At 44.0% G+C, this 41,096-nt stretch carries 32 protein-coding genes; 15 read left to right on the top strand and 17 right to left on the bottom strand.

The features are described 5' to 3' along the window. The first annotated feature begins 360 nt into the window (after nt 1–360). Nucleotides 361–1,542 carry an alpha-hydroxyketone-type quorum-sensing autoinducer synthase gene (gene cqsA, locus R7Q11_RS23355; RefSeq protein WP_017635350.1) on the top strand — a complete coding sequence of 394 codons (1,182 nt, stop codon included), beginning with the start codon at nt 361–363 and terminating at the stop codon, nt 1,540–1,542. A 103-nt stretch (nt 1,543–1,645) separates the two neighbouring features. Here the strand turns inward: cqsA and R7Q11_RS23350 are convergent, their stop codons facing one another. Next, complete coding sequence (locus tag R7Q11_RS23350) at nt 1,646–3,691, bottom strand: response regulator (RefSeq protein WP_025767846.1); 2,046 nt, start codon at nt 3,689–3,691, stop codon at nt 1,646–1,648. 363 nt (nt 3,692–4,054) lie between these two features. Here R7Q11_RS23350 and R7Q11_RS23345 point away from each other — a divergent pair, with 363 nt between their 5' ends. Continuing rightward, nucleotides 4,055–4,672, top strand: coding sequence for an HAD family hydrolase (locus tag R7Q11_RS23345; protein ID WP_025767847.1), 618 nt, complete (start codon nt 4,055–4,057; stop codon nt 4,670–4,672). Between the two features lie 90 nt (nt 4,673–4,762). Here R7Q11_RS23345 and R7Q11_RS23340 read toward each other — a convergent pair whose 3' ends face one another. Further along, nucleotides 4,763–5,311 carry a GNAT family N-acetyltransferase gene (locus R7Q11_RS23340; RefSeq protein ID WP_005376525.1) on the bottom strand — a complete coding sequence of 183 codons (549 nt, stop codon included), beginning with the start codon at nt 5,309–5,311 and terminating at the stop codon, nt 4,763–4,765. Nucleotides 5,312–5,582: 271 nt separating this feature from the next. Here R7Q11_RS23340 and R7Q11_RS23335 point away from each other — a divergent pair, with 271 nt between their 5' ends. Next, nucleotides 5,583–6,707, top strand: coding sequence for an acyl-CoA desaturase (locus R7Q11_RS23335; protein WP_115386608.1), 1,125 nt, complete (start codon nt 5,583–5,585; stop codon nt 6,705–6,707). A gap of 359 nt (nt 6,708–7,066) precedes the next feature. Next, nucleotides 7,067–8,434, top strand: a complete 1,368-nt coding sequence (gene dcuC, locus R7Q11_RS23330; RefSeq protein WP_005376528.1) for an anaerobic C4-dicarboxylate transporter DcuC — start codon at nt 7,067–7,069, stop codon at nt 8,432–8,434. Nucleotides 8,435–8,537: 103 nt separating this feature from the next. On the opposite strand, the gene R7Q11_RS23325 is transcribed toward dcuC, so the two are convergent. After that, on the bottom strand, nt 8,538–8,894 hold the full coding sequence (locus tag R7Q11_RS23325; protein ID WP_005376535.1) for a hypothetical protein: 357 nt from the start codon (nt 8,892–8,894) through the stop codon (nt 8,538–8,540). 576 nt (nt 8,895–9,470) lie between these two features. Between R7Q11_RS23325 and R7Q11_RS23320 the strand changes: the two genes are divergently transcribed. The 4 genes from R7Q11_RS23320 (at nt 9,471) to R7Q11_RS23305 (ending at nt 13,549) form a co-directional block, all read left to right on the top strand. Further along, the gene (locus R7Q11_RS23320) at nt 9,471–10,703 is read left to right on the top strand and encodes an OFA family MFS transporter (RefSeq protein ID WP_213886107.1); all 1,233 of its coding nucleotides are present in this window, start codon (nt 9,471–9,473) and stop codon (nt 10,701–10,703) included. Between the two features lie 68 nt (nt 10,704–10,771). Then, nucleotides 10,772–12,385, top strand: a complete 1,614-nt coding sequence (locus R7Q11_RS23315) for a VRR-NUC domain-containing protein (protein ID WP_154204312.1) — start codon at nt 10,772–10,774, stop codon at nt 12,383–12,385. 165 nt (nt 12,386–12,550) lie between these two features. Continuing rightward, the gene (locus tag R7Q11_RS23310) at nt 12,551–13,198 is read left to right on the top strand and encodes an AcfA family outer membrane beta-barrel protein (protein WP_054574626.1); all 648 of its coding nucleotides are present in this window, start codon (nt 12,551–12,553) and stop codon (nt 13,196–13,198) included. Nucleotides 13,199–13,213: 15 nt separating this feature from the next. After that, nucleotides 13,214–13,549, top strand: a complete 336-nt coding sequence (locus R7Q11_RS23305) for a YgiW/YdeI family stress tolerance OB fold protein (protein ID WP_017635355.1) — start codon at nt 13,214–13,216, stop codon at nt 13,547–13,549. Between the two features lie 80 nt (nt 13,550–13,629). On the opposite strand, the gene yegS is transcribed toward R7Q11_RS23305, so the two are convergent. From yegS to R7Q11_RS23250, 11 genes are all read right to left on the bottom strand, one after another. Then, nucleotides 13,630–14,532: a lipid kinase YegS gene (gene yegS / locus R7Q11_RS23300; protein ID WP_154204310.1), complete on the bottom strand. Its 903-nt coding sequence runs from the start codon at nt 14,530–14,532 to the stop codon at nt 13,630–13,632. An 8-nt stretch (nt 14,533–14,540) separates the two neighbouring features. Then, the gene (locus R7Q11_RS23295; RefSeq protein WP_005376541.1) at nt 14,541–15,446 is read right to left on the bottom strand and encodes a LysR family transcriptional regulator; all 906 of its coding nucleotides are present in this window, start codon (nt 15,444–15,446) and stop codon (nt 14,541–14,543) included. Nucleotides 15,447–15,618: 172 nt separating this feature from the next. Then, nucleotides 15,619–16,044 (bottom strand): bifunctional diaminohydroxyphosphoribosylaminopyrimidine deaminase/5-amino-6-(5-phosphoribosylamino)uracil reductase RibD, encoded by a 426-nt coding sequence (locus tag R7Q11_RS23290; protein WP_047101417.1) that lies wholly within the window; start codon nt 16,042–16,044, stop codon nt 15,619–15,621. Nucleotides 16,045–16,093: 49 nt separating this feature from the next. After that, nucleotides 16,094–17,395, bottom strand: coding sequence for a BatD family protein (locus tag R7Q11_RS23285; protein WP_047101415.1), 1,302 nt, complete (start codon nt 17,393–17,395; stop codon nt 16,094–16,096). Beyond that, a complete protein-coding gene (locus R7Q11_RS23280) occupies nt 17,392–19,122 on the bottom strand; it encodes a vWA domain-containing protein (RefSeq protein ID WP_033906483.1) in 1,731 nt (576 codons plus the stop codon). Before R7Q11_RS23280 ends, R7Q11_RS23285 begins: the two co-directional genes overlap by 4 nt. Next, nucleotides 19,115–20,185, bottom strand: coding sequence for a vWA domain-containing protein (locus tag R7Q11_RS23275; RefSeq protein WP_171342901.1), 1,071 nt, complete (start codon nt 20,183–20,185; stop codon nt 19,115–19,117). The genes R7Q11_RS23280 and R7Q11_RS23275 overlap by 8 nt, the downstream gene beginning before the upstream one ends. Beyond that, nucleotides 20,178–20,756, bottom strand: coding sequence for a DUF4381 domain-containing protein (locus R7Q11_RS23270; protein WP_054729304.1), 579 nt, complete (start codon nt 20,754–20,756; stop codon nt 20,178–20,180). Before R7Q11_RS23270 ends, R7Q11_RS23275 begins: the two co-directional genes overlap by 8 nt. Then, nucleotides 20,757–21,719, bottom strand: a complete 963-nt coding sequence (locus R7Q11_RS23265) for a DUF58 domain-containing protein (protein WP_225466753.1) — start codon at nt 21,717–21,719, stop codon at nt 20,757–20,759. It abuts the gene before it with no gap. A 12-nt stretch (nt 21,720–21,731) separates the two neighbouring features. Then, nucleotides 21,732–22,715: an AAA family ATPase gene (locus R7Q11_RS23260; RefSeq protein ID WP_213879841.1), complete on the bottom strand. Its 984-nt coding sequence runs from the start codon at nt 22,713–22,715 to the stop codon at nt 21,732–21,734. Between the two features lie 85 nt (nt 22,716–22,800). Then, nucleotides 22,801–24,102, bottom strand: coding sequence for an anaerobic sulfatase maturase (locus R7Q11_RS23255; RefSeq protein ID WP_225466752.1), 1,302 nt, complete (start codon nt 24,100–24,102; stop codon nt 22,801–22,803). 106 nt (nt 24,103–24,208) lie between these two features. After that, the gene (locus R7Q11_RS23250) at nt 24,209–25,735 is read right to left on the bottom strand and encodes an arylsulfatase (RefSeq protein WP_017635363.1); all 1,527 of its coding nucleotides are present in this window, start codon (nt 25,733–25,735) and stop codon (nt 24,209–24,211) included. A gap of 141 nt (nt 25,736–25,876) precedes the next feature. Here R7Q11_RS23250 and R7Q11_RS23245 point away from each other — a divergent pair, with 141 nt between their 5' ends. After that, the gene (locus R7Q11_RS23245) at nt 25,877–26,734 is read left to right on the top strand and encodes a LysR family transcriptional regulator (RefSeq protein ID WP_196297849.1); all 858 of its coding nucleotides are present in this window, start codon (nt 25,877–25,879) and stop codon (nt 26,732–26,734) included. Between the two features lie 134 nt (nt 26,735–26,868). On the opposite strand, the gene R7Q11_RS23240 is transcribed toward R7Q11_RS23245, so the two are convergent. Continuing rightward, on the bottom strand, nt 26,869–28,416 hold the full coding sequence (locus R7Q11_RS23240; protein WP_005376560.1) for an arylsulfatase: 1,548 nt from the start codon (nt 28,414–28,416) through the stop codon (nt 26,869–26,871). A 306-nt stretch (nt 28,417–28,722) separates the two neighbouring features. Here R7Q11_RS23240 and R7Q11_RS23235 point away from each other — a divergent pair, with 306 nt between their 5' ends. The 3 genes from R7Q11_RS23235 (at nt 28,723) to R7Q11_RS23225 (ending at nt 31,754) form a co-directional block, all read left to right on the top strand. Then, on the top strand, nt 28,723–29,109 hold the full coding sequence (locus tag R7Q11_RS23235) for a winged helix-turn-helix domain-containing protein (RefSeq protein ID WP_005376561.1): 387 nt from the start codon (nt 28,723–28,725) through the stop codon (nt 29,107–29,109). 80 nt (nt 29,110–29,189) lie between these two features. Further along, nucleotides 29,190–31,544 carry a fatty acid cis/trans isomerase gene (locus R7Q11_RS23230; RefSeq protein WP_167416078.1) on the top strand — a complete coding sequence of 785 codons (2,355 nt, stop codon included), beginning with the start codon at nt 29,190–29,192 and terminating at the stop codon, nt 31,542–31,544. A gap of 18 nt (nt 31,545–31,562) precedes the next feature. Continuing rightward, complete coding sequence (locus R7Q11_RS23225; RefSeq protein WP_005376565.1) at nt 31,563–31,754, top strand: hypothetical protein; 192 nt, start codon at nt 31,563–31,565, stop codon at nt 31,752–31,754. 50 nt (nt 31,755–31,804) lie between these two features. On the opposite strand, the gene torS is transcribed toward R7Q11_RS23225, so the two are convergent. Then, a complete protein-coding gene (torS, locus tag R7Q11_RS23220) occupies nt 31,805–34,768 on the bottom strand; it encodes a TMAO reductase system sensor histidine kinase/response regulator TorS (protein WP_167416079.1) in 2,964 nt (987 codons plus the stop codon). 43 nt (nt 34,769–34,811) lie between these two features. On the opposite strand from torS, the gene torT reads away from it, so the two are divergent. Together torT and R7Q11_RS23210 are read left to right on the top strand one after the other, a co-directional pair. Continuing rightward, nucleotides 34,812–35,861 carry a TMAO reductase system periplasmic protein TorT gene (gene torT / locus R7Q11_RS23215; protein WP_225466754.1) on the top strand — a complete coding sequence of 350 codons (1,050 nt, stop codon included), beginning with the start codon at nt 34,812–34,814 and terminating at the stop codon, nt 35,859–35,861. 64 nt (nt 35,862–35,925) lie between these two features. Next, complete coding sequence (locus R7Q11_RS23210) at nt 35,926–36,381, top strand: methylglyoxal synthase (RefSeq protein WP_005376571.1); 456 nt, start codon at nt 35,926–35,928, stop codon at nt 36,379–36,381. Between the two features lie 77 nt (nt 36,382–36,458). Here the strand turns inward: R7Q11_RS23210 and helD are convergent, their stop codons facing one another. After that, nucleotides 36,459–38,528 (bottom strand): DNA helicase IV, encoded by a 2,070-nt coding sequence (gene helD / locus R7Q11_RS23205; protein WP_053303491.1) that lies wholly within the window; start codon nt 38,526–38,528, stop codon nt 36,459–36,461. Between the two features lie 324 nt (nt 38,529–38,852). Between helD and yccS the strand changes: the two genes are divergently transcribed. Continuing rightward, nucleotides 38,853–41,006, top strand: a complete 2,154-nt coding sequence (gene yccS / locus R7Q11_RS23200; RefSeq protein WP_225466751.1) for a YccS family putative transporter — start codon at nt 38,853–38,855, stop codon at nt 41,004–41,006. The last annotated feature ends 90 nt before the right edge of the window (nt 41,007–41,096 follow it).

Genomic DNA, 41,096 nt, shown 5'->3' with positions numbered 1-41,096 from the left:
TTGGCGCTGGACTAAACAAAGGCCCCCTTTTAGGGGGCTCACACAAAGCCACCTTCTTTAGAAGGTGGTAATTTACTATCTAATGCGCCCATTTTTTTCACTTTTCAAACTTTATATTCCTCATCCAAAATCCCAGATATGAAGCACGAAAAAACACCGCAAAATCGCCGTATAAACTTTAAGCACAAACTAGTTTAGACCCCGGGCCCCTATAGAGTTACAGCCACCATCCAACCCTCAAATGTCGAGTTTGCAAGGGTCTGCAAACTTATGCAACCTGGTTAGTGACACTCTCCCCAAAATCCGCAATATGAATAAGTGTCAGCGCTGGCGTTTTTCCATATGAAGAAGAGATTTATTATGAGTGAAACTATACAAAGCAAACCACTTCCCTCCTTTATCGAGGAACGCCTAGATTTTTATATTCAAGATCTAATCGAACCGAATGAGAACAAAAAACACCTTGTTCTTGGTAAACGCCCACCGTGTAATGCCGTTGTCCTGCAAAGCAATGATTACCTTGCACTGTCTCATAATAAGGAGATTCAAAACGCGCATCGTGATGCGATTTCCCAGCACGATGACAACGTCGTGATGTCCGCGATTTTCTTACAAGACGATGAATCGAAACCTGTATTTGAAACGCAACTAGCCAGTTTCGTTGGTATGCCTAGTTGTCTACTTTCTCAATCTGGTTGGGCTGCGAATGTCGGTTTATTGCAGACTATTTGTGCACCGAACATACCTGTGTACATTGATTTCTTTGCACATATGTCTTTGTGGGAAGGCGCACGTATTGCCGGAGCACAAATTCATCCGTTCATGCATAACAACACCAGTCACCTAAGAAAACAGATTTCACGTCACGGTTCAGGGATCATTGTTGTGGATTCGGTTTACAGCACTATCGGGACCATCGCTCCTCTACGTGATATCTACGAAATAGCACAGGAGTTTGACTGCGGCCTGGTTGTAGATGAATCACACTCTTTAGGTACACACGGTCCACAAGGTGCGGGGATACTGCAGGGTCTTGGCTTAACTCATAAGGTAGATTTTATTACCGTTAGTCTTGCCAAGACATTTGCTTATCGTGCTGGCGCGATTTTAGGCCCAGAAAAACTGGCGAAGACGCTTCCATTTGTGGCGTACCCTGCAATATTTAGTTCTACCGTATTACCGCAAGAGATCATTCGGCTAGAGAAAACACTGGACGTCATAAGAAAATCAGATGATAAGCGAGATATTCTGTTTGAAAGAGCCAAGTCTTTAGCCGTTGGTTTAAAACGCATTGGATTTACTATTCGCAGTGAATCACAAATTATCGCATTAGAATGTGGTAACGAGAGAAACACTGAGCGAGTCCGCGACTTTCTCGAAGAGCGAAATGTTTACGGCGCAGTGTTTTGCCGCCCTGCAACTGGAAGGAACAAAAACATCATCCGTTTTTCAGTCAATGCAGACATGACAGCTGCTGAAGTTGATCATGTACTCACTGTCTGCCAACAAGCATTTGCACACCCTGACTTAGAGTTTGTGTAAGTTAGTGTGTAGATAAAACTAAAGAGCTCAACAGTTTTGCTGAGCTCTTTATTCGTGTTATTCGTTGTGAGCAACTCGCCTCAAGAAAACAAGTCGCGAATGATTAGATCCAGTTTGCGATTTTATCGAACAAACGATTTTTATCCGCCGGTTTTACGATGAAGTCAGACATACCCGAAGACCCAATTTTGTCCAACGTGACAGGTGAACTATCCCCTGTATGCGCAATAATAGGTACCGACGCATAGTTTTTATCCGAGCTTCGAATTCGCCTAGACGCTTCTACACCATCCATAATTGGCATTTCGATATCCATCAGAATGAGATCAACATCTTCTTGCTCTAGTGTATCCAGAGCCTGCTGCCCGTCTTCTTTCTGAATCACTTCAAAGCCTTGCTTTTCAAGTAACATTGCCGTGAATTTACGCAAAGATTCATTATCATCCACGACCATAATTGTGCGCTTATTTGAATTATCTAACGTCACCGAGGCCGTTGGTGTCGATACATAGCTTGAATCATATAAGAGACGCTCAATAGTTGGTTTAGTATTCAATAACCAGGCTTGCGTTTCGATCCAAATAGGTTCATATGCAGCCTTACGTGCTCTCTGAGTCGGATGATGCTCAAAAAGATAAACTATGCGTGCTTCAGTGAAAGACAAGAGAGATTCTAATCTATCCAATTGGTTTGCTCTTGGATCTAAGCTCTCAAGATCGATAAAAATCAGATCGAATTCGAACTCGTACTCTTTCTTTTTGAGTACTTGGTTGGCATCTAAAATCGTCGAGTCAAAGCCCATAAAACGGCTAATATCTGTTACTTTAGACACCAAGATATCTTGGCTAGTCACCGTTAGAATGGTTTTGAGTTTAGTCAGATCGTTTTTGATTTCAGTAACGGTATCAGATGTCGTTAGTGGGAAAGTTAACGTAAATTGAGACCACTCCCCTAACTGAGATTGACACTCAATGTTCCCCCCAAATGAACGCATGACTTTTTTACAAAACGGTAGACCCAAACCATAACTTCCTGATTTGCCAGTGGTGTAAAAGTCTTGAAAGATATTGCGTAGAACATCAGGAGCAATGCCAGCACCATTATCGGTTACAACAATTTGATTAAAGCGTTCTGAACTTATCATGGATACATGTATGTGAAAATCTTCAGATTTACGGTGATGGAAGGCATTCTTGAAGAGGTTATACATAACGTATTTAAGTAATGTATCACTACCTAGAAACTCAAACTCACTTCTCGCATCCAGCGATATGGCAAATCGATCAGTGGCACGTTTATAACTGAAGCTTTCAATTGCCCGTTCAACGACCGAGTGAACTGAATATTTTTTGAAGCTAGAACGAGAAACTCGATTTTCATCAATCGAAGTTAGCAATAAATCGATGGTTTCATTACCCGATTGGATAATGTTCATTGCATCCTGACTCACTTCACGTAATAAGGTGACATCCTCTACACTCATGACGTACTGCTCTTTTCCTGCCTCTTTCATGTTGGGCAAGATCGACTGGATAACATCTATTGAAGTGCAAAGCCCACTCAACGGGTTACGCATTTCATGTGCAATCCCTGCCCCGAATGATTTTGCCAGCGAGACTTTCGCTTCATGTTCAACTTGGTTACGAAAATAGAACAAATTACCGAAGACATAAATAAACAGAAAGATTGGCACATGAGTCCAATCCATGGTCAAGTCAAGATGGAACCCTTTTGCAACCCAAGCGAAGAATGTTGCTAAACCTATCCCAGCAAAGGTTTGAGCAAACATGACCCTAGTAACATGAACCAGTAAAATGTGTAAGAAAATTGCAGACATAAACGACATAACCCATACATTGGACCAGTCATTCATCAGTAACATATAAAAAAAGAAAAACGGTAAGCACAGCGTTATCGTCACTTGGTAGTAAATAGGAACATAATCTCTCCAAGTCGATGATAAGCGGTTTCTAAAAATGATGCCGAAAAACAATAACGAGCAAAACAATCTAAGAGGTAAATTTTCATAAGCCTGTGGAAAGGCAAACTCCCAGACAAAGTAGTACAGCGGAAAGCCAAGAAACCCCATCCAGCCAACGAGAGTTAGGTTTGGTTCTGCATATTGATAAACCTTACGTATCGAGTCCATATAATCTGTTTTGCTTACTCCGCCTGACGCACAATAGTGTGATTTTGATTCACTTTTATCGTTTTATTATTAACTAATTATATATTAATCATCATTTATAAGCAGCGCGAAATGACGTAAACAGCTCGCAATACTTATCTTTAGTTTCAATCTTTTAAGACAGCTACACTTGATTTACAACCAAATAAACAAAGTTGCATATAGTTTAGTGCAATTTTGCGATAATCGCTCTGTATCCAATTGGATGTTAATCTCATTTTGTGCAAGAAACTTAAGTCGCGCCTTTGGCACGACTTTCCAACGATTCAAAAACAGTACTCACCGCATATAGCGTGGTGAAGAACAATTGGCTTGGGATGTGTTATGAATTCTGTCCAGATAAAAAATGTCATTTTTGATGTAGGTAATGTATTGGTACGCTGGTCTCCAGTAGAAATCGTTCGCTTAACATTTGGTGGTTCCGTAGAGTCAGAGAAAATGGCTCAGATGCTATTTTCATCACAAATCTGGAAAGATTTAAATAAAGGGACGATCTCCGAAAGGGAAGCAAAACAGCGTTATCAACGTGAACACCAAGTAACGACGGAAGAAATGGGCCGCTTCTTTTATTATGTAAAACACACTCAAATATTACTTTACGGCAGTATAGAGCTGTTAAAACGAGTAAAAAGAGCCGGATATGGCGTATATGCGCTCACAGACAACATCAACGAAATTGTGGAACACCTTCGTACTACTTATGAGTTTTGGCCACTGTTTGATGGAGCAATCATCTCTTCTGAAGTTCAATTACTAAAACCACAAGCGGAGATCTACCAAACTCTACTTTCAAAGTATCAGCTTAACCCCGAAGAGACAGTATTTCTTGATGACATGCCTTACAATGTTGAAGGTGCCCGAGCGGTTGGCATGGCTGCTATTCAGTTTGAAAATGCTCAGCAATGTGAGCTCGAACTAAAAGCCATGGGGGTTAACTTCTAGAAAGCTTTTAATAAAAACATAACTTTAGGGTGTATAAACAAAAAAGAGCAGTGTTGAGACTGCTCTTATCTAGTGTTTCAGAACGCTAGGTTAGGAGTAAATCACGTTTTCCTCAATCCCACTAACTAATGACTGGGCGTTCTTCCAACGGAATACTTTTTCTAACACCTCTTTGCCATCAGGTGCGCGCCAAGTTCGCTCTTGATCCTCTTGTCCACCAATGTGGCGATAGAATTCAATCGCAGAAATGTTTTGCGACACAACTTCTAAATAAAGACCTGTGTCTTTAAAGTACTGCTGTTGCCATTCGGCGACAGCAAGTAATAGCTGCTTACCAATCCCACGACCACGGTAACTGTCATCAACATGCAATGCGTCAATAAAGGTTCCACGCTCGAAATCATGGTTGCCGAACACACAAACAAAGCCAAGTAGCAAACCTCCCTCCTCCGCCAAGACAATGTGCTGATTGAATGGTGGGTTGGTCAAACGGGTTTGCCAAATCAGTAGTTTGTCGTCAATCGCTTCTTTCTCAAGATAGTTATCACTAAGAATGCCACGGTAATGACGCTTCCAGCTATCCGCATGAAGATGCGCAATGCGCTCGTAGTCCTTATATTCCGCTAATCGTAAATCCATTACGTATTCCTATTTTCTTACATTTTTGCTTCTTTATAGAGTCTCGGTATATTCCACCTTTATAACACTTGTTTCTTGGCAGATTTTATACACCTTAAGCCAGAGCTCATTTTTTAATACTACTCATTATTCAATTAAAAGCAAAATATCCCATCAAGTTCCTTAATCTACACCCAAAGGAATAGTCACATTTGTCTAACTTTAATTTGACTTACATGTGTACGCTGATATTCTAGCGAACAGTTGTTAGCTCAAAGTTAGGGATACACCTGTGACTCAAAACAAACCACCTATTATCTGGTTGAATACATTAATATTTTCTGCCAGTTTTGTTCTGACTTTTATTGTAATGCCTTGGTATGCATATCATTTTGGACTAGGTTGGGAACATCTAATTTGGGGAGTGATTGCATTTAGTTTCACTAACCTTTCTATTACAGCAGGCTATCATCGTCTCTGGAGCCACAAAACGTACGAAGCTCATCCTATTTTGCGCGCCATTTTTGCGATTGGAGGAGCATTTTCTTTGCAAAATAGTGCATTACATTGGTCTTCTGATCATCGTGTGCATCACAAACATGTCGACAATAACGATAAAGATCCGTACTCAGCCAAGCGGGGTTTTTGGTATTCTCACATTGGGTGGATGTTACGTGATTACAATAAGTCAAAGGAAAACGAATATACAAACTGCCGTGACCTAAAGCGCGACAAAATCGTCATGTGGCAGCATAAGTATTATGTTCCACTTGCCCTACTGACTAATATTGGTTTCCCAGTCATGCTCGGACTGATCTACGGTGATATCTGGGGGATGTTATTGGTCGTTGGTGCGGCTCGACTCTTTATGAGTCACCATACGACTTTTTTCATTAACTCCCTCGCACATATTTGGGGTAAGCAAACTTTCACAGACAAAAACACTGCTCGCGATAATGGTGTACTCGCCTTTTTCACATTTGGAGAGGGTTACCATAATTTCCATCATATTTTCGAGAATGACTATCGCAATGGCGTGTATTGGTGGCATTACGACCCAACGAAGTGGTTGATAAAGTCATGTTCTTGGCTAGGACTCACATCTAAGTTGCGCACAACGCCTACATTTAGAATTGAAAAAGCCCGTGCGAGTCAACTTTTGAAGAAAGCAAGAGAAAAGCTAGAATCGAAACCGAACACGCAAACAATCCTCGATCAGCTGCAGCACGAGTTTGATACTCTAGTTCATCACATGCAGGAATACTACGAGATGCGCAAAGAAGTACTCGGTGCCAAAACTGCCAGTGTGGTAAAGAAATACGAATGTTCTGTAACGAAAATGAAGTACCAGCAAATTAAAGCAGAGTTCGAACGGCAGCAACGTAGTTGGAACCTTATGGTTCGTCGATACGCATAGTTTATCCTCATTCTTACGATTACTTAGCTTCGCTTCGGCGAAGCTTTTTTGTTGTGAAGAGTGTTTTCCAATAATTGCTTATTGAGTAAAGTCTTTTTCCTATTGTGAATCAATTCACTCATTATTCATTCACTTTCCTAGTCATATTTTCCTTCCTATAAATAGCTTCAAACCAGCACATAACACTTAGAAAACCAAATTCCAACAATACAATCTAACGAAATTATTTATTAAATTATTATTTGTCTCAGATCATGCAAGCCCCATATTTGTCTCGTGCCACAGCTAAGAATTCTGTAAATTCCTTGTCATAAACTGAAACAGTTTCTTTCTTTTTTACATAACATTCGGAGATCCCTATGTTAGAGCTCTTAATTGGCTTAGTGGTTACCATTGCGGTGGGTTACTTTATTGTCAAAGGCTATAAAGCTGCGGGCGTGTTACTGACCGCTGGTATTGCTTTACTTCTTATGACTGGCGTTTTGGGGCACGACGTGCTGCCGTCAAAAATCACCTCAACTGGTAACATGGTGACAGATGCGCTTGAATACGTGAAATACATGCTTCAATACCGCGGTGGCGGTCTTGGTATGCAAATCATGCTGCTTTGTGGTTTTGCGTCATACATGACTCATATCGGCGCGAACAACGTGGTAGTGAAACAGTTCTCTAAACCGCTTTCTGTCATCAAGTCTCCTTACGTCCTTTTGGTAGCGGCTTACATTGTGGCGTGTTTAATGTCTCTTGCGGTAAGTTCTGCAACAGGCCTTGGCGTACTATTAATGGCGACATTATTCCCAATGATGGTCGCGATGGGCATTTCTCGTCCAGCAGCCGTTGCAGTGTGTGCCTCTCCAGCGGCAATCATCCTTTCTCCTACTTCTGGTGATGTTGTTATCGCAGCAGAAAAGTCTGGTTTAGAGCTTGATGTGTTTGCGGTACAAACTGTGTTGCCTGTTTCTATTTGCGCAATCATCGTCATGGCAGCGGCAGCGTTCTTCTGGAACAAATACTTAGATAAGAAAGAAAATACACCAATGGAAAAAATTGATGTATCAGAGATCAAAGCTGACGCACCAGCGTTTTATGCAGCTCTTCCTTTTCTACCTATCATCGGCGTTTTCCTATTCAACGGTCGTACCATTCCAGGACTTAGTCTAGACATCTACACTATTGTGGTTGGTTCGATTTTCCTTGGAGCTCTGATCCATTATGTTGTAAATAAGTTCGATGGTAAGAAATCACTAGAAGATTTAGATTCTTGTTACGCAGGCATGGCTGATGCGTTCAAAGGCGTTGTGATGCTTTTGGTTGCCGCAGGGGTTTTTGCACAAGGTCTGATGTCTATCGGAGCTATCGATAACCTACTTCATCTAGCAGATAATGCTGGTGCAGGCGGCGTTGCTTTAATGCTTATTCTAACTGCATTGACAGTTGCAGCAGCAATTGCAACGGGTTCGGGTAACGCGCCTTTTTATGCGTTCGTGGAGTTAGCACCATCTTTGGCTGCGAAAATGGGATTAAACCCTGCTTTCCTAATTATCCCGATGCTTCAAGCATCAAACCTAGGCCGTACTATCTCACCAGTATCTGGCGTAATCGTTGCGACATCAGGTATGGCAAACATCAGCCCGTTTGAGGTTGTAAAACGCACATCCGTTCCAGTTCTAGCAGGCCTTATCACGGTGATTATTGGTACTATGGTGCTTGTTCCAATGAGTGCCTAACGGTATTGCCACGATCAAACTAAAAGCAATATCCGAACAAAATTACGTTTAATTAAAAACGCCAGCAAATGCGCTGGCGTTTTTTTTATTCTAATGTGTTGATTTACGCTGACTTAAATCGGTCAGGAATCTTAGTGATGCTCTCTCTGTAGCTAAACCATAAGTAGGTAACGGCAAGCGAAAAGAATAAATATGAAAGTGCGAATACGATTGGAGACGTGATTAATTCCGCGGACATTCCCCACATCACACCGACTACGGTTATCGTCAACTTAGAAAGCATACCGCAAATGAGTAGGAATAAAGCAAGCTGTGGAAAGCGCGAGCTGCGAAATGCGAAGAAATAACAGCTACCTACCGCTAAAGAAGCAATAGATAAGCCCAACATAAATGAATGGATGTGGTCTGCTGATGCGATACCAGCGGATACCGAAGCCATGAGTAATAGGAACAGTTTCATAAGTCACCTCACAACAAATCTAAAAAGCATCCCTTCATAAATGAAAACTCATTTTTCACTATATTCTGCGCCTAAAATCAGCAATTACAAGTTACTTTTTTGCTCACTTAATGAACACAAAAGCTAATCAGCTTCAATTATTACAAAAGGTTAACAATTAAAAATTAAGAAACCCTTTGCATCTGATACTTACGACAGTTAGATGATAAATTCGCCATTTTTGTTACAGATGGTTAACATGGAAACATTTTGAAATTTTTTATTTGAAATGTGAACTGTGCACTCAACAGCGTAAAACCTCTCTGTCTTGACTCATCATTCGTTATTAGCGAACAAAAAATATCACTTTTTTACAACGTTCTTACTACATACAAAACCATGAATTCACATCCACTTTTAATGTTGCAAATTATTTTATCAGTAACCGTAAAAAGAGATTCCAATCACATATTTATTGGTTATAATCCGCGCTCATTGCGTTAAACGTTGAAAAACGCAAACTAATTTTGAGAAAAAACATCTTTAAACCAACCTTCTTTGCGGCATTGCCAATAAGAGGAAAAACTGAGAATAAAAATGAGCAAGATTGATAAAGCTATGCGCATCCTGTTAGCAGGGTTCTGTATCAACCTTTGTCTTGGCATCCTGTATGCTTGGAGTGTATTCAACAAGGCACTGGTAACTGAATCAGGCTGGAGTGCTGCAGAAGCTTCTGCACCTTACGCAACTGCAACCATCACTTTCTCTATCTGTCTTCTTATTGCAGGTATTCTTCAAGACCGCATGGGCCCTCGAATGATCCTTATCCTAGGTACTATTCTTACAGGTCTGGGCATGATCGCTTCTGGCTTTGTGAACTCTCCACTAATGTTGAACATTACATTCGGTGTGATCACAGGTGCAGGTATCGGTTTTGGTTACGCATGCCTATCACCTTCTGCAATGAAGTGGTTCCACGCTTCGAAGAAAGGTATGGTTAACGGCATTATTGCGGCAGGTTTTGGTCTAGCGGCTATTTACCTTGCGCCAGTAACTTCTGCGCTAATAGACAGCATGGGCATTCAAACTAGCTTTATGGTTCTTGGTGTTGGTATCCTAGCGATTGCGGTTCCTCTTGCAGCAACCATCAACAACCCACCAGCAGACTACACACCTGCGGAGCCTAAAGTAAAAGAAGGCCAAGCACCTAAAGCGGTGAAAAAGTCAGATGACTTAACTTGGAAAGCAATGTTGAAAACGCCACAGTTCTACTCTCTATGGATCATGTACGCGTTTGCAGCTTCTGTTGGTCTAATGATCATCGGTAACATCACGACAATCGCAAGCGTTCAAGCAAACTTGCCAAACGCGGTTTACCTAGCGTCTATTCTTGCTGTATTTAACTCTGGCGGTCGTGTTGCCGCGGGTATGCTTGCAGATAAAATCGGCGGTGTTCGTACGCTTCTACTTGCGTTCGTTCTACAAGGCGTAAACATGGTGCTGTTCGCGACGTTCGACTCTGAGTTTACACTGATCATCGGTACAGCAATCGCAGCGGTAGGTTACGGTACACTTCTAGCGGTATTCCCTACTCTAACGGCTGAGTTCTACGGTCTGAAAAACTACGGCACTAACTACGGCGTACTTTACACAGCATGGGGTATCGGTGGTGCAATCGGCGCAGCGGTTGTTGGTTTCTCGATGACAAATGGCGACGGCTACACCTTGGCTTACACAATTTCTTCGGCAATGATGGCAGTATGTATCGTACTTGCGTTCATCACTAAGCCATTGTCTGAAGCGAAAGTAGCACAGCTAAAAAACGCATAATTGCGAATTGATTTGATAGCAAAAAGGCTTAACCTATGGGTTAAGCCTTTTTTTGTTATCGGTCGTTTATGGAAAGCCCTATCGAACTTGCACCAGACTACTATCTAGAGAACTTCTTTAAGCTGACTCATCACGCAGTAACTTGGTACAGCGATTTACTGACCAAGGAAGAACACGCATGGCTTTGCTCGTTTGATTCTTTGAGCAAACACACCCAGTGCCTTTTGGTGCGTTTATACAGCCGAAAGGGATGTTGGTTTCGAAGTGATAAGCTGAGTTATCAAGAAATACCTTCTATCAATGAAGCACTGGCAGAATTGAGTCAGCATGAGTTTGTAGCCCTTTCCCCACCCCTTTCTCATCAAGAGTTAGCGGCTAATTTACTGACCAAACCAGAAATCTCCGCGCTTTATCCCGAACTGCCGAAATCACTCAAGAAAGACGCCCTTGTCGAACATTTGAGTAATACGGAATTTGATCGTATAGAGCGGCTTGAGTTTACGATCGTCAAACTCAATTCTGCTCATATGATCGACGTGTTACTCACTCTGTTTTTTGCCAACACCCATCAAGACTTAAGTCAGTTTGTGCTTGATGACTTAGGTTTGCATCAGTTCGAGCAATATCAATTGAGTAAAGTGCGCCGTTTCTTTGATTCACGTGAGCAAATAGACCGCTTAATTGAACTGAGCCAGTTGGCCAACCTGTACTGGCAATTTGACCGAAAAGACAAAGCCAATCTCGACTTATTAATTGAGGCAATGCCTCAGCCCGTTAAACACCGTTACGTAGATCGTAAACGCGAGCACATGTTGAATGACATAGCACGTGATTACGAACGGCTTAATGATCTAGAGACCGCCCTATATCTATTTGGCCAAACTCAACTCACACCGAGCCGAGAACGACGCGCACGTATCTATGACAAATTAAACCATGATGATTTATTTTGTGACATTGTCACAGATATGCTTAACTCACCGATCGATGTGTCTGAGATCGAAGTTGCACAAAAACTTGAGCAACGGTTAAAACGAAAACAAGGCGAGAAAGTGCCAAGAGTGACGAAGCCAACCTGTACGGAATACCGCCTTGAACTGGATTTATCTCAACAGAGAGTCGAACTCGCCAGCAAAGCGTATTTTGAGTCCTTAGGCTGGACTGTATTTTACGCCGAAAATGCACTGCTTAATGCATTACTTGGTCTCACTTTTTGGGATGCGATTTTTGCTCCTATTGAAGGGGCATTCATTAACGCTTATCAACACCGTCCTTTAGATTTATATCACTCGGATTTTGTTACCAAGCGCCAAGCTTTGATAGACACCGCTTTTGCCGAACTAGAAGCGGGCAACACCCAGATGTTATTGACAAAATACGATGAGAAGTTTGGCATCAGTAATCCATTTGTACATTGGAATTTAATAAGTAAAGAGCTACTCGAAACAGCACTCAACACTATCCCAACCAATATGCTGATGGCGCTGTTCAAAATACAATTGAGCGACCTTAAGCTTTACCGTAATGGGATGCCGGATCTCATTGCTTTTAAAGAAAACGAGTTCGAGTGGATTGAAGTGAAAGGCCCTGGCGATAAACTCCAGGATAACCAATGGCGTTGGATCAAAGAGTTTACTCGCCTTAATGTCCCGTTTGCGGTGTGTTACGTCGCAGCAACTTAACTTACTCTATATAAAGAGCTTGGTGTTTGTTCACTCAAACCGCCCCTCGGTTATCGCCCCTTGCTCTTTTTTCTAAACATTTTTTCGTTTCTTCACGATCGCTTCACGCTTCTTCACACAAAATGCGCTTCTACTCACTAAGTTGATTTGAAGAGGCAAAATAAAATGAACAAAACACTTCTTGCGTTACTTGTTACCTGCTCAGTTTCGGTATCTGCGGCTCCTTATGTAGGTCTGGAATATGGACTAGGCACCACTGACCATGATTTGGAACCTCACTTTTCAACTGACAACGTAACACTCAACCCTGAGCTTGAAGACGGTATTTTCTCAGGCTTTGTCGGTTACGCATTTAATGACAACTGGGCATTGGAACTGGGTTACAGCCAGTTTGACCTTGATGATAGTCGTTCAAAAAACCTAGGTATCAAGTCAATCGATGGCAAAGATTACCATCATGAAATGGATTGGGATGCGTCAATCAAAGCCAAGCAAGTGTCGTTGGCTCCTGTGTTTAACTATGCATTAAATGATAAATGGACAACAAAATTCAAAGCGGGTCTAACGTACACGGAATACAACGCCAAGGTTTCTAAACATCAAGAATACGAACTTGTCACGAACGACGATGTGGAAATGACCAACACGCTTTTCCATAGCGCGGAGAAAAACAACGAGCTAGGCGCAATGTTCTCAGTGGGTGCGGAATACAGAATTTTCCCGCAGCTCACCATAGGTGTAAACGCAAAATACCAACTAGACAGCTACGCAAACACTGCATCCTTTAATGTAGGCACAACTTATTACTTCTAATATCAGGAGAGGATAATGAAAAGAGTATTGTTAACATCCATGCTTGCCCTACTTTCAAGCTCGGCTTTCGCCGCGTTTAATGGCCCAGAAGTCAGTGCAATCAATACGGTGAAAGAGGCGCGCAACGCAACCGACGACAGCGCTGTAGTGCTAACCGGGCATATTGTTCAATCATTTGGTAACGAGACTTACTTGTTCAAAGACAACACTGGTGAAATCGAAGTAGAGATCGACAACGAAGATTGGATGGGTCAAGAAGTGACACCAAAAGATACCGTAATGATTCGAGGAGAGGTTGACTCAGATTGGACAACTACGCAGATAGACGTTGAGACCATTCAAAAACGTTAAGAAGTTGACGATACCTCAACACAAGCAACACAGCCACATTTTAGTGGCTGTGTTAAGCAATAATCATGGAAAACGCTCGTTTAGCTAGTCAAGCAAGGACAATCTTGCGGTACGACTAATCGTATACTCTTAGGCTGAACATCAAATCTAATGGTTCTCGAATGATAGGGTTCTCCATCTAAATTAAGAGGTAATGGATTCGGGAAGTCTATCTCCAACCAGCTTGCTCTTGTGTACTTCACAAACTCTCCTTTCTCACTCGGGTTATTGATCTCGTCGATTACTTTAGGCAGCTCATGAGGTAAAAATGGGCGCACCAATGTTAGATCCATCAGCCCATCATTAATCATCGCTTTTGGAGCTAACTCTTGCCCACCTCCAGCAAGGCGCCCATTACAAAACGCACCGAGCAACATTTCTCCCTGATACGCACCACCTTCAATCGTTATTGTTCCGTCATATGGTTTAAAGCCAAGTGCTTTTACAACACCAGTTAGCGTGTAAGCTCCACCGCCAAGAAAGTTTTTGAGTTCAACAGGCGTTTCTGCTGTAACTTCTGCGCCAAACCCTGCTGTTGCCACGTTAATAAAGCAGCGATCGTTCGCTTTGACGCAATCGACCAAAGCGGACTGCCCCTCAACAGCAAGAGATAAAGACGCCTTAATGGAATTAGGTACTTGAATAGCGGTAGCAAAGTCATTGGCGGTACCAAGGGGAATAATGGCTAACTCAGGGCGTTTTTCTTCGTCAATTTGAATAACCGCAGAAGCCGCCTCATTGACGGTTCCATCGCCACCAGCGACAACAATACGTTCAATGCCTTCATCAACCGCTTCTTTCACTAGCCGCGGCATGTCTTGAGATTCCCACGTCACACGCACCTGTACGTCGATGCCTTTTTCTCTCATTTTCATGATTGCATCTCTTAACTCTGAATTCCCAGCTTTTTTTCCGTTAAGGATGGCACGTATTGTCTTTTTCATTGCACTTCCTATTGGTTGATGACTTTTCCTGCTTGCTTAATCTGTGAACGCAACCACTGATGGGCGCTGTCGTTTGTGCGACTAGGATGCCAGATTGTACAAAGCTCATACATTTGTTCATCAAATGGCATTGATAAAGATTTAACATGATAGGTGTTATTGAACAAGTTGATCATCGACTCTGGCATTAAACCAATGTATTCACTACCACAAATAATTGGGAGCATTTCTAGTACGCCTGAGGCTCGATACTTAATCTTTCTCTTATCCAAGTCGACAATGTCATCTGCGTTTAACAAGCTCTTACGACTCTGCCACTGCGAAACCACTACGTGTTCTTCTTCAAAAAATTGTTCAGCCGTAATCTCGTCATTCAGGCGTGGATGCGCTTCGCTACATACCACCACCAAACGCTCCGTAAGTACAGTTTCCAGTTTTAGCACCGTTCTTGCTCTTGGTGTGATATCAATGATCAAATCGTATCGTTGTAACCGCAGATCACTTTCAAAATCTTCCGTAAAAAGCGGATGCACTTCTAATGCAACATTTGGCGCCGACACACGGATTTGTTTCATGACTTGAGGTAGCAACTCAAAACTTGCAACGGACACACAGGCAATAGAAAACACTCGATTCGACACTTTAGGGTCAAACTCACTAGAGGCCGATAATGTCGAAGTGAAATTTTGTACTGAAGCTAGAAGAGCAGGATAAATATCCATCGCAAACGAGGTAGGCTCGACACCTTTAACGCAACGATGAAACAATGGGTCATCGTAGATATCACGTAGCCTTGCAAGCGCTTTACTCACCGCAGGCTGGGTGATGTTTAAACGCGCCGCCGCCCGAGACAAGTTACGCTCTTCATAGATGGCAGTGAAAATGGGAATAAGATTAAGGTCGGTCGGTTTCATGCTATTAAATTTTTCAAAAGTCACTTTCTCTATTTTAATCTAACAGCATGATCCTTCACGTAGCCAAGTGCAATAAATGGGCGGTATCGCTTGTTTTAATGAGTTTTAACTCAATTTTGACGCACTTCATTCACCACATAAACTGGCACCATAGTGCAACGTAAAGCTTGACTTAGGCTCTGCCTAGGTAAGGGGTAAGAAACTCGCTGACTTCCTCGCCGCACAAACCCGTTTCTACCTCTATACCTGCTTGTTTTAGAATCTCAATACCTCGACCACTGTTGCGCGGGTCGGGGTCCAATATGGCTACGACGACTTTGCTTATGCCGGATTTGACTAATGTCACCGCGCAAGCTGGCGTGCGACCAACAAACGAACACGGTTCCAGCGTAACGTATGCCGTCACCGATTCTAACGAGCCTTGATACGCATTCAGCGCTTCCACTTCCGCGTGATTGCCACCAATCGCTTGAGTATGACCTTCAGAAACGATTTGATTGTCTTTCACTAACACGCAGCCAACCGGCGGGTTGGGTTGACATTCAGGAAGCGCATTTTTGGACACTTCCAATGCGCGGCGCATAAACTCTTGGCTCATTTGAACTCTATTCTTTAATAAAAACGAGGCGCTATATTAGCGCCCCGTTTTATTCATTGCCATCTCTTCCAATGACTTTGTCCAATTCTGGTAACGCTCGCGGAATACGGAATTTAAAGCGTTTTTGTTTGGTCTGGACTTTGCGCCACATCGACTTCAGTAAATGAGCGCTATTTTCACCATTTTGCATTCGCGACGCACTTTTTTGCCACGATTCACTCGTATCGGCTTTGGTCATTTCTAGCTCGGCCGTATTTAAACGCAATTGTTTGTACAATATGGTCCTTGCTTCAGACCAACGTTTAGCCTTTAACAAACGGTGGAACGTCAGCCATGCTGGTGTCGGTCTGTTGCGGTAGTAACGTTTAATGGCTACCAATGAAATAATCACAAAACCCAGCAACACAAGCGTGGAAACAATCCATTCAAAGTACGTTCTGATGAAGGACTTCAACGTGTGCTTCGCGGCAAAAGTTTTGCCCTCTAACATCACCGTTTCCACTTGCTGAGTCTTACTGTTCCACCAACGGAACTCATAATCCGGCAGGGTTAATTCACCACCTTGTTGAATCACGTACACGCTCTCTTCTGTGCGTGTTGACTGGTAATCACCACGTGTTTGCGTATCTGTCAAACGGTGGGGTTGAGGATACGCTTGATAACGGGTTGTTGATTCTCCTTTCAACAAGTCTGGTAGCAATACAGATAGTGAATCTTGAGCCGAAATGGTGATTTTACGCGTGATTGCATCCCCAACTTTGAGTGACTCAGTGGAGGTATCCCACTCTTGCTTTACCTCTACATCTGTTGCAGAAAACCAAGGTGTCTCACCACTCAGCAGGCCCGATGGCAATACGGTTTTGAACTTAATCGGCTGCGTGTAAAGTGTGCCTGACACCTTCTCGCCGTCCGGCGCCGACACCTGAACGCCCACTGCGACAGGTGGAATCACAAAATCACCAGAAGCTTGAGGATACAAAGTCACTTCCCAGCGTTGACGCGACCAAGTTTGTCCCTCTTTTTGCTCAGTAAAGTTGGTTGCTAGTTGATTACGCTGTTTGGCGATAACATTGGGTATTTCAATATTGCCAATTCTCGTACCACCCGTAAACCAACGCGGCGTTGCCACTTCGATGGTTAAAATAATTTGCTCATTGACGCTAAAACTTGGTGTTTTCCGCTTCTCTCCAGCCGTTGGTTGTTGACCAACCCACGCTTGTAACTCAACACCATGCTCTCGTTGAACGTCACGAATATCTTGAGCCAACACACTACTGCTCAGGAGGAAACCGAAACAGATAACTAACCACAAGGGTAAAGCAAAGTGCGTAAAACGGTGGCTTTTCATCATTGCACCGCCTCCTCTGTATTTTCGTTCGCAGTAGAGGTTGATTCTCCGGTTTCTATTGAACGCAATTGAATCTGAAACTTCGCATTTAAGAAGTATTTAGGATCCGCTTCGACTCGCTTTAACCATTTGTCGGCTAATTCTTGGCTACCTAAGATGTCGTCTGCACTTAACGTCTCTTTAATCATCAACTCCGCTGACGTTTTTTCATCCGCCCCTTCTGCGGTTTGAGGGTTATCGCCTAGCTCGGTTGATGCTTCTTGCTCCGTTCCTGCCTGACTCTCACTCATCCGGTTGATGTCCTCTACAATACCACCAATCACTTTCAAGTTATGCTCAACATCCGGTCTTAGCCTCTCGCTCAACGTTGGCTTGTTGGCTAGGGATTTTAACAAGTCACGTGCAGCCAAATATTCACGCTGACGCGCCAATGCACTCGCCGCATTATAAAGACCGTAATCTCGAACCTCTTCGGACGGGTCGTTTTGCATTTCCAAAAACGCGCTGTGCGCGAGCTCAAACTCGCTAGCGTAGTAGTACGCCGTGCCTTTGCGTAATGGATCGACAAAGTGTTTTGCAGCTTCTAAATACGCTTGTTGGTTGAACAAACGCTGTCCTTGTTGGTCTGGCGTCAGCCACAAATCCCACCACCATTGCGCCACCTTGTCGAAGGTCGTCACTTTTTGCACAACTTGTGGCTGCTCGGCTTTAACAGAAATGTTCTCCGCCATTGCACTGGTCGGCATCAACAGTGTACCGCTCATCATTACAATCACGCACCACTGCACTAACCACCCTTTTCTAAACCACAGCATCATGATCAACGCGATTGGAAACAGAAGTTGATAACCCATGTCTTTCCAAGGCATTGAAGATTCGCCATTAAGCTGCATATTGCGCTCAACGTATCGGTTCAGTTGCTCGATATCACTATTATCGACAGTCACTTCCACCAATCGACCGTTAGTCTGACTAGCCAGTTTTTGTAGAGAATCCAAATCCATTGGGTTGTTACTCACAATGTCAGCATTCCCTGCCGCAAGAATTAACAGTTGATAAGGTTTGCCCGAGAAATACGCTTGGTATTGCTCAATCGTGGCTGGATTAACGCCATCACTCACCAACAGAACGGTGGAGCCTGGTTGACCTTGCAATTGTTGATCAATTAACGGCAAGGCTTTTTCGGCAAGCTTACCTTGCACGGGCATAATTTCTGGCGTAATGGCCGCCAAAAATGGGTCAAATACTTTGCTGTCTTGAGTTATAGGCATTGCGACATGAGCACTGCCCGCGAACACGACTAAACCCGTTTTTCCGCCTTTTCGCACGGCTAGCAAATCGCGTACTTTCTGTTTGGAACGCTCAAGGCGGCTTGGTGGGAGATCTTTTTGCAGCATCGAGTCGCTGTTATCAAGCACCACAAGCATAGAGGCTTTATCTTCGCCAAAGGGAGAAGGTTCTCGTTGCCACGTTGGGCCTGCACAAATCACAATGGCGATGAACACAATCAGCATCAAGAGCTTAAGCGGCAGTTGCTTACGCCAGCCTCGCTCACCTATCGTCAAAGCATTGCGTAAATGTTCGGGCAGAATATCCTTCCAGCTTGGCTCGCTTTCTTCTCGCCAGCGTAACCACACCAAGAAAAACATGGGGATCAAAGCCAGTAACCACAGTGGTCGAATAAAATGAAACTGCGTAAAGAATTGCGTCCAACTAAGAGAATCAAACATCGCTCTCTCCTAATGATGATCGTGTAACAGCCCTTCTTTTAAGTGTTGCGACGCTGAACGCGAGCAAATGCATGATGACCACTAACGCCATCAAGTAATGGTGAAGGCTTTGTTTTGGGCGGTATGTGGTGCTTTCGTAAAGTTGAGGTTCCAGTTTGCCAATTTCGTCGTAGGCAGCCGATAGTTCATCACGGTTGAGTGCTTCAAACGCTTCACCGCCAGATTCTTTCGCAATGCGATGAATCGTGTCCATATCCAACGCGGTTTCACCTATCGTTTCCGGATCGCCCATCGCAATGACGTGTACTCTCACGCCTTTGGCTTTCGCAACTTTCGCCGCATCAATCGGTTCAACAAAACTGCCCGTGTCGTTACCATCGGTTAATACAATCGCGACTTTTTCACGGTTTTGGTCTTGTTCTAAAGCACTACGCGACTTATCGCTTTGCTCAAAAACTTTAATCGCTAAGCCAATCGCATCACCAAGATGGGTACTCTGCCCTGCCATTGCCACATCGGTTTGGTTAAGCAGTTCGAGCCACACTTTTTGGTCTGCGGTAAATGGCGTTTGCACGAAAGCAGCATCACCAAAAAGCACCAAGCCTAATCGGTCACCTTTACGAGACTGAACAAACTCCGACAGCACTTCTTTTGCCGCATCAAGACGAGAAATTTTTTCGCCTGTACGTGAGGTGAAATCTGGCTCGGCCATGGAGCCCGAAAGATCCACCACCACCATCACATCGCGGCCTAAACTCGCGCGAACTTGAGGCTCGCCTAACACGGTGGGTTTTGCCATCGCACACACCACCAAAAGCCATGAAAGAATTAACGTTGCTCGCTGCCACCAACTCGGGGTCAACTGGCTTGCACCTTCTGATGGCGTCTCGCCAATCGCTTCCACCAGCTGACTAAAAAACGGCACTTTGATCGCCATTTGCTTAGTGCGATATGCGGGCACCAAGTAGTACACCACCAACGGCAAGGGCAAAACCAGAAACCACATTGGGTGAGCAAATTCAAAACCAGACAAACCAGTTATCGATGCAAGAAGATCATTCATGTTGACCTCCCTGATGTGCTTTGCGTTTCAATCGTGGTGATTTATTTGCCGCGCTTTTTTGAGCATCACAACGGTGCTCACTCACCCAGTTTTTCGCACGAGCAATAAGCGTTACTCGCTCTTCGTTGGTTAGCGTAACGCTTGGGTCAACAATACTTTGTAGCCAGCACTTTGAAAGCTCATCGTTAAAAACCATTTGCGAGTTTGCTTGAGAATCTTCGGTTTGCGGATACAGCGCATCGAGCTTGCGCAGAAAGGCGGTATCAAACAATTTCGCGTTGCGGCTATCAATATGAATCAGCACTACTTTAAGCACAGAGAACAATACTTTTGGCATGTCTTTGTCGCTCGATTTGATTTGCGAAATCGCCAGTAGAGCTTCTTTTCGGTAACGATTATGCCACCATTGCCGAGCCAATCGATATACGACATACACCAATGCAATGAGCACAACCGCCGCTAAAATTTTCCAGCCAATAGTTTGCGGGTACCAACTCACGCTGGGTGGTACAGCCACATCATGCAGCTCTCTGAGTATGTAGGTACTCGGAGGCGTAGGAAGATCACTCATTTAACGCCCTCCTACCAGTTTTTGGAATTGTTTAATGTGCTCACCTGTCGTATCGAGTTCGATGTGCGGAAGGTGTTTCATCGCCATAAGTTGAGAGAGTGATTGACGCTGTAAGCTAGTTCGAGCCTCAAGCTTTGCGCTCGCAGCTTCTACCTTTGCTTTGCTGTCTAAATTGAGTTGATACTGCCCATCACCAACCACCCATTTCGATTTTGCCAAATCGTCTGGTAGCGCTTGTTCTAATGGGTCACAGACCATCACTGCAAGAACATCGTTGTGCTGTTGTAGCTGTTTAAGGTGATCAAGATGGTGCTCCTCGCAGTCGCTCCAGTCGCTGATAAAAATCAAAGTAGATTGCTTGAGCTTCATGCGTTTAATAAGCTCAATCCATTGACTGAACGTTGCTTTTTCGGAATTGCGGGAGTCCACATTGAGCGATTGATTGGCTTTAGCGAGACGTTTAAGTTGCGCCAGAAGATCGTTTTGCGAACGCTGTGCCTTGCTGTGAAACAACGCCTGCTGGGATGCGATGACAAAACCGACTCGGTCGCCATCTTTTAATACTCGCCACCCACACATCGCTGCGATCTCTGCCGCGACAACTGATTTCATTACTTGCGTCGAAGCAAAAAACATTGTGCTTCTCTGGTCGACACACACGATTACGTTGCGATCTTTTTCTTCTGTATAACTGCGTACATGCGGCTTACCCGTACGCATCGTAACTTTCCAATCAAGGTTACGAATATCGTCACCCAATTGGTAATGGCGCAGCTCTTCGAAGTTCAATCCACGACCGCGAAACAACGAATTGTGTCGGCCAGAGAGTACGCTACCCGCCTTTAGGTGAGGAAGTAAACTGAATGATTCTGCTTGTGCTTGCAGACGTACTAAACGAGCGTAATCGCAGTACAAACGGGGATCCATCCCCTGTGATTTTGGCGCAAGAGTTGGCTTAGCCATAATGCCTCCCACTTACCCAATTTCTACACAATCTAGCAGCTCTTGTACGACTCGTTGGTGATCGACTCCGTCTGCTAGTGCGTCGTAGGTCAAAGAAAAACGGTGGCCCAATACAGACGGAACCATGGCACGCACATCGTCAGGAGTCACATGGTCACGTCCTTGCATCCACGCATACGCACGAGCGCATTTGTCGAGTGCGATGGAAGCACGAGGACTAGAGCCAATCTCAATCCATTTTGCTAATTTTGAATCGGCATAACGCTCTGGCTTACGAGTCGCCATCACTAACGCAACGATGTAGTTTTCCACTAGGTCCGATACCACGATGTTTGGTAACTGACGGCGCGCTTCTAGCACCACGTCTGGCTCAATGTGTTTTGGCGTAATAATTTCGCTGCTGGTTTCCGCACCCAATTCTTCACTGCGCACCAAACGAATGATGTCACGTTCGGCGTCATCTTCTGGATAATCGACGGTAACCTTCATGATAAAGCGGTCCATTTGCGCTTCTGGCAGTGGGTACGTGCCCTCTTGCTCTACTGGGTTTTGCGTTGCAAGCACCATAAATAAGTCCGGCAATACGTGAGTTTTATCGCCTACCGTGATTGTGCCTTCGGCCATGGCTTCAAGCAGTGCCGCTTGTACTTTGGCTGGTGCACGGTTGACCTCATCAGCAAGTACAATGCTGTTAAAAATTGGCCCTGGCTGAAAGTGTAGTTGCGGCTTGCCATCCAGCTCTTGATAAACCTCAGTGCCCGTCACATCAGATGGTAAAAGATCCGGCGTAAACTGGATTCGACCAAAACTGGTGTTTAACAAGTTCGCCAACGATTTTACGGAACGTGTTTTTGCCGTTCCCGGTAAACCTTCTAGCAGAATATGCCCATTTGTTAATAACCCGATGACTAAAGCTCGAACCACGTGGCTTTGTCCAATGACGCTTTTTTCTGTTTGTTCGATGAGTTCTTTTATCGCTTGTTGTGCGTGGTTCATAGGATACCTTTTCAATGGTTTAAGCCGTCTTTTCGATAGTTAAGTATAAGAACAAATGAAATAACTTAAGGTTATATTCACTATGTTATCTTTGCGGTTCTTGAGATTGGAGAAGTTGTGCAAGACCAACCAACATCGGTAACGCATAATCAAAGAACATTTTGACTCCCGAACACAAATAGTTTAGACCACTCTCACCATTCGGCGTTTTGATCAAACGGTTTTTTGGGCACTCACCCCAACAATAAGGCAAGTAAGGGCATTGCTTACAATACGTCGGCAATGAATCGCGTTTTGCCATGCCAAAAGTATATTGTCTTGTAGAGAAGGCCATTTCATTCAGTGAGTGTTCATGAATGTTGGCGAGTTTGTATTCTGGATACACATAGTGGTCGCAACTGAACACGTCGCCATTGTGCTCAATCGCCAACCCTTTGCCACAAAACTCCGCCGTCACGCAAAGCTGAGACGGTTTCCCCATTACTTGCGCCACCGCGGTTTCAAACAGATTAACCAGCACACGGCCAAGATCGTTATTCACCCACTCTTCAAAGGTCGCCATTAAAAAGCGTCCCCAGTCTTCAGGATCGACTGACCAATCCGTTACAATCGACATTGGATGCCCCGGTTTAGCCAGATCACTGCCTTTGGTTGGGATCATCTGTTCGTTCCAAAACTGCGGCGCGGTTGTTTGGAAGTTGTTGGCTTCTACCACCGGCGCAAACTGAATATAAGTCACACCCAATTCTTGGGTTAAAAATCGATATACTTCGAGCGGGTATTTCGCATTGTGACGATTCACCGTGACCAACGCGTTGAATTTCACGCCATGCGCTTTGAGCTTATCTACCGCTTTCATCACGAGATCAAACGTTGGCTTACCGCTGCGGGTTTTGCGATATTTGTCGTGCAGCTCTCGTGGTCCATCAATCGACAAGCCAACTAGGAAGTTGTGCTCTTTTAAAAACGCACACCACTCATCGTTTAGCAAAATACAGTTGGTCTGAAGGTCGTTTTCAATGCGAACGCCTTTCGGCTGATATTTCTTTTGCAAAGCTACGACATTGCGGAAATAGTCCAACCCAAGCAGCGTCGGCTCCCCGCCCTGCCATGAGAATACAATTTCTTCGCCATCCTGACTTTCGATATAGCTTTTCACGAACGCTTCCAGTGTTGCGTCGTCCATTTTTGGCTGCTTTTCTTGGTGCAGTAGATTTTCTTTATGCAGATAAAAGCAGTACTGACAATCGATGTTGCACTTTGCTCCGCCTGGCTTTGCCATCACATGGAATCGACGGTCATACGCGCCCAGAACAGGCGCTTTAGACGCCGTTTTAAGAGGAACAATAGGCATAGTAGTAGAATGGCGAGGGGAAATCTTACTCATACGTTTCTCACTATTACATATACCCAAATAACCTCGTGAGCGCTGTACAGCAAAAGTGAAGCTATTTGGGTATATAGCGCTCCAAAAAGCGCTATATAATCTTAATTTACTTAGAAGACTTAGGTACGAACGAACCTGCTTCCATACGAGGCGGGAATTCTTTGAATGTACCCATCACCTCTTTCACTGTATCCATTGCTGGCATCATTAAGAATGAACGCTCGTACATCCAACGAGAATAACCCATGCCTTGATCGCCTCGTTCAAATGGATCAATGCTCAAGTCAAAGATCAGTGGCACACGAAGTTTAGTGAACGGCTTACGCCATACATCCATACCCGTTTCATTCTCTTGAATCATAAAGTGGAACTTGTACTTTCCTTGGCGCAATGCCACAAGATCGCCGTCGTCGCTCCAGTAAACGAACTCATTTCGTGCGGATTTGTCTGACTTACCCGTTAAATATGGCAATTGGTTGTAACCGTCTAGGTGAACTTTGTAGTCCATATCACCAACTTTTTTGCCTTTTAGTAGTTCGTCTTTAACTTTGGTATCACCTGCCGCAGCAACTAGTGTCGGGAAAAAGTCCTCTAATGACATCATGCCGTTGAATGTTTTACCTGCCTCAATTTTTCCAGGCCATTTAATCAACATTGGCACACGGAAACTCCCTTCCCAGCCAGTGTTTTTCTCTGAGCGGAACGGTGTCATCCCTGCATCCGGCCACAAATCAACCATAGGGCCGTTGTCAGTGGTGTAAACAATGATTGTATTGTCATCCACACCTAACTCTTTGATCTTGTTAAGTAGCTGACCGATTTGGTCATCGTGCTGCTTAACACCATCCGCGTAGAAACCGGCACCTGTTTTACCTTGGTATTCTTCAGGAACATGTGTGAAGTTGTGCATGCGAGTGGTGTTAAACCAAGTAAAGAACGGCTTGTCCGCTTTTACTTGCTTTTCTATGAAGCTCTCTGCGGCATCAAGAAACTCACCATCAACATTTTCCATACGCTTACGCGTAAGTGGACCGGTATCTTCGATTTTGCCGTCAGCGTAAGAATGGATAACGCCACGAGGACCAAATTTCTTCTTGAACTCCGGATCTTTAGGGTAATCCACGTTCTCTGGCTCTTCTTCTGCGTTCAAGTGGTATAGGTTGCCGAAGAATTCATCAAAACCGTGGTTGGTAGGAAGATGCTCGTCTCGGTCACCTAAATGGTTCTTACCAAATTGTCCGGTTGCGTAACCCATTTGTTTAAGCACGGTTGCAATCGTCGGATCTTTTTCCGAGATACCTTCCGGAGCGCCTGGTAAGCCCACTTTTGATAGACCTGTACGTTTTGGCATTTGACCAGTGATGAATGCAGAACGGCCTGCTGTCGAGCTTTGCTGTGCGTAGAAGTTAGTGAACTTCGCACCCTCTTTAGCAATGCTATCGATGTTTGGCGTGTTGTACGCCATCATGCCTTGGTTGTAGGTACTAAGGTTCCAGTAACCAACATCATCACCAAAGATGACAAGAATGTTGGGTTTGTCCGCTGCATGTGCAACTGCAGATGCAGCGCCCAAAGCTAACGTACATGCGTTAAGTACGAGTTTTTTACTGCTCGTTTTGGTCGCATTTTTCATATTATCTCCAAGAGTTCGCTAGTGCGTAAAAAATGGTATTCGCTTTTCAATACCATTGTTGATATAAGATAAAGCACTAATTTCAGGCGATAAATGCAGTCAAAATTAGTTAACCTATAAATTAAATTTATGAGTGACGTTATGGACTTGAATTTGATCCAAACTTTTCTTGTTGTTGCGGAGTTTCAATCTTATACAAAAGCCGCGGAACAATTAGGGCTTACACAACCTGCTGTGAGCGCTGCAATAAAGCGTTTAGAGCAAGTCGTAGATAAGCAATTATTCGTTAAAAAAGGACGAGGGATCGCACTAACCTCCACCGCTTATCAATTACTGCCGCAATTCCAGCAAGCGGTTAATATTGTTGACAATGCGATATCTGATAAAAATCATTTTGAAGTGTGTTGTTCGGAAATTTTGTTGCACATTATGGACCCGATAAAGAACACTATTTTTTATGAATCACCACCCGAAAAATTCCTATTATTTGAGCTGTTAAGACAACAAAAAGTCGATCTAGTAATCGATACGGTGATCACGAAAGATGCAGCGTTTATTATTGAAGATGCCTATGAGGAAGAAGCCGTGGTTATCTGTCGTGAGAACCATCCCCGTGTACACGGCACGCTCACAAAAGAGCAATTTTATGAGGAAACTCACTGTTTATTTTCAGGAAAATGGAACAACATGTCGGGGTTCGAGCAACTAGCAAAGGAAACAATTCAAGAAAGAAAAGTCGACTTGATCACATCTTCGCTAGCGGGCATGGCGCTGTATGTCGCCCAAAGAGACAGTTTAGGGATCGTGTCTCAATCTTTTGCAAACAAGTGGAGCAAAGCGCTCAAACTTCAAATTTTGCCCTGCCCCATTTCGATACGCTCTATCCCTTACAAGTTCGTTTACCATAAGCGAGAGGTAAACAACCCAGCCCACATCGCTCTACGTGAAAAAATCAAAGCCAACTTAACGGCAGCCCACTACGAACCAATTTGTTTATAACTCTTGTCAATTGAAGCGTTAGGCGTTTTCGTCATCAAGCTTTCTACAAACCTGAATAGATAGAATTTTACAGATAAAAAAGAGGCTCACGTTAATGAGCCTCTTTCTATATGTGATACTTCACTTAGCTTTTCCTACTTATTTGGGTTCTCTTTTAGTTTCTCCATCACTTGATCGAGCGAGAAGCTTGCTGCTTTTTGCCTTGGTGGGAACTCTTTAAACGTTTCAAGGAATCTGCCTACGTAAGCTTGCGCAGGAACAAGCATGTAAGCACGGTCTAGCATCCAATCGTAGTAAGTGTTAGAAGTGATATCAGCCACTTCGTAAGGATCCATACGCAAGTTGAAGATCTTAGGAACACGAAGTGTGGTGAATGGTTCAGCCCAAATACGCAACGTGCCTTTTGCTCGTTGCTCCATAAAGACCAGCTTCCATTTGTTATAGCGAAGTGCAGTTAAGTCTCCATCATCTGAGAAGTAAAAAATTTCTTCTCGTGGGGCCTTATCCTCTTTACCAGTCAAATATGGTAGGAAGTTATAGCCGTCTAGGTGAACTTTGAATTTCTTACCATTCGCACTATAACCTTTGAGCAATTTCTCTTTGATATTGTCATCACCCGCGGCAGCAACAAACGTTGGCATCCAGTCCATGTGATGCATGATATCATTCGAAACAGAGCCAGCTTTAATTTTACCTGGCCAACGTACCATCGCAGGAACTCGGTACGCACCTTCCCAGTTGGTATTTTTCTCTCCACGGAATGGCGTTGTACCTGCATCTGGCCACGAGTTCATGTGTGGGCCATTATCGGTGGAGTAAAAGACGATTGTGTTGTCTTTAATACCCAAATCATCCACTTTTTTCAGTAGCTGACCTACATGGTTATCATGCTCGACCATACCATCTGCATACTCGCTGATACCTGTTTTTCCAGAGTTCTCTTCTTTCACATGAGTACGGAAGTGCATACGAGTTGCGTTCCACCAGACAAAGAAAGGTTTTTCAGCCTTGACGGCACGATCCATAAAGTCGAGTGCCGCATCTAACGTCTCTTCATCCACGGTTTCCATGCGCTTGCGAGTTAGAGGCCCTGTATCTTCAATTTTGCCATCAGCGTACGAACGGATAACGCCGCGCGGACCGAACTTTTTACGAAACTCAGGATCTTTAGGATAATCGACGTTTTCTGGCTCCTCCTCGGCGTTCAAGTGATAAAGGTTGCCAAAAAATTCATCGAAGCCGTGATTAGTAGGAAGGTGCTCATCTTTATCACCTAAGTGGTTTTTACCAAATTGCCCTGTCATATAGCCCATCGGCTTCAGCATTTCGGCAATGGTTGCGTCCTCTTCCTTCAAGCCAAGATCAGCACCTGGAAGCCCCACTTTACTCAAACCTGTTCTAAGAACGGTTTGGCCCGTAATGAAAGTAGAACGGCCCGCTGTACAAGATTGCTCACCGTAATAGTCAGTGAACATCATGCCTTCTTTGGCGATACTGTCTATATTTGGTGTTTTGTACCCCATCAAGCCAAACGTGTAAGCACTGAGATTGGACTGGCCAATATCATCACCCCAAATGACGAGAATATTTGGTTTCTCTGCTGCGATACTGCTACTTGTCGCACCGATTAAAGCGGCGGCAAGAATCGCTAATCGGCGTTTAACGCCATATTTCGCTGTCATATAAACCTCTGTGTGTATTAGAAAAGTGCTTCCTGCAACAGAATGTATAGTTCACAAATGGCGGATAAGCGAATTTACTAAATGAGAATTCTTTCTATCTTTGCCTAACATTACACCGTTATTTGTAGCTAATACGCACTCCAATAGCACTTTAGTTCAGAGCGCCATCGCATCATTCATCACTACTGGTAATCTCAAGTATTAAGATTGTCTACGCATATCACAGTGCTCATAAAGTACCTGATTGCTTTTATATAAATATTAATGATAATACGTTTTACTACTATTAATAATTAAGGTACCCGTGTGCTTGACTCCAAGGTTTCAAATGGAAAAACTTCCCAATGCCAACACAACGGCGTTCACCATAATGATGAGGAGCTATTACTAGATAAGCGCACTCACTCTGTGGTACTCAATTACTTGCCAAACAAGAAATCTGTTCAGTTAACAAGCATTCAATTTAAGCTGCTGCAAACTCTCACTCACCATCAAGATCAAGTGCTTAGTAAGCATTTTCTTTACGAAACAGTACTAAAACGTGAATTTACTGAACATGATCGAGCACTCGATATGCACATGAGCAGAATGAGAAAGCGTCTAGTTCACGAAGGCGTTCCAACAGACAGAATTCAGACAGTCCACCGCCAGGGTTACATTTTCAAGCGCTCAGACAATCAACAGAAAAATTAACGCTAATTGACCCAACTTTTGGTAATTGACCGCTTATTTTGCTTTAATTAATGCAAATTCTAATCACGTAAAATAACTCAATGAATTTGCGCTTAATTTTTACACTTTGCATTGCTACTTTGTTTGCCGGCTGTGCAACCTATGCTGGTCTTAACTATGACCAACTGTTTGGTCCACAGCTCGTGCGTGAACGCACAGTTGACGTGGAAACCCCTCAAGCAAACTTCTTCCAAAGCGAAGTTAAACCCATTATGGATAACCGCTGTGTCGTCTGCCACGCGTGCTACGATGCACCATGCCAACTTAAGCTCTCTTCTGTTGAGGGCATTGACCGTGGTGCGAGTAAAGCACTGGTATATGAAGGAACAAGACTCACAGCCGCAGCACCAACACGCTTATTCGAAGATGCAGAAACAACCCAAGAGTGGCGCGATGCGGGTTTTCATCCGGTTCTCAACGAACGTGATCAAAGCATGGCAGCCAACATTGACGCAGGCCTTATCGCACGTTTGCTACAGCAAAAAGAGCGCCACCCATTGCCTGACCAAGTCCAGTTAGAAGGCTTTGACTTTTCGATAGACCGAGAGCAAACCTGTCCGACGATTGAAGAATACGAGCAATACGAAAAGGATAACCCGACCTGGGGAATGCCTTTTGGTATGCCAAACCTATCAAACAGTGAATACCACACACTCATGACTTGGTTGGAAAACGGCGCAATAATGAACGTTCACCAACCTGTTAGTGAGAATGAGCAAGCGCAAATAGATAAGTACGAAACATTACTTAACCACTCCGATTTGAAAAATCAGCTGATGGCTAGGTATATATATGAGCATTTGTTTTTATCCCATCTCTACTTTTCGGAACTCGATGAAGATCCCCGATTCTTCACGCTCGTCCGCTCTGCTACACCACCAGGACAGCCCGTCAAACGTATTTCAACGCGTCGCCCGTACGATGATCCAGGGGTTGAACGTGTGTTTTATCGAATTATTCCAGAGCAAGGGACCATAGTAGATAAAACTCACATGCCATTCGCGTTAAACAAGCAACGCATAGAGAACTGGAAAACTTGGTTTATTGATGCTGATTACATGGTTAGTCAGCTACCGAGTTATGAACCAGAAGTTGCTGCAAACCCGATGACATCATTCATCGACCTTCCAGTGAAATCGCGCTTTAAGTTCATGCTAGATAATGCGCAAAATACAATCATGGCATACATCAAAGGCCCAGTTTGTCGTGGCCAACTGGCATTGAATGTTATCAATGATCGCTTTTGGGTGTTTTTCCTTGATCCAGATAAAGCAGACATCCCAGAAGTAAATGAGTTTTACCGATCTCAGGCTGATAATCTAAAACTACCGGCAGAACAAGAGAGTAACACGCTACCTGTTACCAACTGGGTCAAGTACGCGCGTCAGCAAGCTCGCTACCTAGAGGCTAAATCTGAGTTCACTAATAACTGGTTTAAAGAGGGTGAAAACCTATCCACCGATGTAATTTGGGATGGTAATGGCACCAACCATAATGCGGCATTAACGATATTCCGCCATTTTGATAGTGCTTCTGTTGTTCAAGGGTTAGTTGGTGAGCAGCCTAAAACAGTGTGGATTCTTGACTACGCGTTACTAGAGCGTATCCACTATTTGCTTGTTGCTGGGTTTGACGTTTACGGTAACTTCGGCCACCAGCTCATGACACGAATGTTTATGGACTTCTTGCGTCTAGAAGGCGAAAGTAACTTTATCTCGTTGTTACCCGCCGATATGCGCCATGAACTTCAATCTAGCTGGTATAAAGATCAAAGCCCGCAGTTGAGTGACTTTTTACAACGAAATGTGAAGCCGTTTAACCAACCAACCAGCGTTCAGTATAAGAGTGACGATCCAAAAACGGAGTTGGTGGAGTTGTTGAGCGAACATGTTTCAGATGTGCTTCTGCCTCGCTACGAAATTCAAAACACGGCTCTTTCTGCGAGTAGTGAAAAGCAACTAAAACGTATTGACCAAGTTCGTGGTGAAGGCCTAAAAACCGTTCCGCAAATCACTATGCTTATGGTGAGAAGTCAATCAGGGGAAGATGAACTGTTCACCTTACTTCACAACAATGCACACACAAACATCTCTAGCTTGTTTGATGAAGAAAGTAACCGTGACTTTGCTAACGATGATATGACCATTGTACGCGGCGTTGTGGGAAGCTACCCTGCGGCATTTTTCTCGATCAACGAAAACCAAGTAAAAGATTTTGTCGATCAATTTAGTGCCATCCAAAACGAGTCCGATTACGTTAAGTTATTGGATAATTTTGCGATTCGTAGAAGCTCAGAAAAATTCTGGTCATTTAGCGATCGTTTACACAATTGGTACCGTACAAAACAACCGATCGAATTTGGATTACTTGACTATAATCGTTTTGAGAATCGATGATGATTTAAGGGGGTTCTCATGGGTATCCGAGATAACATTGCCGCTCTTGAACAACAGATTTACGTTGCTTGTTCTGAGGGAGACTACGAAACGGTCAATATGCTTGAGCATCAACTCGAATACTTGCGTGGCAAAGTGGAACATCCTTTTGATGATGACCCTTATGCCCTAGACACTCGATTCGAGTGGGAAGATGACATGACCGAATAGAAAAAACCTCCGGAAAGCCGGAGGTTTTTTTATTTTCAATGCTCGATGGATTACTTCGCCATTAACTCATCGAGAGCTTGAATTGATGCAGACACTTGAGAAACTAAATCATCTTTAGTCGCATTATAGGTATCTAGAGGTTGAGGCGCGGCTTCAATTGCTTGGCAAGCGTTCATTAATGCAGTTAGTCCTAAACTTCCCGCGCTGCCCTTTAATTTATGGGCAAGGTTCTTTACTTCTTTACTATCATTGTCCTCAGCAGACGCTTGCAGTTTGCTTAATACATCAGTGCTGGTGGATCTAAACAGATTAATAATGTGCAACATCTTATCTCTGCCCAAGATTTTCATATCGGACTCAATCACGCTCGGATTAATGATAACCACATCGGGTTCCTTTGTTTTAGGTGCTTGAACGACCTTTAATTGTAGCTCTTGTTCTTGAGGCGAAATTTGATCAAACGGGGTACAGTCGGCATTTTGTGGCAACAACAACGGCTTTCCGTCTAGCGCATCCTGAATCAATGCCGCGAGTGCCTCTTTTGCCAATGGCTTAGGCAAGTATCCGTCAAAACCAGCGGCTAGATAGCGCTCAACTTCTTCCGCAAAAACGTGCGCAGACACTGCAATCATTGGCGTGACGGCAAGCGCTTTATTGGCCGGCTTATCACACTCAATCCGCTTTAAGCGTTGGATCAACTCAGTTCCATCACAATCAGGGAGGTTGATGTCGACCAAAGCGATATCAAAATCTTGTGTGCTGATCAGTTGCTCTGCTTGTGAGCCGTTTTCTGCCATCACGACTTGATGCCCCATGCTTTCTAGAAAACCTTCCGCGACCACTCGGTTGACTTCATTATCTTCTACCAGCAAGACCTTTGCTTTCACTTTGCAACGTGCGGTTGCCACGGTTCCTGTTTCAACAGGTTCGCTTTCCTCTAACGGAATAGAGAACCAGAATCGGCTACCATTTCCCTCTTCGGAATCGACTTCTAAAACACCGCCCATCGCTTCAATGATTCGCTTACTGATAGCAAGTCCAAGCCCCGTGCCTCCAGTTTGGCTCATCCCACCTTCAGCTTGCGTGAAGGCATCAAACAACGTTCTCTGGTATTTTTTGGCAATTCCTATTCCAGTGTCTGATACTTCAAACAGGACTTGCGACTCGTCCTCTGGGTTCAGGCTAACGTAGATATCAATTTCTCCTTCGTCAGTGAACTTAATCGCGTTACCAACAAGATTGTTCAGCACCTGACTGATTCTGGTGACATCCCCTTTCCAGTAGCGACTAACATCACTTTCAATATGGTAGGAGAACAGCAGCTTCTTCTCTTGTGCTCGACTGTTCATTAACTGGAAAGTGTCCTCCACCATTTGGTGTAAATCAAAGCCCATGTGACGAATTTCTAAATGCCCCGCTTCAATCTTGGAGTAATCCAGTACATCATTAAGGATCGCGAGCAACGTTTTACCACTACGATTAATGATTTCCGCATAACGCTTTTGAATTGGGTTGAGGCCTGAGTCAATCAACAAGCGTGCTGTCCCCAACACTCCGTTCATTGGCGTTCTTATCTCATGGCTCATCGTCGCCAAGAATGCCGATTTTGCTCGGCTCGCTTGCTCTGCTTGCTTGCGAGCTTTAGCGTGATTCAAAACCTCTTCATTCAAACGGCGGTTTGCTTGTTTTAACTGCGAAGTGCGCTGCTCAACGAGCTCTTCTAAATGCTCTTTATGCTCCTCAAGCTCTCGCTTGGCTTGAGCTTCACCCTCTGCTACCACTTTTAGTGCTTGCGCGGTATTACGAGCCGTGATGATGGCTTGCCCCATATGCGCCAACTCATCTTTGCCTTTCACTTCCAACTCAACCGCTAAATTACCCTGCGCCACAGACAGCAACGCAGCGGAATATTCAGCTAACCGCTTCACAACAGAAAGGTACACCACACGCCATAAAATCAGCACCAATACAATCAAACCAACAATTGAAATAACGGTTAGAGACCACTGAGCGAATTTCAGTGTGCTGGTCAATTGGTCTACAGCGACGGTAGTGGTTTTGTTTGAATCATCAACCAATTTGTTGACCGTGCCATTAAGCTCTGAGAACAACTCTAATGTCTTTTGCATCAGTTGTTGTGACTGTTCGTTATTCTCGTATTGCTGCATCAGTATAGAAAATACGACCTGACGCTTACCAAGCTCTATGAGCAGTTGGCTCATTTGCTTAGAGCGCGTAGGATCTTCCACAGCGAGTACACGGCGTTGCATGATTTTGAGGTTGCTATCGAAATCACTTTGAACCTGTTGAATTCGCTCAATATTCGTTAATGTCCGAGCCTCTTCAATCTGATTCAACATTTTAAAGGCCAACAAGTGCAGTTCATGCAATCGCTCAGTCAGATCAAGATCGACCTCCACCAGTGCATCTAGCGCCTGATAAACTTGCGATTTTTTATTCGATTCTAATAAGTCATAAATATGCGTGACGTTAGCAACAGCAATGGTGCTTGTATTCTGAACTTGCGTACGAGTTAGTTGTTCTAGCTCTTCACTGAGCAGACGCATTTCTTCAACACGAGTATCTATCTCTTTTGCAAGCCACAGCTTTTTTTCAACCGAAACACCGAGTTCTGCCAAATTGTCGATAACGTTCTGGACGTTATTCTCTAAAGCTTCTAACAATTGAGAATCGAACGACTCACTCCCGAGCTCCTTGATGTGAGTGAGTAAAGACTCGAGCTGTTCGAACAGCACTCGCCCTGACTCCTTTCTTTCCTGCTCGTTTCTTGCGTTCGACAACATTTGTACAGACGAAATAATACGAGTACTCAACTCAGAGACTTGTCTCGCCTCAATCATGGCGGGAATCGCAGAATCCACGACATTTCTTTCGGTTTTGGCAACCAAAGAAAATCCAGACACACCAATAAGTGCCGATAACATGACCAGTATTGCCATCGCAATGAAAGACAACAAAAGTTTACGACCGATGCTTGCAGTTGCTAGCAGCATATTTTCATGACCTTAATGTTCGTGTTCAGCGACATATTACGTTATATTTTGCAGTGTTTACTTAATCTATGCCAACGAACTTCATTTCATGGTTAAAAATCAACACTCATTTCGCACATTTTTCAAACATTCTGCAGCCACTTTAACCCTAGTTGCTTCTTTGCCAGCGGTTGCCGCAGAGAAAATATGTGCAATATACCCTCACCTAAAGGATTCATACTGGTTGTCAGTAAACTATGGAATGGTGTCCGAAGCGAAAAGAGAAGGTGTCGAGCTACGAGTCCTTGAAGCGGGCGGCTACCCAAACAAAACCCGTCAAGAACAACAACTCGCACTGTGTAACCAATGGGGAGCAGATGCGGTTATCCTTGGGACCGTGGACCCACAGGCTTACGAGCATTCACTTAAAAATTGGGTGGGGAATACTCCCGTTTTTGCTACTGTGAACCAACTCGACTTGGATGAAGAACAAAGTGAGTTGCTAAAAGGGACTGTCGGTGTTGACTGGCATTGGATGGGATACGAAGCGGGTCAATATTTGGCCGCTCGCCATCCAAAGGGGTCAGGAAAAACCAACATTGCCTTACTTTTGGGGCCGCGAACTCGTGGTGGTACGAAACCCGTTACTGCCGGATTTTATGAAGCGATACAAGGAAGTGATATCAACATTGTTGACTCATTTTGGGCAGACAACGACAAGGAGTTACAACGTAACCTAGTTCAACGTGTGATCGATATGGGAAATATAGATTACATTGTTGGCAGTGCAGTGGCGATTGAAGCGGCCATCAGTGAGCTGCGCAGTGCCGGCAAAGCTGAGGAGATCGGTTTAGTTTCTGTGTACTTAAGTCATGGTGTATATCGAGGCCTGTTACGTAACAAAGTACTCTTCGCACCAACAGATAAAATGGTGCAGCAAGGTCGGCTTTCCGTGATGCAAGCAACGCATTACTTAAGAGGTGAAGCTTATGACAAACATGCCTCACCAACCATCAAACCACTGACTCCGAAGACGCTTCATGACGACACGATCGAAGAATCGTTATCTCCGTCAGAATATAGGCCGACATTCCGTGTTAAGGCTGTTGATTGAAAGACCAAAAACGTGTTCTATTGAGTCACAACAATTTTAAAATCATACAAACGGAAACATCTTGATGCAAAAAACCATTCGTACCATGCCAACCCATAAACATGTGGCTTTGGTTGCTCACGACAACTGCAAACCTGAGCTACTTCGCTGGGTAAAAGAAAACAAAGAAAAGCTACAGAGTCACTTCCTTTACGCAACTGGCACGACAGGACACATGCTGAGTAAAGAAACTGGACTTGCGATCAAGAGCATGATCAGTGGTCCGATGGGCGGTGATCAACAACTAGGCGCTCTCATTTCAGAAGGCAAAATCGACGTTCTCGTTTTCTTTTGGGATCCACTGAATGCCGTACCTCACGACCCAGACGTTAAAGCGCTTCTTCGTATTGCTAGTGTTTGGAATATTCCTGTAGCAACGAACCGAGCCACCGCTAAGTTCCTGTTTAACTCCCCTCTTCTTGAGCAAGAAGTAGACATCGAAGTGCCGGATTACGAAGCCTATCTTGCTGAGCGTATGTAAGCTTTGATGCCAACCAAATAAAGCAAAGGCGATACCAAGTATCGCCTTTGCTGTTTTTAACATTCTAAACGCTGCATTTAACGGGAAGTCACGATGGGATAGTCACCATTAACGAGCTCTTGAACGAACGCAGACCCCGCACCAGTATGCGTGATCCAAACCTTCTCTTTTGCACGTGTAATCGCCACGTAAAATAGCCTGCGCTCTTCTGCGTAAGGGAATTTGTCTTTGGACTCCGTCAACGCACCATCAATGTGAATTTGCTTCTTCTTAGCGGGGAATTGCCCCTCATCCACAGAAAGAATAATCACAAAGTCAGCTTCGCGTCCTTTACTCGCATGGCAAGTCATAAAGCGAATATCGAGATTAGGGAAACGTCGCAACCAATCGTCGAACAAATCGGGCTTGTGATAATGGTTACGTCCTAGCAATAAAACTGACTTGGTTTGCTTGGCTTGTTGATTCAAGTGATCCAAGATCTTTTCCACTTGATTGCTCGGCGCGGTATGTACGCTCTTCTGCTTGCGTTGTTTGTGGCTGTTTAGTGTTTTCGGCAACTGCGATGGGTTTTGCTGCACGAATGTATTCGCTACATCACCAATCTGATTGTTGAAACGATAAGTTGTATCTAAGTGATGAACGGTTGAGTGAGCAAAGCGTTCTTTAAAGCCAGTGATAAGATCGACATCCGCTCCTGCAAACTGATAGATCGCTTGCCAATCGTCGCCAACAGCAAATAACGTCGCACCTGCTTGTTTCTGAGTGGATTCACACAGTGCTTCAATCAATGCCAGACGGTCTGGAGAGATATCTTGATACTCATCGACCATAATAAAGCGCCATGGCGAGACAAACTTTCCTTTATTCACATAATCTGTCGCACGACTGATCATGGTTGGGAAATCCACTTGGTTGCTTTCTTTAAGCATTTTCTGCCACGCTGTAAAACATGGCCAGCATAAGGCGAGTTCACTATTTAAACGCGTATAGTCTTGGTGGTTTACGAGCTTTTCTTGTACTTGCTTTTTGGTCAACCCTACCGCCGCTAAATGAGACAGCTGCGAATCTAGCCAAGCGATCAGTTTTGGATTTTCTGAATGGCTTCCTAACTCATCATCCCCTTTTAGGTACGCAATCGGCCATTTGTCTAAATGTTTTTGCCAACGTTTAAAGTTGGTGGGTGTCATCCAATGTTTTTTCAACCAGTCTACACACCATGCCGTTCGTTGATTTTCGTCCAACGCTAAAGGGCTAATTTCGACAGGTTGCTGTTCGACTTGTTTAAGAATATACAAGCCCAACTGATGGAATGTGTTGACGCGCACACCGTCTGCCGCCATGCCCACTTTATCTACTAAGCGTTCTTTCATTTCAGTCGCCGCATCACGACCGAACGCTAACATGAGAAGCTCTTCTGCTTGAGCCTGATGGCTTTGCAACAAATAGGCAACTCGTGCGGTTAAAACGCTGGTTTTGCCCGAGCCGGCACCAGCAAGAACTAAGTTGTGGTCGTCGTTGAGTAATACCGCATATTGCTGGGATAAATTCAAAGGAGAGGATTCAATTTGATTAAACAGCACTTCCCAATTTGGACGTTCTGCTTCTAGCCAATCGCGATTACGCTCACCAAGCGCCTCAGAGGTATCAATGAGCCAAGGCTCTATTTGCGACATACGATTCGGCATTCGCATTTTGGCTTCTTCTAGGGTGGTTTTCATCTCGCTTAACTCTTGGTTAAGACTTTCAACCCAGGAGACCACTTGAGAATGCGATAAGTAAGCAGGCAAGTGCTTTAGTTTGTAAAGCTCTTCTTCCCACTTAGGTAGATACTCAGCCAGTTTTCGGCACTGAGTGTTGTGCCACTCTTGATATTGACGAACGGCCTCAAGCGCGAACTTTCGGCATTGTGGCCACGGTAAACCTTGGACTAGCCAGCTTTGTTGTTTGCCTTCGTGTTCATGAGCAAAAAACTGTAAAGAGCTCCATAATAACCCACGCTTTACGCTAACTTTGCCATTCCAGATCGTAAAAGGAATATGTTCTTCACTGCCTATCGAGCTTAATAAAACACTGTTCTCTTTTATTTCGACCTGATGGTACTCATTTTGAATAAAAAACTGTGCTTTGCTAGTGGCAGTAAGCTGCATGAAACGTGCGCCTTTTAGTTTAGAAGTTGTCGATTTATATCATTTTAAGGCGCTAAATTGTAGCAACTGCGAGCACCTAAGTAAGCTTCTTCTTCTATTCTTTAATAAAATTCACATTACTGTCGATTTAATAACCTAAAGCTGAGGTTATTTGAAGCTGGCTTTACAATCCTCAACACATGACCTGGCAGCTTTAATATAAGTCAATGACATCTCTGCTGATTTTATCAGCAACCACGAATTTTTCTTAAAGTAAATCATAAACGCGCTATAGTGGGTCTGGTAGTATTCCCCCTGTTCTTCATCGGAAACATAAGGCGCACTGTGCAAGCAACTTCTAAATTTCGGCTATATTGGGCAAACAAGACGATAAATTACAGCGTTCTTATCCTCATTACCTTACTGGGTGTGGTTATCCCAACTTGGTACTTCGAGCAAAACACGCTGATAACGCCATTAATATTAGGCGTTATTGCTGCTGCTTTGGCTGAAAGTGATGACAGTTTCACTGGACGCATCAAGGCTCTGATTCTCACCTTTCTCTGTTTTGCGCTTGCTGCTTTTTCAATTGAAATCTTGTTCGATACCCCTTGGGCTTTTGCGTTGGGATTATTTATCTCAACCTTCGGCTTCATCATTCTTGGGGCGATAGGTCCTAAGTACGCGAGTATTGCTTTTGGTTCGTTGCTGATCGCTATTTATACTATGCTTGGCGCACATGAAAGCATCAACATTTGGTTTCAGCCACTACTGCTTTTAACTGGTGCCGCCTGGTATTACTTCATGTCCATGATTTGGCAGATATTTTGGCCTCTTCAACCGGTGCAACAAAGCTTAGCCAATGTGTTCTTCCAAATGGCGAATTATCTTGATGCGAAAGCCAAGCTTTTTCACCCTGTGACCAACTTGACGCCACAACCGCTACGGATTGAAGCTGCAAAATGCAATGCTGCCACGGTTACGGCACTAAACGCTTGTAAAACCACATTACTTAACCGATCGAAACGGGGTCACATTGATGGGCCTAGTGACCGATTTTTAAATATTTATTTCATCGCTCAAGACATTCACGAACGCGTCAGTTCTAGCCATTATCGCTATCAGGATTTAGCGACCGAATTTGAACGTTCTGATGTGCTGTTTCGTTTTAAATATCTTTTGGAGTCTCAAGCCCAAGCGTGTCGTGATATTGCACTAGCCATTCAGCTAGGAAATGAATACTCCCATACCGATCAATCTATTCTGGCATTAGCTGAAGTACAGAACTCTCTTGCTTATCTAGAAGAACAAAAGCAAGGGCACTGGAAACGTCTTCTGATGCAGTTAACATATTTATTCAACAACTTAGCGACGGTAGAAAAACAACTTAATAACATTAACAACCCAGATGTCGAAGGCCTAGAAGAAGATACCCTCGCCGATACCAACCCACACACGCTAAAAGCGATGTGGCAGCGTATATCAGCAAATTTACACAAAGATTCGATGCTGTTTCGGCATGCATTACGTATGTCAATTGCCTTAACGATTGGCTATGGAATCATTCAAATATTCAACATCGACCGAGGTTACTGGATACTCTTAACCACTTTATTCGTATGCCAACCGAACTACAGTGCCACTCGCCAAAAATTGACGGCGCGAGTAATAGGTACATTAGCTGGTTTGTTGATTGGTGTACCATTGCTGACTTTTTTCCCTTCTCAAGAAAGCCAGTTAGTATTTATCGTTATCTCTGGTGTGATGTTTTTCGCCTTCCGGATGAACAACTATGGGTACGCGACTGGTTTTATTACACTGCTCGTCCTCTTCTTATTTAATCAACTAGGTGAAGGTTACGCAGTTGTCCTTCCTCGACTAGCAGATACCCTCATCGGGTGTGTACTTGCAGTAGGAGCTGTATTAGTTATTTTGCCCGACTGGCAGTCGAGAAGGCTTCACAAAGTTATGTCGGATGCGATAGAGGCAAACAAGCAGTATCTCGATCAGATCATTGGTCAGTATAGAATCGGCAAGAAAGACAATTTGAGTTACCGTATCGCTCGCCGCCAGGCCCACAATAATGATGCCTCACTCTCTTCTGCGATTAGTACGATGCTGGCGGAGCCTGGCAAATATCGCGCAGCTGTTGATGAAAGTTTTCGCTTCCTAACGTTAAATCACGCAATGTTGAACTATATTTCTGCATTAGGCGCGCACAGAACTCGCATCGAAGATGAGTCAATTCATAAACTCGTTTTAGATGCTCACCGTTGTATTCATCAACATCTGGATGTACTTCATAAACAGCTTCACCAGCATTGTGAGGAGTGTGACCTATCTAATATTGATGATGCTGGACTCGAGCAACGCTTAAATGAATGGCGCGATGAAGACGACAGCTCTGCCCGCATGGTATTGCAACAACTCCATCTTATCTACCGCATGCTCCCAGAGCTTCATTCACTTGCTAGCAAGTTTGCCGTCAGAGTAAGTTAGTAACATTCAAACCTGACCCGTCCTGATATGGGTTGACACTTTTTAACTAAAACGCTCGATGTACTTCATCGGGCGTTTTGTATTTTAAAG

Source organism: Vibrio sp. 970, from assembly GCF_033339075.1.
The sequence above is the reverse complement of the archived record's forward strand: the minus strand, read 5'-3'. Positions and strand labels throughout refer to the sequence as shown.

Coding starts and splice junctions, on each gene's coding strand:
- R7Q11_RS23245 (WP_196297849.1), top strand. CDS start 25,877: ATGGACTTGAATTTGATCCAAACTTTTCTTGTTGTTGCGGAGTTTCAA.
- R7Q11_RS23275 (WP_171342901.1), bottom strand. CDS start 20,185: ATGAATGATCTTCTTGCATCGATAACTGGTTTGTCTGGTTTTGAATTT.
- R7Q11_RS23280 (WP_033906483.1), bottom strand. CDS start 19,122: ATGTTTGATTCTCTTAGTTGGACGCAATTCTTTACGCAGTTTCATTTT.
- R7Q11_RS23285 (WP_047101415.1), bottom strand. CDS start 17,395: ATGATGAAAAGCCACCGTTTTACGCACTTTGCTTTACCCTTGTGGTTA.
- R7Q11_RS23345 (WP_025767847.1), top strand. CDS start 4,055: ATGAATTCTGTCCAGATAAAAAATGTCATTTTTGATGTAGGTAATGTA.
- R7Q11_RS23315 (WP_154204312.1), top strand. CDS start 10,772: ATGGAAAGCCCTATCGAACTTGCACCAGACTACTATCTAGAGAACTTC.
- torS (WP_167416079.1), bottom strand. CDS start 34,768: ATGCTGCTAGCAACTGCAAGCATCGGTCGTAAACTTTTGTTGTCTTTC.
- R7Q11_RS23350 (WP_025767846.1), bottom strand. CDS start 3,691: ATGGACTCGATACGTAAGGTTTATCAATATGCAGAACCAAACCTAACT.
- R7Q11_RS23305 (WP_017635355.1), top strand. CDS start 13,214: ATGAAAAGAGTATTGTTAACATCCATGCTTGCCCTACTTTCAAGCTCG.
- yegS (WP_154204310.1), bottom strand. CDS start 14,532: ATGAAAAAGACAATACGTGCCATCCTTAACGGAAAAAAAGCTGGGAAT.
- dcuC (WP_005376528.1), top strand. CDS start 7,067: ATGTTAGAGCTCTTAATTGGCTTAGTGGTTACCATTGCGGTGGGTTAC.
- cqsA (WP_017635350.1), top strand. CDS start 361: ATGAGTGAAACTATACAAAGCAAACCACTTCCCTCCTTTATCGAGGAA.
- R7Q11_RS23250 (WP_017635363.1), bottom strand. CDS start 25,735: ATGAAAAATGCGACCAAAACGAGCAGTAAAAAACTCGTACTTAACGCA.
- R7Q11_RS23310 (WP_054574626.1), top strand. CDS start 12,551: ATGAACAAAACACTTCTTGCGTTACTTGTTACCTGCTCAGTTTCGGTA.
- R7Q11_RS23240 (WP_005376560.1), bottom strand. CDS start 28,416: ATGACAGCGAAATATGGCGTTAAACGCCGATTAGCGATTCTTGCCGCC.
- R7Q11_RS23340 (WP_005376525.1), bottom strand. CDS start 5,311: ATGGATTTACGATTAGCGGAATATAAGGACTACGAGCGCATTGCGCAT.
- R7Q11_RS23260 (WP_213879841.1), bottom strand. CDS start 22,715: ATGAACCACGCACAACAAGCGATAAAAGAACTCATCGAACAAACAGAA.
- helD (WP_053303491.1), bottom strand. CDS start 38,528: ATGCAGCTTACTGCCACTAGCAAAGCACAGTTTTTTATTCAAAATGAG.
- R7Q11_RS23325 (WP_005376535.1), bottom strand. CDS start 8,894: ATGAAACTGTTCCTATTACTCATGGCTTCGGTATCCGCTGGTATCGCA.
- R7Q11_RS23320 (WP_213886107.1), top strand. CDS start 9,471: ATGAGCAAGATTGATAAAGCTATGCGCATCCTGTTAGCAGGGTTCTGT.
- R7Q11_RS23210 (WP_005376571.1), top strand. CDS start 35,926: ATGCAAAAAACCATTCGTACCATGCCAACCCATAAACATGTGGCTTTG.
- R7Q11_RS23290 (WP_047101417.1), bottom strand. CDS start 16,044: ATGAGCCAAGAGTTTATGCGCCGCGCATTGGAAGTGTCCAAAAATGCG.
- R7Q11_RS23270 (WP_054729304.1), bottom strand. CDS start 20,756: ATGAGTGATCTTCCTACGCCTCCGAGTACCTACATACTCAGAGAGCTG.
- R7Q11_RS23255 (WP_225466752.1), bottom strand. CDS start 24,102: ATGAGTAAGATTTCCCCTCGCCATTCTACTACTATGCCTATTGTTCCT.
- R7Q11_RS23230 (WP_167416078.1), top strand. CDS start 29,190: ATGAATTTGCGCTTAATTTTTACACTTTGCATTGCTACTTTGTTTGCC.
- R7Q11_RS23295 (WP_005376541.1), bottom strand. CDS start 15,446: ATGAAACCGACCGACCTTAATCTTATTCCCATTTTCACTGCCATCTAT.
- R7Q11_RS23225 (WP_005376565.1), top strand. CDS start 31,563: ATGGGTATCCGAGATAACATTGCCGCTCTTGAACAACAGATTTACGTT.
- R7Q11_RS23265 (WP_225466753.1), bottom strand. CDS start 21,719: ATGGCTAAGCCAACTCTTGCGCCAAAATCACAGGGGATGGATCCCCGT.